The 55,643-nt window shown below is 58.4% G+C and carries 59 protein-coding genes and 2 tRNA genes (1 of these 61 cut by a window edge); 52 read left to right on the forward strand and 9 right to left on the reverse strand.

Going from position 1 to position 55,643, the window contains the following annotated elements; all coding sequences use genetic code 11:
- Positions 1-35: 35 nt before the first annotated feature.
- From xerD to DTF_RS0102790, 29 genes are all read left to right on the forward strand, one after another.
- On the forward strand, positions 36-920 hold the full coding sequence (gene xerD / locus DTF_RS0102650; protein ID WP_027714058.1) for a site-specific tyrosine recombinase XerD: 885 nt from the start codon (positions 36-38) through the stop codon (positions 918-920).
- Positions 921-975: 55 nt separating this feature from the next.
- The gene (locus tag DTF_RS0102655; protein ID WP_027714059.1) at positions 976-2,187 is read left to right on the forward strand and encodes a cofactor-independent phosphoglycerate mutase; all 1,212 of its coding nucleotides are present in this window, start codon (positions 976-978) and stop codon (positions 2,185-2,187) included.
- Position 2,188: 1 nt separating this feature from the next.
- Positions 2,189-2,431, forward strand: coding sequence for a ferredoxin family protein (locus tag DTF_RS0102660; protein WP_155890683.1), 243 nt, complete (start codon positions 2,189-2,191; stop codon positions 2,429-2,431).
- Between the two features lie 14 nt (positions 2,432-2,445).
- Positions 2,446-3,519, forward strand: coding sequence for a 3-methyl-2-oxobutanoate dehydrogenase subunit VorB (locus DTF_RS0102665; protein WP_027714061.1), 1,074 nt, complete (start codon positions 2,446-2,448; stop codon positions 3,517-3,519).
- On the forward strand, positions 3,516-4,271 hold the full coding sequence (locus tag DTF_RS0102670) for a thiamine pyrophosphate-dependent enzyme (protein ID WP_027714062.1): 756 nt from the start codon (positions 3,516-3,518) through the stop codon (positions 4,269-4,271). The genes DTF_RS0102665 and DTF_RS0102670 overlap by 4 nt, the downstream gene beginning before the upstream one ends.
- Before the next feature lie 14 nt (positions 4,272-4,285).
- Positions 4,286-4,840: a 2-oxoacid:acceptor oxidoreductase family protein gene (locus DTF_RS0102675; RefSeq protein WP_027714063.1), complete on the forward strand. Its 555-nt coding sequence runs from the start codon at positions 4,286-4,288 to the stop codon at positions 4,838-4,840.
- Between the two features lie 45 nt (positions 4,841-4,885).
- On the forward strand, positions 4,886-5,305 hold the full coding sequence (locus DTF_RS0102680) for a DNA polymerase III subunit chi (RefSeq protein ID WP_027714064.1): 420 nt from the start codon (positions 4,886-4,888) through the stop codon (positions 5,303-5,305).
- The gene (locus DTF_RS21570; RefSeq protein WP_051360784.1) at positions 5,283-6,050 is read left to right on the forward strand and encodes a 16S rRNA (uracil(1498)-N(3))-methyltransferase; all 768 of its coding nucleotides are present in this window, start codon (positions 5,283-5,285) and stop codon (positions 6,048-6,050) included. Before DTF_RS0102680 ends, DTF_RS21570 begins: the two co-directional genes overlap by 23 nt.
- Positions 6,051-6,247: 197 nt before the next feature.
- Positions 6,248-6,991, forward strand: a complete 744-nt coding sequence (locus DTF_RS0102690; RefSeq protein WP_027714065.1) for an RNA methyltransferase — start codon at positions 6,248-6,250, stop codon at positions 6,989-6,991.
- A 27-nt stretch (positions 6,992-7,018) separates the two neighbouring features.
- A complete protein-coding gene (locus tag DTF_RS0102695) occupies positions 7,019-7,414 on the forward strand; it encodes a hypothetical protein (RefSeq protein ID WP_027714066.1) in 396 nt (131 codons plus the stop codon).
- Entirely contained in the window at positions 7,411-8,703 is a 1,293-nt protein-coding gene (gene rlmD / locus DTF_RS0102700; protein WP_035055544.1) for a 23S rRNA (uracil(1939)-C(5))-methyltransferase RlmD, read from the forward strand. The genes DTF_RS0102695 and rlmD overlap by 4 nt, the downstream gene beginning before the upstream one ends.
- Positions 8,704-8,791: 88 nt before the next feature.
- Positions 8,792-9,433 carry a hypothetical protein gene (locus DTF_RS0102705; RefSeq protein WP_155890685.1) on the forward strand — a complete coding sequence of 214 codons (642 nt, stop codon included), beginning with the start codon at positions 8,792-8,794 and terminating at the stop codon, positions 9,431-9,433.
- 113 nt (positions 9,434-9,546) lie between these two features.
- The gene (gene rimP / locus DTF_RS0102710) at positions 9,547-10,035 is read left to right on the forward strand and encodes a ribosome maturation factor RimP (RefSeq protein WP_027714069.1); all 489 of its coding nucleotides are present in this window, start codon (positions 9,547-9,549) and stop codon (positions 10,033-10,035) included.
- Positions 10,036-10,137: 102 nt separating this feature from the next.
- A complete protein-coding gene (gene nusA / locus DTF_RS21575) occupies positions 10,138-11,409 on the forward strand; it encodes a transcription termination factor NusA (RefSeq protein ID WP_081702764.1) in 1,272 nt (423 codons plus the stop codon).
- Between the two features lie 3 nt (positions 11,410-11,412).
- Positions 11,413-12,012, forward strand: a complete 600-nt coding sequence (locus DTF_RS21580) for a DUF448 domain-containing protein (RefSeq protein WP_051360786.1) — start codon at positions 11,413-11,415, stop codon at positions 12,010-12,012.
- Positions 12,012-14,867: a translation initiation factor IF-2 gene (gene infB / locus DTF_RS0102725; RefSeq protein WP_027714070.1), complete on the forward strand. Its 2,856-nt coding sequence runs from the start codon at positions 12,012-12,014 to the stop codon at positions 14,865-14,867. The genes DTF_RS21580 and infB overlap by 1 nt, the downstream gene beginning before the upstream one ends.
- 13 nt (positions 14,868-14,880) lie before the next feature.
- Positions 14,881-15,168, forward strand: a complete 288-nt coding sequence (locus DTF_RS0102730; protein WP_027714071.1) for a DUF503 domain-containing protein — start codon at positions 14,881-14,883, stop codon at positions 15,166-15,168.
- An 11-nt stretch (positions 15,169-15,179) separates the two neighbouring features.
- Positions 15,180-15,551, forward strand: coding sequence for a ribosome-binding factor A (locus DTF_RS0102735; protein ID WP_027714072.1), 372 nt, complete (start codon positions 15,180-15,182; stop codon positions 15,549-15,551).
- Entirely contained in the window at positions 15,523-16,506 is a 984-nt protein-coding gene (locus DTF_RS21585) for a bifunctional oligoribonuclease/PAP phosphatase NrnA (protein WP_035055547.1), read from the forward strand. Before DTF_RS0102735 ends, DTF_RS21585 begins: the two co-directional genes overlap by 29 nt.
- Positions 16,503-17,423, forward strand: a complete 921-nt coding sequence (gene truB, locus DTF_RS0102745) for a tRNA pseudouridine(55) synthase TruB (RefSeq protein ID WP_027714073.1) — start codon at positions 16,503-16,505, stop codon at positions 17,421-17,423. The genes DTF_RS21585 and truB overlap by 4 nt, the downstream gene beginning before the upstream one ends.
- A 101-nt stretch (positions 17,424-17,524) precedes the next feature.
- Positions 17,525-17,791 carry a 30S ribosomal protein S15 gene (rpsO, locus tag DTF_RS0102750; RefSeq protein ID WP_027714074.1) on the forward strand — a complete coding sequence of 89 codons (267 nt, stop codon included), beginning with the start codon at positions 17,525-17,527 and terminating at the stop codon, positions 17,789-17,791.
- Positions 17,792-18,012: 221 nt separating this feature from the next.
- Positions 18,013-20,106, forward strand: coding sequence for a polyribonucleotide nucleotidyltransferase (gene pnp, locus DTF_RS0102755; protein ID WP_027714075.1), 2,094 nt, complete (start codon positions 18,013-18,015; stop codon positions 20,104-20,106).
- A gap of 20 nt (positions 20,107-20,126) precedes the next feature.
- The gene (locus DTF_RS0102760) at positions 20,127-21,386 is read left to right on the forward strand and encodes a pitrilysin family protein (protein WP_027714076.1); all 1,260 of its coding nucleotides are present in this window, start codon (positions 20,127-20,129) and stop codon (positions 21,384-21,386) included.
- 58 nt (positions 21,387-21,444) lie between these two features.
- Positions 21,445-21,888, forward strand: coding sequence for a dUTP diphosphatase (dut, locus tag DTF_RS0102765; RefSeq protein WP_027714077.1), 444 nt, complete (start codon positions 21,445-21,447; stop codon positions 21,886-21,888).
- A gap of 12 nt (positions 21,889-21,900) precedes the next feature.
- Entirely contained in the window at positions 21,901-22,179 is a 279-nt protein-coding gene (locus DTF_RS0102770; protein WP_027714078.1) for a YbeD family protein, read from the forward strand.
- A 161-nt stretch (positions 22,180-22,340) separates the two neighbouring features.
- The gene (locus DTF_RS0102775) at positions 22,341-22,955 is read left to right on the forward strand and encodes an L-threonylcarbamoyladenylate synthase (RefSeq protein WP_027714079.1); all 615 of its coding nucleotides are present in this window, start codon (positions 22,341-22,343) and stop codon (positions 22,953-22,955) included.
- Positions 22,937-23,374, forward strand: a complete 438-nt coding sequence (locus tag DTF_RS25080) for a PDZ domain-containing protein (protein ID WP_051360789.1) — start codon at positions 22,937-22,939, stop codon at positions 23,372-23,374. The genes DTF_RS0102775 and DTF_RS25080 overlap by 19 nt, the downstream gene beginning before the upstream one ends.
- Before the next feature lie 23 nt (positions 23,375-23,397).
- Complete coding sequence (locus DTF_RS0102785) at positions 23,398-23,790, forward strand: hypothetical protein (protein ID WP_027714080.1); 393 nt, start codon at positions 23,398-23,400, stop codon at positions 23,788-23,790.
- 331 nt (positions 23,791-24,121) lie between these two features.
- Complete coding sequence (locus DTF_RS0102790; RefSeq protein ID WP_027714081.1) at positions 24,122-24,547, forward strand: MucR family transcriptional regulator; 426 nt, start codon at positions 24,122-24,124, stop codon at positions 24,545-24,547.
- Positions 24,548-24,707: 160 nt separating this feature from the next.
- Here DTF_RS0102790 and DTF_RS0102795 read toward each other — a convergent pair.
- The 5 genes from DTF_RS0102795 to gap all read right to left on the reverse strand — a co-directional run bounded on the left by DTF_RS0102795 (position 24,708) and on the right by gap (position 28,425).
- Positions 24,708-24,794, reverse strand: a tRNA-Leu gene (locus tag DTF_RS0102795).
- 61 nt (positions 24,795-24,855) lie between these two features.
- Positions 24,856-25,218, reverse strand: a complete 363-nt coding sequence (gene secG, locus DTF_RS0102800; RefSeq protein WP_027714082.1) for a preprotein translocase subunit SecG — start codon at positions 25,216-25,218, stop codon at positions 24,856-24,858.
- 85 nt (positions 25,219-25,303) lie between these two features.
- Complete coding sequence (tpiA, locus tag DTF_RS0102805) at positions 25,304-26,062, reverse strand: triose-phosphate isomerase (protein ID WP_027714083.1); 759 nt, start codon at positions 26,060-26,062, stop codon at positions 25,304-25,306.
- 76 nt (positions 26,063-26,138) lie between these two features.
- Entirely contained in the window at positions 26,139-27,332 is a 1,194-nt protein-coding gene (gene pgk, locus DTF_RS0102810; RefSeq protein ID WP_304412838.1) for a phosphoglycerate kinase, read from the reverse strand.
- Positions 27,333-27,423: 91 nt separating this feature from the next.
- Positions 27,424-28,425, reverse strand: a complete 1,002-nt coding sequence (gene gap / locus DTF_RS0102815) for a type I glyceraldehyde-3-phosphate dehydrogenase (RefSeq protein WP_027714085.1) — start codon at positions 28,423-28,425, stop codon at positions 27,424-27,426.
- Positions 28,426-28,833: 408 nt separating this feature from the next.
- Between gap and DTF_RS0102820 the strand changes: the two genes are divergently transcribed.
- The 7 genes from DTF_RS0102820 (at position 28,834) to pyrE (ending at position 39,215) form a co-directional block, all read left to right on the forward strand.
- Complete coding sequence (locus DTF_RS0102820; protein ID WP_027714086.1) at positions 28,834-30,894, forward strand: ATP-binding protein; 2,061 nt, start codon at positions 28,834-28,836, stop codon at positions 30,892-30,894.
- A gap of 73 nt (positions 30,895-30,967) precedes the next feature.
- Positions 30,968-31,738 (forward strand): MBL fold metallo-hydrolase, encoded by a 771-nt coding sequence (locus DTF_RS0102825; RefSeq protein ID WP_027714087.1) that lies wholly within the window; start codon positions 30,968-30,970, stop codon positions 31,736-31,738.
- 95 nt (positions 31,739-31,833) lie between these two features.
- On the forward strand, positions 31,834-33,129 hold the full coding sequence (gene purB / locus DTF_RS0102830; RefSeq protein ID WP_027714088.1) for an adenylosuccinate lyase: 1,296 nt from the start codon (positions 31,834-31,836) through the stop codon (positions 33,127-33,129).
- 68 nt (positions 33,130-33,197) lie between these two features.
- On the forward strand, positions 33,198-36,176 hold the full coding sequence (locus DTF_RS0102835) for a phosphoribosylformylglycinamidine synthase subunit PurS (RefSeq protein WP_027714089.1): 2,979 nt from the start codon (positions 33,198-33,200) through the stop codon (positions 36,174-36,176).
- 1 nt (position 36,177) lies between these two features.
- Positions 36,178-37,005 (forward strand): phosphoribosylformylglycinamidine synthase subunit PurQ, encoded by an 828-nt coding sequence (locus DTF_RS0102840; RefSeq protein WP_027714090.1) that lies wholly within the window; start codon positions 36,178-36,180, stop codon positions 37,003-37,005.
- A 231-nt stretch (positions 37,006-37,236) separates the two neighbouring features.
- Complete coding sequence (purF, locus tag DTF_RS0102845) at positions 37,237-38,640, forward strand: amidophosphoribosyltransferase (protein ID WP_027714091.1); 1,404 nt, start codon at positions 37,237-37,239, stop codon at positions 38,638-38,640.
- Between the two features lie 17 nt (positions 38,641-38,657).
- The gene (gene pyrE / locus DTF_RS0102850) at positions 38,658-39,215 is read left to right on the forward strand and encodes an orotate phosphoribosyltransferase (RefSeq protein ID WP_027714092.1); all 558 of its coding nucleotides are present in this window, start codon (positions 38,658-38,660) and stop codon (positions 39,213-39,215) included.
- Between the two features lie 110 nt (positions 39,216-39,325).
- Here pyrE and DTF_RS0102855 read toward each other — a convergent pair whose 3' ends face one another.
- The 3 genes from DTF_RS0102855 to nadB are packed head-to-tail and all read right to left on the reverse strand — an operon-like array spanning position 39,326 to position 41,435.
- On the reverse strand, positions 39,326-39,535 hold the full coding sequence (locus DTF_RS0102855) for a hypothetical protein (RefSeq protein ID WP_027714093.1): 210 nt from the start codon (positions 39,533-39,535) through the stop codon (positions 39,326-39,328).
- 4 nt (positions 39,536-39,539) lie between these two features.
- Entirely contained in the window at positions 39,540-39,812 is a 273-nt protein-coding gene (locus DTF_RS0102860) for a chorismate mutase (RefSeq protein ID WP_027714094.1), read from the reverse strand.
- Positions 39,813-39,830: 18 nt separating this feature from the next.
- Positions 39,831-41,435 (reverse strand): L-aspartate oxidase, encoded by a 1,605-nt coding sequence (gene nadB, locus DTF_RS0102865; RefSeq protein WP_027714095.1) that lies wholly within the window; start codon positions 41,433-41,435, stop codon positions 39,831-39,833.
- A 215-nt stretch (positions 41,436-41,650) separates the two neighbouring features.
- Between nadB and DTF_RS0102870 the strand changes: the two genes are divergently transcribed.
- The 3 genes from DTF_RS0102870 to DTF_RS0102880 all read left to right on the forward strand — a co-directional run bounded on the left by DTF_RS0102870 (position 41,651) and on the right by DTF_RS0102880 (position 42,992).
- Entirely contained in the window at positions 41,651-42,232 is a 582-nt protein-coding gene (locus tag DTF_RS0102870; RefSeq protein WP_035055551.1) for a lytic transglycosylase domain-containing protein, read from the forward strand.
- Positions 42,229-42,816 (forward strand): CDP-diacylglycerol--glycerol-3-phosphate 3-phosphatidyltransferase, encoded by a 588-nt coding sequence (pgsA, locus tag DTF_RS0102875; protein WP_027714097.1) that lies wholly within the window; start codon positions 42,229-42,231, stop codon positions 42,814-42,816. The genes DTF_RS0102870 and pgsA overlap by 4 nt, the downstream gene beginning before the upstream one ends.
- A 101-nt stretch (positions 42,817-42,917) precedes the next feature.
- Positions 42,918-42,992, forward strand: a tRNA-Gly gene (locus DTF_RS0102880).
- A gap of 96 nt (positions 42,993-43,088) precedes the next feature.
- Here the strand turns inward: DTF_RS0102880 and DTF_RS0102885 are convergent.
- The gene (locus DTF_RS0102885; protein ID WP_027714098.1) at positions 43,089-43,982 is read right to left on the reverse strand and encodes an AEC family transporter; all 894 of its coding nucleotides are present in this window, start codon (positions 43,980-43,982) and stop codon (positions 43,089-43,091) included.
- A 164-nt stretch (positions 43,983-44,146) separates the two neighbouring features.
- Between DTF_RS0102885 and DTF_RS0102890 the strand changes: the two genes are divergently transcribed.
- The 13 genes from DTF_RS0102890 to DTF_RS25095 all read left to right on the forward strand — a co-directional run.
- Complete coding sequence (locus tag DTF_RS0102890) at positions 44,147-44,467, forward strand: hypothetical protein (RefSeq protein WP_027714099.1); 321 nt, start codon at positions 44,147-44,149, stop codon at positions 44,465-44,467.
- Entirely contained in the window at positions 44,467-45,456 is a 990-nt protein-coding gene (locus DTF_RS0102895; RefSeq protein WP_027714100.1) for a V-type ATPase subunit, read from the forward strand. The genes DTF_RS0102890 and DTF_RS0102895 overlap by 1 nt, the downstream gene beginning before the upstream one ends.
- Before the next feature lie 2 nt (positions 45,457-45,458).
- Positions 45,459-47,372: a V-type ATP synthase subunit I gene (locus DTF_RS25085; protein WP_051360791.1), complete on the forward strand. Its 1,914-nt coding sequence runs from the start codon at positions 45,459-45,461 to the stop codon at positions 47,370-47,372.
- Positions 47,362-47,709, forward strand: coding sequence for an ATP synthase subunit C (locus DTF_RS25935; protein WP_027714101.1), 348 nt, complete (start codon positions 47,362-47,364; stop codon positions 47,707-47,709). The genes DTF_RS25085 and DTF_RS25935 overlap by 11 nt, the downstream gene beginning before the upstream one ends.
- Entirely contained in the window at positions 47,710-48,015 is a 306-nt protein-coding gene (locus tag DTF_RS21600) for a V-type ATP synthase subunit F (protein WP_035055555.1), read from the forward strand.
- Between the two features lie 4 nt (positions 48,016-48,019).
- Positions 48,020-48,628: a V-type ATP synthase subunit E gene (locus DTF_RS0102915; protein WP_027714102.1), complete on the forward strand. Its 609-nt coding sequence runs from the start codon at positions 48,020-48,022 to the stop codon at positions 48,626-48,628.
- Positions 48,612-50,453: a V-type ATP synthase subunit A gene (locus DTF_RS21605; protein WP_081702765.1), complete on the forward strand. Its 1,842-nt coding sequence runs from the start codon at positions 48,612-48,614 to the stop codon at positions 50,451-50,453. Before DTF_RS0102915 ends, DTF_RS21605 begins: the two co-directional genes overlap by 17 nt.
- A gap of 23 nt (positions 50,454-50,476) precedes the next feature.
- Positions 50,477-51,835 (forward strand): V-type ATP synthase subunit B, encoded by a 1,359-nt coding sequence (locus tag DTF_RS0102925; RefSeq protein WP_051360926.1) that lies wholly within the window; start codon positions 50,477-50,479, stop codon positions 51,833-51,835.
- Positions 51,836-52,453 carry a V-type ATP synthase subunit D gene (locus DTF_RS0102930; RefSeq protein ID WP_027714104.1) on the forward strand — a complete coding sequence of 206 codons (618 nt, stop codon included), beginning with the start codon at positions 51,836-51,838 and terminating at the stop codon, positions 52,451-52,453. It abuts the gene before it with no gap.
- Positions 52,454-52,455: 2 nt separating this feature from the next.
- Positions 52,456-52,902 (forward strand): universal stress protein, encoded by a 447-nt coding sequence (locus DTF_RS0102935; protein ID WP_035055557.1) that lies wholly within the window; start codon positions 52,456-52,458, stop codon positions 52,900-52,902.
- 61 nt (positions 52,903-52,963) lie between these two features.
- Positions 52,964-53,860, forward strand: coding sequence for a GerMN domain-containing protein (locus tag DTF_RS0102940; protein ID WP_155890687.1), 897 nt, complete (start codon positions 52,964-52,966; stop codon positions 53,858-53,860).
- A 139-nt stretch (positions 53,861-53,999) separates the two neighbouring features.
- The gene (locus DTF_RS0102945; RefSeq protein WP_027714107.1) at positions 54,000-55,304 is read left to right on the forward strand and encodes an aminotransferase class I/II-fold pyridoxal phosphate-dependent enzyme; all 1,305 of its coding nucleotides are present in this window, start codon (positions 54,000-54,002) and stop codon (positions 55,302-55,304) included.
- A 112-nt stretch (positions 55,305-55,416) separates the two neighbouring features.
- Positions 55,417-55,643: the start of a CCA tRNA nucleotidyltransferase gene (locus DTF_RS25095; RefSeq protein WP_051360793.1), read on the forward strand. 1,096 nt of this gene lie beyond the right edge of the window; only the first 227 of its 1,323 coding nucleotides appear in the window; it begins with the start codon at positions 55,417-55,419; its stop codon lies off the right edge, out of view.

The following is a 55,643-nucleotide window of genomic DNA, read 5'->3' on the forward strand; positions in this document are numbered from 1 at the left end:
CCCACCATGGTATTAACTAGAGAAAGCAGTACTTTATGGAGCAATATCTCGACCTTTTTCTCAATTATCTTGTGGTCGAGCGAGGCTTGTCGCGCAATACCCTGGACGCCTACGGCAGGGACCTGTCACGCTATCTTGATTTTCTGGAACGGGAACGGATCGACCGGTTCGATGCGGTAACCCCCTCCCTGGTATTGCGCTATCTGGCACATCTGAAGGATGCCGGATTGTCGCCGCGCAGCCGGGCTCGAACTCTGGTTTCGCTGAGGATGTTTCATAAATTTCTTCTGGCGGAGAAATACGCAGAGACCAATCCCACCTCCCGGGTGGAGGCTCCCAAGATGTTAAACGCTTTGCCTCACACCCTTTCGCCAAGTGAAGTGGAGCGCCTCCTCGCCTCTCCGGCCGGTGAACGCCCTCTGGAGTTGCGGGACCGAGCCATGTTCGAAATTCTGTATGCGACGGGGCTGCGTGTTTCGGAGCTCGTCGGTCTCAAACTGGGAAGTCTCCAGCTTGATGTCGGATATCTCACTGCTTTCGGAAAGCGGAGCAAGGAGCGGATCGTCCCCATCGGGGAGATGGCGATCGAGGAATTGCGCCGCTATATGACTTTCGGCAGGCCCTCTCTGGAAAAAGAAGGGAGCCCCATTCTCTTCCTCAACCGTTCGGGTAGGGGGTTGACACGGCAGGGGTTCTGGAAGATTATAAAGCGCCGAGCGCTGGAAGCGGGCATCAGTAAGAACATCACGCCCCATACCCTCCGGCATTCGTTTGCAACTCACCTGCTGGAAAACGGCGCCGACCTGCGGTCGGTGCAGACCATGCTGGGGCATGCGGACATCTCGACGACACAGATATATACCCACGTCACCCGGGAGAGGTTGCGCAGGATTCACGAGCAGTACCATCCAAGGGGCTGAACATTCTCCCGCGGAGCGTTTTACCAATCATCAATTACGTTTTTTCCGAGGTTTCATGAAATACATTGTATTGCTCGGCGATGGAATGGCCGACGAGCCGATCGCGGAGCTGGAAGACAGAACACCTCTGGAGGCGGCCAGAACGCCGAATATGGATTCTCTGGCGCTCAAGGGGCAGATGGGGATGGTGGAGACCGTTCCCGCAGGCTTTCACGCCGGAAGCGATGTGGCCAACCTGTCGGTCTTCGGCTACGACCCCTCCTCCTGTTACAGCGGCCGTTCTCCCCTGGAGGCGGCCAGCATGGGGGTTGACCTTGGTCCGGAGGACGTGGCTTTTCGTCTTAACCTTGTCTACCTCGTTCCCCATTACGGCAAGCTTTACATGGGCGATTTTTCAGCCGGCCATATTTCCACGGCCGAGGCCCGGGAGCTCATCGCCTCTCTGGAGGAGGAATTCGGAGGTGGAGAGTTTCGCTTCTACCCCGGCGTTTCCTATCGCCACCTGATGGTGTGGAAGGGTGGGAAGGACAAGCTGAACTTCACACCTCCCCACGACCTGACCATGCAGAGCATAGAGGAACATCTGCCGAAGGGGGAGGGGGCCAAGGAACTGATCCATCTCATGAATTCGGCCCAGCTGCTTCTTTATAACCATCCGGTCAATGCACGAAGGGAAAAAGAGGATCAGCCGACGGCCAATTCAATCTGGCTCTGGGGACACGGGCGGGCTCCGCGCATGGAAACCATGCGGGAGAAATTCGGAATTTCCGGAGCCGTCATCTCTGCCGTCGACCTGATCAAAGGAATCGGCATCTATGCCGGTCTCGACGTCATCAAGGTTCCCGGGGCCACCGGCTATATCGATACCAATTATCGGGGAAAGGCCGAAGCGGCCCTGGAGGCGCTCAAAACCCGGGATTTCGTCTACCTTCATGTCGAGGCGCCTGATGAGGCGGCGCATGCCGGCAATCTGGAACAGAAGATTCAGGCCATCGAGTCCTTTGACGAACTGGTTGTGGGAACCGTCCTGCGCGGTCTGCCCGAGCTCGGCGAGTACCGGGTGTTGGTTCTGCCCGATCATCCCACCCCGGTGCGTAAAATGACGCACACCCCTGATCCCGTCCCGTTCATTCTTTTTGATTCAGGCAGGAAATTCCCTCCCGCCGGTCATCCAAGCGGCTACAATGAACGTGAGGCTCGCGCTTCCGGTATTTACATCGAAAAAGGGCATGAAATGATGGCGCGCCTCATCAAGGCGTGCGGATAAGATGAAGGGTTCTGACGACGTGCGAAAAGTGATTATCGATGAATTCCGCTGTAAAGGATGTGCTTTGTGTACGGTTGCATGTCCCCGAAAGCTGATTCTGATGAGCGAAAAAATCAACAAACAGGGGTTTCTGCCGGCGTTGATCTCTCAGGAAAACCTTGAGCGCTGCACCTCATGCGCCCTGTGCGGGCAGATGTGCCCCGACGTCGCCATTTCCGTTTATCGCGCCAAGAAGTGGGGTTGAAGGTGGAGAATGTTTTGAATCAACGGCTTTTTGTCAAAGGAAACGAGGCGGTCGCCATGGGGGCCATCGAGGCCGGGTGCCGGTATTACTTCGGGTATCCGATCACTCCCCAGAGCGATATTCCCGAGTATATGTCCCGTGAACTCCCCCGACGGGAGGGTCAGTTCATCCAGGCTGAGAGTGAAATCGCCTCCATCAACATGCTGCTCGGCGCCAGCGCCTGCGGCGCCAGGGCCATGACCTCATCTTCCAGCCCGGGCATCTCCCTCAAACAGGAAGGTCTCTCCTACATGGCGGGGAGCGAACTCCCCGGGCTGATTGTCAATATCTGTCGTTCCGGTCCTGGACTGGGGGGAATAGACGCCTCTCAGGCCGATTATTTTCAGGCGGTCAAGGGCGGCGGTCACGGCGGCTACCATCTTATCGTTCTGGCCCCGCATTCGGTGCAGGAGATGTATGACCTGACAATGCTCGCCTTCGACCTGTCCGACCGCTACCGGATTCCGGCCATGCTCCTTGGAGATTCGGTGGTGGGACAGATGAAGGAGGCCCTTCTTCCCCATTCTTATGTCCGGCCCGACGATCTCCCGACCAAGGACTGGGCCGTCAGCGGCAAGGGTGAACGGAAGGAACAGAATATCGTCAAATCCCTCTACCTGGGGGACGGGGAACTCGAAGCGCACAACTGGCGGCTGCATGGGAAATATCAGGCACTCAGAGAGAGGGAGGTGCGCTTCGAGAGTGTCTGCCTCGAAGATGCCGATCTGATCGTCACCGCTTTCGGTTCCGCGGCCCGCATCGCCAAGACCGCCATCAGGATGGCAAGGGAAAAGGGGCTCAAAGTAGGACTGATTCGGCCGATCACCCTTTTTCCGTTCCCGGAAAAGGTCTTCAGACAGGCCACCGCCTCTACCAGGCGGGTCCTGTGCATCGAGCTCAATAACGGCCAGATGGTGGAGGATGTCCGGCTCTCGGTTTCCCGGGATGCCGAGGTTTTCTTCTACGGCCGGCCGCCGGGCGCCGGATCGCTCCCCACCCCGGAGGAGCTCTGCGAACAGATCAGCAGGTACTGCGGGGAGGGATCATGACTGAAAGTCTGCAGGTTTTTTCTCGTCCCCGTGCGCTCAAGGATGTGCCGACTCATTTCTGTCCCGGCTGCCAGCACGGAACCACCCATCGCCTGGTAGCCGAAGTCATCGATAGCCTGGATCTGCAGGGTCGCACCATCGGCGTCGCCTCGGTGGGTTGCAGCGTCTTTCTTTACGGCTATTTCGATGTCGACGTCGTGGAAGCTCCCCACGGGCGGGCGCCTGCTGTGGCCACCGGAGTCAAACGGGTGCACCGGGACAGGATCGTCTTCACGTATCAGGGCGACGGCGATCTGGCCGCCATCGGCACCAGTGAGATCATTCACGCGGCCAACCGGGGGGAGCAGCTCACGGTCATCTTCGTCAACAATACCACCTACGGCATGACCGGCGGACAGATGGCGCCGACCTCCCTGCCTCAGCAGAAGACCACCACTTCCCCCTACGGGCGGGATGTCGCCTCGGACGGACATCCGATCCGGATGGCTGAACTCCTCGCCGGTCTGGAAGGTACCTCTTATGTGGCCCGGGTTGCGGTCAATACGCCCGGAAATATCATCCAGGCGGGAAAGGCGATCAGGAAGGCTTTCGAAGTACAGGTGAGAGGGGAGGGCTTTTCCTTTGTCGAGGTTCTTTCCACATGCCCCACCAACTGGGGTATGTCGCCGCTCAGCGCCAACGAAAGAGTGGCCGCCGAGATGATCCCCTATTTTGCGCTGGGAACTTTTAAGGACCGGCAGACAGCCGGTTAGCCGAGGGTTTTTTCATGCACTATGACGTATTCATGGCCGGCTTCGGTGGCCAGGGGGTTCTGCTGATCGGCAACCTGCTGGCGTATGCCGCCATCCGGGAAGGGATGAACGCCTCCTATTTTCCGGCCTACGGAGTGGAGAAGAGGGGTGGGGCGGCCACCTGCACGGTGGTGATTTCCGACGAGGAAGTCGGCTCGCCGATCATCGGTCGCCCCGCTGCGGCCCTTATCTTCAATCCCCTTTCGATGGAGAAGTACTTCGGCAAGGTCAGACCGGGCGGTCTCTGTCTTGTCAACACCTCGTTGGTTGAGGACTTCGGGCAGGAGCGCGACGACATCGATATTCTGAGGATGCCGCTCAACGAGATGGCCCTTGAAGCCGGAGATGTCCGTCTGGTCAATATGGTGGCCCTCGGGGCCTATGCGGCAAAGATCCCGGTGGTCTCCCTTGACAGCCTCAAAGCCGCTCTTCACAACGCGCTGCCGGAGCGCAACCACCGGTTCATTCCCCTCAACATGCAGGCCATCGATCTCGGTGCGAGCGCGGCGCAGGCAAAAGCGAAAGCATAGGTCTCATAAGTCCCATAGGACCTATGCACCCCCCCGGATATCGTTATGACCCGAATCGAATTCATCAGATTGAAGAAGCCTGAGAAAGCCAAGCATCTGTGCGATCTGGCGGAGGAATTCTTTCAGGCGGGCAAACGGGTTCTTGTCACCGTCCTCGATGAGAACCAGGGGGTGACCCTCGATCGCTTCATGTGGACCTGGCGCAAGGGTTCCTTCCTTCCCCACGCCCTCGACAACGGCGCCGTTGATTGCCTCGATGAGCCGGTGGTCATCGGCAGCTGCGACCGCAATCCCAACGGAGCGCGGATTCTGATCATGGGAAAGCCCTGCGATCCCGACTTTGTTCGCCAGTTCGAGCTGGCCATCGATTTTGCCGAACTTTACGACGGCGAGCTGGCGGATGCCTCTCGCAGGCGTTTCGTCCGATACCGGGAGATGGGTCTTGATCCCCGGATGCGCGAATAAAGGGGGGGGCGGCAGCGTAGTCCGGCTGGATGCGGTCCCGGAGCTGGAGTCCCAGGTCTCCCTTTCGCCGATGGCCGCGGCGGCTCTGGAATGCTGGCAGGCACGTCAGGGGGAGATCTTCACGGTGGTCGACCCGGAGTTGAGTTTCTATCGGGCACGCTTGGGCGCGTTTGATGCCGTGGGAGGGGTGCTTCTCCCTTTCCACCGGTTCAACCGGCCCGTCGAGAGCCCCGTCGCCATCGAGGTCTACCAGGCCCTGCCGCAAAAAGAGCGTTTCGAACTGGTGCTGCAGAAACTGACCGAAATCGGGGTTACCCGTATCGTCCCATACACCTCCAGTCATTCCACGACCCCGGAGGAGAGGGATGCCGGGCAGAAAAAGTCCCACCGCTGGCCCGAGGTCATTCTCCGCGCCGCCAGACAGTGCCGCCGCGCCATGCTTCCGGAATTGTCGCCGGTTCTCGATTGGGACGGCGCCATCTACGAAGCGAGTCATGCCGACCTGAAACTGATGCTGTTCGAAGGCGAAGCTCAACTGACCCTCCGCGAAGCCCTGAAGGGAGTCAATGCCAACCGGATCGCCCTGCTGGTCGGCCCCGAAGGCGGCTTCACCGACGACGAGGTGGCGGATGCCCGAAAACTCGACTTTCTGCCGGTTTCCCTTGGACCGCGCATCCTGCGAACCGAATCGGCGGCCATCATCGGCGCGGCCCTGCTGCAGTATGAACTGGGTGATCTGGGATAACCTTTTCCGGATTTTTTCTTCAAAGAGTCAAAAATCCGCACGCAGATAAAATCTGATCAAATCTGATAACTTCGGATAAAACATAAACCAAAAAGGGTTAAACTTGGTTAAACCGCTTTTCAATCCGCTTTTATCAGATTTTATCAGCGTGCAATGGTTTATGCCTTGATGGTTTCCCTTTTTACCTTGCAGGTTCCATGAATCTTTCCAATATTTGCGTCATTCTCGTCGAGCCCCAGGGGCCGTTGAATATCGGTTCTGTCTGCCGGGCCATGATGAATTTCGGTTTCAGCGACCTTCGCCTGGTCAATCCCCAGGTCGATCATCTGGTGGAAGATGCACGGCGCATGGCGGTCAAGGCTTCCCCCGTACTGGAAGCCGCCGCCGTCTTCAACGGGCTCGCCGATGCCTTGTCGGATTGCCAACTGGCCCTCGGCACCACTCGCCGGTTCGGGAAATACCGGGAGGATTTTCTTCATCCGGACGAGGCCGGCCGGTTTCTCCTGCCTTGGACGGAAAAAGGGCGGGTAGCCCTGGTTTTCGGCAGAGAGGACAAGGGACTCCTTACGGCCGAGCTCGACCTGTGCCAGCGATTCATCACCATTCCCACCACCGATGCACTGCCCTCCATGAACCTCTCTCAGGCCGTTTCCCTCTGCCTCTACGAAACGGCCAAGTCCCTTGGCGAGGCGAAAGGGATGACCCATGGGCGCAAGCGTCAGGCCACGGGGAAAGCCCTGGAAGGGATGTATCGCCATATGAAACAGACTCTGCTTGATATCGATTATCTCGACTCCCAGAACCCCGAGCATATTCTTCGTTCCTTTCGACGCATTTTCGGCCGGGCTGGGCTGAACGACCGCGATGTTCGCATCCTCCAGGGACTGTGGAGCCGCATTGATTGGGTAGAGGCTGAGCGGCGGAAGAAAAGTGACGCGTGAGGCATCACTGAATTTATCGAGAGAACAATGACAAAAATAATTCAGACGGAAAACCTTCCCAACGGCATGAAGATCGAATTCATAAACTGCTCCAACCGCTACTATGGCGATTACCACCGGGTGCGAATCGAGGTTCGCTGCATCTTTCCATTGACCCCTGCAGTCATCGAGCAACTTGCCGACTCTGATGCGGAGCGGGTGAACATTCGTAAAGTTCTGGGGGAAAGGTACGTCTACACCCAGGTTCTGGAAAAGATGGGAGTTCCCGGAGACGCTTTGGAGGAAACCAGCCGCAGCCTCATCGACTCCTTCACCGGAAGCACCTTTTCCTACATGGCGCAGCCCTCTTTCCCGCTTCGGCTCATCGTCAGGGAGCTGGCACGACGCAGCAAGGTTCATCGTCCCTTCCGGAACTCCCGATGATATTGGATCTGAACATCGATTCCCTGGCGTTTGGCGGCAGCGGGGTCGGGCGCCATGACGGCAAGGTGGTCTTCGTCCCTTTTACCGCTCCGGGCGATCTGATTCGCTGCCGGATCGTGCGGGAAAAAAAACGGTTCGCCGAGGGGGAAATCCTTGAGCTGATCGAGCCCTCTTCTGCAAGGCGAGAACCTCCGTGCCCTGTATTCGGCGTGTGCGGAGGCTGTCAATGGCAGCATCTGCCCTATGAGACGCAGAGCCGGTGGAAGGGGGAGATCTTTGCCGACACCCTGCGGCGCCAGGGGGGAGGGGAAGAGGAGCTTCTGCGTCCCCTGGTGCGATCTTCCGAGGAATGGAACTACCGCAGCCGGGTTCAGTTCAAATGCCTGCAGACGGATAATGGTTTCGTAATGGGTTTTTATCGGCGTGGGAGCCATTTCGTCGTTGACATTGAGAATTGTCCGATTACCGCATCGCCGCTCAATGAGGCTCTTCACCTTTTCCGCCGATGGCTGCCGCAATCGCCCTGTCCGGAACGGATTCCACAGGTCGATATGGCCGTCGATGACGAGAATAAAGTCCGGATCGTCGTTCATGCCCTCGGTTCCGATCACGACGCACTCCGCGCCTTTCTCTCTCCACTGGCCGAAAGCGCCGGCTTTGCAATTTTCATTCAGACCGGGCGGAAGAGCACCATCATCCCCGTCGTCGGCGGTGAAGACCTGCATATCCATCCGCTTCCCGGAGGGTCTCTGCGCCTGGCATACGGTCCAGGCGGTTTCGCCCAGGTCAATCTGGAGCAGAACCGACGTCTTGTGGAGGGGGTGATTGCCGCGGCCGATCTGACCGGAGAGGAGAGGGTCCTCGATCTCTTCTGCGGCATGGGAAATTTTTCCCTGCCGCTTGCCCAGAAGGCGAAAGAGGTAATCGGCGTGGAGGATTTCGAACCCGCCATAGAAAAGGCCAGGGACAATGCCCGGGAAAACGGCCTGAGCAATATGAGCTTTCATGCCCGCACCGCCGAAGGCGCCGCAGGGAAACTCGCCGGGGGCATGGGGCTGGATCTCGTCCTTCTCGACCCTCCCAGGACCGGAGCCTACGAGGTGGTCAGGGATCTGCTTTCCGTCCGTCCGGCTAAAATCATCTATGTTTCCTGCGATCCGCCCACTCTCGCCAGGGATCTCAAGCCTCTGCTTCACGGAGGTTACCGCCTGATCTTCTCGACCCCTTTTGACCTGTTCCCCCAAACCCATCACACCGAAAGCCTGTCGCTTCTGATCAGGCAGGATTGACGCGTTGAGTCCATTGGCGCATGGGCGATTGCTGTTATACTATTAAAAATATTTCCCACTCAGTCTTTGACCGGATCGGAGGTGCTCCATGTACAGGATTGCACTATTGGTGGTAGTTCTGCTTTTTGCCGGAGCATCCTCTCTGGCAGCTGAAACACTTTCCATTGTTCCGGGCATTGCCCTGGAGGTGAACCTGCCCGGACAAAAGTGGCAGATGTCCCGTCAGGCGCCCGAGTTTCTCGTTCGAGAGACGGCCGAGCATCTCGAACATGAACTGGCGGATAAGGGCAAGCAGGTCGATGCCGAGAGTCTGAAGGCGGAGGCCGGCAAACGCCTTGCGGCCAACGAGTTATTCATATTCAATCCGGATAGCGGTGCGGTACTGACGATCGATTTCAGCCCCTTGAAAGAGAAGGAAAAAGCTCCCCGCGATCGCACCGTGGCCTCTTCGGCCCGATATGCAGGAGAGAGCCTGTCGAGTGAAGAGGGGATTGAAGGAGTGGAGAGTAAAACCGACAAGGTGAAAGTGGCCGGAGCGGGTTCCGCCTACCGGGTGAATGCCAGTTACCGGCAACATGGCGATCCGATGAAATTCACAGGAATCATCGGCTTTGCAGAGCCCTATTGGTTCTTCTTCTACTATACGGACCCTCTGCGCGATCCCGGCGACGCCGAGGAGATGGGTCGGATATTGGACGCTCTGGTCCTGAAACCTGGAGGGGGTAATTAGATTTTTTTACTTGCAATCGGAACTTTCTCGTGGTATCAGTTAGCTGTTATTTCATAGTTCACAGTAAAAAGTGGGCCCTTCGCTCACTTTTTTTATTTGCAGAGGTGTCAAGCGTGTCGCAGGATACGACTCTGGAAAGAATTCGCGGCCTGGTTTCTCCGATTTTGCAGAGCATGTCTTTCGAACTTGTGGAGCTCGAATACAAGCCGGAAGGCAGAAACTGGGTCGTGCGCCTGTTTATCGACAAGCCGGGCGGCATCACCCTCGACGATTGTGTCGATGTCAGCCGGGAGGTCGGCGCTCTCCTTGAGGTAGAGGATGTGATCGAAACTTCGTATCGGCTTGAGGTTTCCTCGCCGGGGCTGGACCGGCCGTTGAAGAAAGCGCAGGATTATGAGCGCTTTTGCGGAGAGCGGGTCAAAATCAAAACCCATGAAAAGCTTGATCCCGACAACCGGGGCTACGAGCGAAAAACATTTGTTGGCAAATTGCTGGGGTACGAGGACGGCAGGGTGAGAATTCTCCAGGTCGACAAGAAGGGGGGAGAGATCGTTCTTTCTCTGGAGGATATAGCCAATGCTAATCTGGAGCCCGAGTTTTAAACTCCTGCCTGGCGCAACCATGCGCGGGCAAAAGCAGAATAAAAAGGCCGAGACCGCGTGGTGACTAACTCTCGGACAGACAGTTACAGGGGGTACTAGGGAATGGTAGTGAATCTTAATCATATTCTTGATCAGGTAGTGAAGGACAAAGGCATTGATCGTGGCGTTCTGGTCGAGGCGCTTGAGTCCGCGGTATTGTCGGCTGCCAATAAGAAATACCGCAACACACGGGATCTGGAAGCCCATTACAATGATGAGATGGGCGAAGTCGAGCTTTTTGAGTTCGTCACCGTCGTTGAGGAGGTTCACGACTCATACAAGGAGATCGATCTGGAGGAAGCTCGCGAAATCGATCCCGATGTCGAGGTCGGCGACTCTCTCGGGATGAAGATGGATGCCAGCAACTTCAGCCGCATCGCCGCCCAGACCGCCAAACAGGTGATCATACAGAAAGTTCGCGAGGCCGAGCGCGAGGGGGTCTACAATGAATTCAAGGACCGTCTCGGTGAACTGGTCAACGGCATTGTCCGCCGCTATGAGCGAGGCGACCTGATCGTCGACCTGGGAAGGGCCGAGGCTCTGCTCCCGCATCGTGAGCAGGTGCCCCGCGAAAATTATCGCCAGGGAGACCGGGTCAGGGCCTATATATCCGACGTTCGTCTGTCGCCGAAAGGTCCGCAGATCATTCTCTCGCGTACTCATCCCGGAGTGGTCGCCGCCTTGTTCTATTCCGAAGTGCCCGAGATAGCCGAAGGCATTGTGGAAATCAAGTGTGTCGCCAGGGAACCGGGGAGCCGGGCAAAGATTGCGGTGGTTTCCCATGATCCCGATGTCGATCCGGTTGGCGCCTGCGTGGGAATGCGCGGATCCCGCGTCCAGAATGTGGTGTCCGAACTGCGTGGTGAAAAAATCGATATCATCAACTGGACTCCGGATATCGGAAGGTTTGCCTGTTCCGCTCTTTCCCCTGCCGAAGTCACCCGGGTTTATGTCGACAACGAGGAACAGGCCCTGGAGATTATCGTTCCGGACGACCAGCTTTCGCTGGCCATCGGTAAAAAAGGGCAAAACGTCAGGCTTGCAGCCAAGCTGACCGGCTGGAAGATCGACATCAAGAGCGAGACACGGGCGGCGGAATCCGAACTCGAGGAACTGCGCCAAGCCGAGGGGGATGAGGCGACTTCCGAAATCGATGAATCTCCATCCTATAGTCGGGATGAGCTCTATGCCCTGGCCAAGGAATACAATCTTGCCGGACGCAGCACCATGACCAAGGAAGAGCTTGTCCAGCGTCTGGGCGAGTTGGGAGTCCTTGAGAAAACTGAACCGGTGGCGGAAACCGCCGAACCGGCCGAGGAAGAAGAACAGGGTTAACCATTGTCTTCATCCGGAAATAAGGCGCAGCGCACCTGTCTGGGCTGCCGGGTCGTTTGCGATCAGGACCAGGTTGTCCGCTACGTTCTTTCACCTCAGGGGGAGGTTCTTGTCGATTATCGGCGCAAACTACCGGGTCGGGGGGCGTATACGTGCCTTGAACGGTCCTGCATCGAGACAGCGGTCCGGCGGAATCAGTTCGATCGGGCATTCAAGGGACGGGCAGGAAGCCGTCCCGACGAAGGGGAGCTCACTGCCGCTCTTGCCGACCAGATCCTGGAGCGGATTGTCGCTCTTCTGGGAATGGCGCGCAAATCGGCCAAAGCCGTCTCCGGAAGCAATCTGGTTCTGAGTGCGCTCGGAGGTCACGGCCGGATCGCTTTTGTTCTCCTGGCCGAAGACGTTTCCGCCGGAATTGCCGATAAGGTCATCGGCAAGGCGGACAGGATGGAAATTCCATGCTTCCGCCTGCTGACCAAGGATTTCATGGGGCAGGTGATGGGCAAGGGAGAACGCAGTGTGATCGCACTTGCTTCAGGCCCGCTTGCTAAAGCTATAATGGTAGAGCTGGTGAGATATAAGCAAATCGTAGGGGAGAGTTGATGGGAAAGATACGGGTATACGAATTGGCACAAAAACTGGGCGTGGAAAATAAGGATCTTCTGGATCGTCTTGAGGACGCGGGTATTGATGCCAAAAGCCATATGAGCTTTCTGGAAGAGGACGATATTCGTAAGCTTGAGGACGACTCGACCCCATCGGTGGAGAAGGTTGAAGAAAAGCTGGTCAAACCCGGCTTGATCCGCCGCCGGCGCAAGGAGGTGCCCCAGCCCGCTGTCCCCGAAGAGGCGCCTCTGGCCGCGGCTGAATTAGCCCCGACTGCCGTCGAAAAGCCGGTAGAGACGCCAGTAGAAGAAGCCGAAAAAGAGGCTGCGACGGTCTCTGTCAAGGAACCGGCGTCCACCCGCGAAATGGAGACCGCCCCTTCAGATGCTGAGGCGGCAGCTGAAAAGGCTGAACAGAAGCCTGTAGCTGCTGCCGAAGGAGCCGCGAGGCCGGTCGATAAGATCAAAGCCGAGGCTCTCCCGATCCCCAAAGCCCCGGCGGCTAAAAAGGAAGAAACTCCCAAGGCGGCTCCTCCGAAAGCAGCCGAGAAGGTGACTCCGTCACGGGCCAAGATCCTTGGCCGCGTCGAGCTCCCCCAGGCTGCCGCTCCGACACCCCGGGGAGCAGCGCCTGGCGGTGAACGTCCGCGCGGCGAGCGTCCGCGTACGGATCGACCCGGAGCACCTCCCGCCAGGGAACGTACCGGAGCACCTCCCGCCAGGGAACGTACCGGAGCACCTCCCGCCAGGGAACGTACCGGAGCGCCTCCCGGCAGGGAACGTACCGGAGCGCCTCCCAGGGAAGGACGACCCGCGCCCGGGTCCCGGCCGAGCCGTACAGCCGCCGCGCCCACTGTTCCGACCACTGCTCCCGACGAGTTGTTTCCCGGCAAGGAGGCGAGAGGCGGAAAGAAGAAGAAAAAAGGTAAAGGTGCGGACTATAGCGAGGCGGCGGGCCGTGTAGAAGCTGAGAAACGCCGTAGCCGTCGCGAGGTTTTTGAGCCGGATCGCGGCGATCGCTATCGCAAGGGTCGCAAGTCCGCAAGACTCACGAAAAAGACCGAGGTCACCGTTTCCAAAGCTATCAAGAGGATCATCCGCATCAGTGACGTGATCACGGTCGGTGAACTGGCCAAGAGGATGGGTGTTAAGGCTAACGACCTGATCAAGGAACTCATGCGCCAGGGCCAGATGGTGACCATCAACCATCCCCTCGACTTCGAGTCGGCGGCGATCCTCGCTTCGGAATTCAGCTACGAGGTCGAGAACGTCGCCTTCGATGAAGTGACCATTCTCGATCATGCCGGCCTGAAGGAAGGGGAGGAAGAGAAGCCTGAAGATCTTAAAACCAGACCTCCCGTGGTAACCATCATGGGACATGTCGATCACGGAAAGACCAGCCTGCTCGATGCCATTCGCACCACCGACGTCACCGCCGGGGAAGCCGGCGGCATCACACAGCACATCGGCGCCTATGACGTGGAACTGGACGGACGGAAAATCAGCTTCCTGGATACCCCGGGTCACGAAGCCTTCACCGCCATGCGTTCCCGAGGCGCTCAGGTTACCGACATCGTCGTCCTGGTCGTGGCGGCGGACGACGGCGTCATGCCCCAGACCAAGGAGGCGATCAATCACTCCAAGGCTGCCGGCGTTCCGATCATCGTCGCCATCAACAAAATGGACAAGCCCGACGCCAATCCCGACCGGGTCAAGCAGGAGTTGACTGAATTTCAGCTGGTCCCCGAAGAGTGGGGGGGCGACACCATTTTTGTGGAGGTTTCCGCCAAGCAGAAGACCAACATCGATCAGATTCTCGAGATGATCCTGCTGCAGGCCGAAGTCATGGATCTCAAGGCCAACCCCAACAAACGCGCCAAAGGGGCCATTATCGAAGCGAGACTGGACAAGGGGCGGGGGCCCGTGGCCACGGTCCTTGTGCAGGAGGGCACCCTCAAGGTCGGAGATCCGATCGTGACCGGCGTTCACTACGGCCGGGTTCGGACCATGATCAACGATCGCGGCGAGCGCCTCGAGGAGGCGGGTCCGTCCTGCCCCGTCGAGGTAACCGGACTTTCCGGCGTTCCAGATGCCGGGGATACCTTTCATGCCGTGGAGGATGAAAAGACCGCTAAAGACGTGGCCCAGCACCGGCAGCAGAAGCTGCGGGAGGCTGAGTTGGCAAAAACCAGCAAGATTTCCCTGGAACAACTCTATGCCCGCATCCAGGAAGGGGACGTCAAGGAGCTCAAAGTTATCCTCAAGGGCGACGTCCAGGGTTCGGTGGAAGCGGTCAAGGATTCGCTCTCCAAGCTTTCCACGGATGCCTGCCGTCTTATCGTGATTCACACGGGTGTCGGCGGCATCATCGAAAGTGACGTCTCCCTGGCTTCGGCTTCGGATGCCATAGTTCTCGGCTTCAACGTGCGGCCCGAACCAAAGGCCGCCGCCCTTGCCGAGACCGAAGGGGTGGATATCCGCCTCTACAACATCATCTATGACGCGGTTGCCGATATTCGGAATGCCATGGAAGGACTCCTTGCACCTACTCTGAGGGAAAAGGCTCTGGGACGGGTGGAGGTCCGCGAAACATTCAGCGTCTCCAAGGTGGGGACCATCGCCGGATGCTATGTGCTCGATGGGAAAGTGCTGCGCGGCGCCCAGGTACGGCTGGTTCGCGACAATGTGGTCGTCTGGCAGGGCAAGATGAGTTCGCTCAAGCGCTTCAAGGATGATGCCCGGGAAGTTGCCGCCGGTTACGAATGCGGCATCGGCCTCGAAAATTACAATGACCTCAAGATCGGGGATATCATCGAAGTCTTCGAAATGGAAGAGGTGAAGACGATTCTCTGATTCGGAGAAGGCAATGGTGGTGGGCGTTCTCAGGGTAGAACTGATCCTTCATGCTCCGCAGAGCCTCAAAGAAAAGCGCTCAATCGTGCAGAAGATCGTCGGCCGCTGCCGCTCCCGCTTCCCTATCTCCGCCGCGGAAACGGGACTGCACGACCTCTGGCAGCGCTCCGAGATCGGATTTTGCATGGTCGCCGGGGACGAGGCGGCCATACACACGGTGTTTTTACGCATTCAGGATGAGATCGCCCGTACCGGCCTTGCCGAGGTAGGCGATCTGCATCAGGAATATCTCCACTTCTAAGGAGCTTTTTTTTGCAATCTTCACGTTCCCATCGAGTCGCCGAATCGATCCACAAGGAGGTGTCTTCACTCCTGCTCAAGGGATTAAAAGATCCCAGGATCGGCTTTGTGACCATCACCGGCGTAGAGGTTACCCCGGACCTTCACCTTGCCCGCATTTATTTTTCGGTGATGGGGGATGAGGAGGCGCGCAAAAACACCCAGAAAGGACTGAGCAGCTCCACTCCTTATGTCCGCCGCGAAATCGGCCGGCGTCTGCGACTGCGGCATGTTCCGGACATCCTCTTTGAGTACGATACTTCCCTGGAGTACGGCAACCGCATCGAATCACTGATCCGCGAAATCCATTCCGACGATGATCAAGGCGATACTGAAGACAATTGAAGAAGGAAGGCGCTTTCTGGTCGCCGCCCATGAGAATCCCGATGGCGATGCCCTGGCTTCCACCTTGGCTCTGACCAACGCTTTGCGTGAACTCGGCAAGGATGTCACCGCATTCAATCGGGATGGAGTCCTCGAACCGTTCGCTTTTCTCCCCGGCGCCGAAACCGTGGTCACAGATCTTGAGGGATGTGCGCCTTTTGACGCCGGGTTCGTTCTTGATTCGGGTGAATTGCGGCGCGCGGGAAGCCATCTCCGTGAACACTGCCGGATCCTGATCAATATCGATCACCATCCCTATTCAGAGGAGTTTGGTGAAATTCGTTTCGTGGATGAGAGCGCCAGCGCAACCGGTGCCCTCATCTACCGGATTCTCACGGAAGGCGGTATCGAGATTTCGCCTTCCGTCGCTCTCTGCATTTATACCTCCATTCTCTCGGATACAGGGTCTTTCCGCTACTCCAACGCCGATCCGGAAGCTTTTCACATTGCCGCTGAAATGGTGGATAAGGGAGTCTCTCCCTGGGATGTGGCTTCGGGACTTTACGAGAGCCAGGGTGCCGAACGGCTGCGCCTGCTGGCCCTGGCCCTTGCCACCCTGACCGTTTCCACCTGCGGGCGCTATGCATCCGTTACCGTGACCGCGGAGATGTACGATCAAACCGGGGCCGGGGCTGAACACACGGACGGATTCGTCAATTATCCCCGATCGATCCGCGGGGTGGAAGTGGCCATTTTCTTCCGTCAGGTAGCCCATTCTTCCTTTAAGGTCGGGATGCGTTCAAAGGGGAAGGTGGATGTGGGATCTCTGGCGCGCGAACTTGGCGGCGGGGGGCATCACAATGCCGCCGGAGCCCTTCTCGACGGCTCTCTGGATGAGATTCGCAAGGCGGTCTTCGCTCGAATCGATGTTCTCCTTAATGAAATGCCCGGGTCCACTACCGATAGTGAGCGATGAACGGCCTGTTGATCATTGACAAACCGCAGGGGATGACCTCCTTCGATGTGGTGCGGCGGGTGCGCAAACTGTGCGGGACCCGGCGTGTCGGTCATGCCGGAACCCTCGATCCCCTCGCCACCGGCGTTCTCCCGGTCGCTGTGGGCGAAGGGACGCGCATCGTCCAGTTTCTCATGGAGGGAGACAAAACCTATCGGGCCACCCTCAAGCTTGGTGAAATCACCGATACGCAGGATGCCGAAGGTGAAATCCTTGAACGGCGGCCGGTGGCTGGAGTGACGGAGGAAAAACTGACGGAGGCCTGTCGCTCCTGGGAGGGGACAGTAAACCAGGTTCCTCCCATGTATTCCGCCCTCAAGAAGGACGGTGTTCCGCTGTACCGCCTTGCCCGGAAGGGGATAGAGATCGAACGGCAGGCGCGTCAGGTTGAGATCCGGCGGCTGGAGATTATCGATGTCCATCTCCCCTATATGTCCTTCGAGGTGGACTGCTCCAAAGGGACTTACATCCGCAGCCTATGCCACGACCTCGGCCTCGCCCTGGGACCGGGAGCCCACCTGACGGCCCTGCGACGGACCCGCAACGGCACTTTCAGGGAATCGGACAGCATTACCCTGGAAAAACTCGCCGAAGATGCGAATGCCGGTATTTCGCCTGGGCTGCTTTCCCTGGAGGAGTCTCTGGGGGGATTTCCCTCTTTCGACGTGTCGGAGGCGGCAGCGTCCCGTCTTCGACACGGCGTGCCGCCGGAGTTGACTTCCGTCGACGGACCAGTGCACTTGGAGGAAGGGAAGAAGGTTCTGCTTCTCCGAGATGGAAACCTGCTGGCGGTCGCCTCCTTCGCTCCCTCGCGAAACCAGGAAAAGCGCGGCGATTTTGAGCTTTTAAGGGTTTTTAACCGTCCTGGACATGAGTGAATATTGCTTTACACCCTTATGGATTTGTGCTAAAAATTCTTTTTTCCAACGGCAAAACCAGGCCACGGCCTGATTCATCATCATTCAAAGGAGGTGGCACAGTGCTCGCCACGGAACGCAAGCAGGAAATCATTGATAAGTTCAAGACCCACGAGGGAGACACCGGGTCTCCGGAGGTGCAGATCGCTCTCCTTTCCGAGCGCATCACCTATCTGACCGAGCATTTCCGTACCCACAAGAAAGATCATCATTCCCGTCGGGGTCTTCTCAAGATCGTCGGTCAGAGAAGACGTCTGCTGGACTACCTGAAGAAAAAGGATGTCGAGCGCTATCGCACGGTCATCCAGGCTCTGGGAATCCGCAGGTAAATCCGGGCAGCATACTTCCTCGACCCAGCGGGAGTCTGCTGCCCTTCGTTTTTTGGTGACTCTGGAGGTTGTCCGGAGAGAGGATCTGATATCCTGTATAAGCAGGAGTTTTCGGATGCTGTCTCAGGCCATCCTCCTTTGGTCATTTTTGTCAAACACACGCAGTTTTACAAAAGCTCCAGGGATGTCTTCGGTCTCGCCCGGGGTAAAAGGAGAAAAACATGGCTTACCACAAAGTGGAAATTGAATTCAACGGTCAACCGCTGACCCTTGAAACAGGAAAGATGGCACGGCAGGCCCATGGCGCAATCGTCATTACCTACGGCGACACCAAGGTTTTGTGTACGGTCGTTTCGGCCACCAAGATGCGGGAGGGGATGGACTTTTTTCCCCTTACCGTCAATTACCAGGAAAAGTTTTACGCTGCCGGCAAGATTCCCGGATCCTTCTTTCGCCGGGAACGAGGAGCTACGGAGCGCGAAACCCTGATCTGCCGCCTCATCGACCGTCCCATGCGCCCCCTGTTTCCGAAGGGGTATCTTTTCGAAACCCAGATCATGCCGACCGTCATCTCGGCCGACCTGGTCAACGATCCCGACACCCTGGCAATGGTCGCGGCCTCGGCGGCGGTCACCGTCTCCGATATCCCTTTCCACGGACCCATTGCCGCCGTCCGCGTCGGCCGTGTAGGGGGACAACTGATCGCCAACCCGACCCTTCAGCAGATGACCGAAAGCGATATTGAGATTGTCGTTTCCGGCTCCAGGGATGCCGTCATGATGGTGGAGGGGGAAGCTGACCTGGTCTCCGAGGACGAGATGCTTGAGGCAATTTTCTTCGGCCATCAGTCTCTTCAGCCTCTGATCGACTTGCAGCTCAAGCTGCAGGAGATGGTCGGCAAAGCCAAGCGCGAGTTCCGGGCTCCCGAGGTGGATGCCGCACTGGAAGCCAGGGTAACCGAACTTGCCGAGGCGAAACTCATTGAAGCCGCCAAGCTCCGCGAAAAGCAGGAGCGCTATGCCACCATCGACCAGATCAAGGATGAAGTCAAAGAGGCTCTGGAGACGGACTTTGAAGGACGGGCAGGGGAAATCTCCTCCATCCTCGGCTCCATTTCCAAGCGCGTGGTGCGCCAGATGGTCGTCAGGGACAAGGTGCGCATCGACGGTCGGGACATGAAGACCATCCGTCCCATCACCTCCGAGATCGGAACCCTCCCTCGAGCCCACGGCAGCGCCCTGTTCACCCGCGGCGAGACCCAGGCACTGGTGGCCGTGGCCCTCGGAACCTCGTCGGACGAACAGCGCATGGACAACATCCAGGGGATGGAATTCAAGAAATTCCTTCTTCACTACAATTTTCCTCCCTTCTGCGTCGGGGAAACGAGCATGCGCCTCTTTCCGGGCCGCCGGGAGATCGGGCACGGCATGCTGGCCGAGCGCTCCATCGCCAAGGTGCTCCCCAAGTGGGATGATTTTCCCTATACCATCCGCATCGTCTCCGATATTCTCGAGTCGAACGGATCCTCTTCCATGGCCAGCGTTTGCGGCTCTTCCCTTTCCCTGATGGAAGCCGGTGTTCCGATCTCGGCCCCGGTGGCGGGCATCGCCATGGGTCTGATCAAGGAAGGCGACGATGTGGCGGTTCTCTCCGACATTCTCGGCGACGAGGACCATCTGGGCGATATGGACTTCAAAGTCACCGGCACTGCCGAGGGCGTCGCCGCCCTGCAGATGGACATCAAGATCACCGGCGTGGACAGAGCAATCATGAAGCAGGCTCTCGAGCAGGCCAAGGAAGGACGTATTCACATCCTGGGGAAGATGGCCGAGGCGATCTCCGCTCCTCGTGCCGAACTCTCTCCCTATGCCCCCCGGATTACCACCATCTACGTCAAATCCGATCAGGTGCGTACCGTTATCGGTTCGGGCGGCAAGAACATCCGTGGCATCATCGAAGCGACCGGCTGTTCCATCGACATCGAGGACGATGGCCGGATCAACATCGCTTCCGCCGATGGCGACGCATGCAAGAAAGCCATCAAGATGATCCGCGATCTCACCCAGGAAGCTGAAGTCGGCAAACTCTACGAAGGAACGGTCCGGAAGGTCATGGAGTTCGGCGCCTTTGTCGAGATTTTCCCCGGAATGGACGGTCTCGTACATATTTCGGAACTGGACAAGGAACGGGTCCGCAATGTCACCGATATCCTCAATGAAGGTGACCGGGTGCTCGTAAAGTGCATTGGGATAGACAAACAGGGCAAGATCAAGCTTTCGCGCAAAGAGGCTTTAGGTCAGACCCTCCCCGAGTGAAGGGTGAACAGGGCGGAGGAATGATTTATAAAACGGTCCTTGAAAATGGTATTCGCGTTATAACGGAGGAAATTCCCACGGCCCATTCCGCCACCCTCGGTTTCTGGGTGGAAAACGGGTCGCGCCATGAGGATCTATCCCAAAGCGGCATTTCCCACTTTATTGAGCACATGCTCTTCAAGGGGACCGAGCGCCGAAGTGCGCAGGAAATCGCCAAGGAGATCGATTCGGTCGGCGGGGTGCTCAATGCATTCACCAGTCGCGAGTTCAGCTGCTATTATGCCAAAGTGCTGGCCAGACGACTCCCGCTGGCGGTCGATCTCCTCTCCGATATCGTCCTTCATTCCATTCTGGACCCTGACGAAATAGAGAAGGAAAGGCGTGTCATCCTCCAGGAAATTCATATGGTGGATGACACGCCGGACGATCAGGTACACGAACTGTTCTGCCAGACTTTCTGGGAAAACCATCCGCTCGGGCATTCCATTCTCGGCACCGGGAACACGGTAGGGAAGATTTCCCGTGATCATCTTCTGTCCTATCTGGAAGATCGATACTGCGGAAAGAATATCCTTATCTGCGCTGCCGGGGACTTGAAGCACGAACAGCTGGTGGAGCATATCAATCAGGCCTTTCGCCGCATAAAAACCGGCGAGAGGCCTCCTCTCTGCTCACTCCCCGATTATCGCCGCCGCCTCAATATCCTCGAAAAAGATCTCGAGCAGGTCCATATCTGCCTGGGAACCCGTGCGTTGCCCCAGAATCATCCCAATCGCTTTGTTTCCTACCTGCTGAATACTATCCTCGGCGGAGGAATGAGTTCCCGCCTCTTCCAGAACGTTCGGGAGGATCAGGGCCTCGCCTATTCCATCTACAGCTACCTGAACTGTCACTCCGATGCCGGTGCGCTTGTTGTTTCCTCGGGGACTTCCCCGAATGAGGCGCCGAAGGTGGTCAATATCCTTCTGAAAGAACTTGCCCGCTTCCGAGCCGAAGCCGTATCCGAGGAGGAATTGCATTCGGCCAAGGAACAACTCAAGGGAAACTTGCTTCTGTCCCTGGAAAGCACCGACAATCGCATGACCCGGCTGGCCAAAAACGAGATCTATCTCGGCAGGAACCTGTCCATTAAAGAGGTTATCAGGGGGATTGACCAGGTGAGCGCCGATGACATTCAGAAGTTGGCCGGCTTCATCTTTAAGGACGACTATCTCAATCTTCAGATGGTGGGCAAAGTCCGGGAAAGCGATTACCCGCTATCCGGTTTGACCCTCGCCTGAATCCCCCCTCAGGGGAGTCGTCAGGGATTCGAAATCCTTGCAGTAAAGGATCGTATTCATGGAACCGCTGAATATTCAGGTGCAATGTCTGCGTGAGGGCGCTATTGTTCCTCGTTACATGACGGAGTGTGCCGCAGGCATGGATCTGTTTGCCTGTCTCGATGTTTCATTGCGACTGGCTCCCGGTGAGCGGAGCCTGGTCCCCACCGGCATCGCTCTGGCTATTCCGGCTGGATTTGAAGGGCAGGTGCGGCCGCGATCCGGCCTCGCACTGAAAAAGGGTCTGACCCTGGTCAATTCCCCCGGCACCGTCGACGCCGATTATCGTGGCGAGATCGGGGTCATCATGATCAATCACGGCGCTGAAGAGGTGATCATCACGCCGGGGGACCGCATCGCGCAGATAGTCGTTGCTCCGGTTCGCCGTGCTGTTTTAACCATATCCGAAAGCCTGGAAGATACGCCCCGAAGCTGCGGCGGATTCGGCCATACGGGATCATGAAGGGTTCATCAGATGGATGAGCCGTCCGCATTGTCTCAACTGCTGGAGTTTCCCTGTGATTATCAATTCAAGGCCTTCGGCCCCCGGGATGAAGATGACAGCTTCGTACTTGCCGTACGGGAAGCTGTTTCGTCTGTTGTCCCTGTTTCCGGTGATGGGGTGCGCACTCGATCCAGCAGCCGCGGAACCTATCTTTGTGTCACGATTTCAGTGCGTCTGCACAATGCCGATCAGGTCCAGGCGATCTACGCCTCACTGCGCCGGATCGAAAGCTTGAAATATCTTCTTTGATGGAGATGATGTCTCATCGAATCGCAGTATGGTAAAATTGCTCCATGACGATGGGGAGATTCTGCCGGTTGGGAAGTGGGGAACTCTTCGTCCAATAAGTACCTGTTGAAGGTGCCTGTCTTGGTTAGCTTTTTATGCAGTGACTTATCAGGAGGAGATGTATGGTCCTGAACATCAATCCGGAAAATCCTCAGCCCCGGCTCATCCATCGAGTAGTGGAATCTCTCAAGCAGGGAGGGGTCATTGCCTACCCCACGGATACCACCTACGGGATCGGATGCGACATTTTCAACAAAAAAGGGGTCAAGAAAATTTATCAGATCAAGCACCGCGACCCCCGCAAGCCTTTCTCCTTTATCTGCGCCGATCTCTCGGATGTGGCCAATTACGCCCAAGTCAGTAACTTCGCCTTCAAAACGATGAAGAGGAACCTGCCCGGACCTTATACCTTTGTCCTCGAGGCAACCCGCATGGTTCCGGATCTCCTGACCACCCGCCAGAAGACGGTAGGTATCCGGATTCCAGATAATCCTATCGCACTGGCCATCGTCCGTGAACTTGGGCACCCCCTGGTCACCACCAGCGCCAACGTTTCCGGCGAAGAAACCTTTAACGACCCTTCCCTGATCGACGAATCCATGGGGCGGATGCTCGACATGGTGGTGGACGGCGGAATCCTGCTCGGGGATCCCTCCACGGTCGTCAGTCTTATCGACGACAAGGCCGAGGTGCTGCGGCAGGGGAGCGGGGATACTTCATGGATTCACCAGCTGTAAATAAGCGCCGGTGGCGGTCCGCCGCGAGTTTCGCCGGGCTTTTCCTCGCATTTTTTCTCGTGGGTGCCGGAACTTCGCCGGCCGCGGAAAATTCTTTCGGCGGTGTAGGGCTGCAGGTGGTTCCCACCATCGAAGGCGAACTCGTCGTGCTGAATGTGATCGAAGGAGCACCGGCGGCCAAGGGGGGCCTCCTTCCGGGTGATCTGATCATCAAGGTGGATGATTTTTCCCTGAAGGGGAGCGATTTCACTGAAGTCGTCTCCCGTTACCTGTGGGGAGAGACTGGCACGGCGGTAACTCTCAAGTTTCTTCGGCCGGGGAAAGAAGGAGTGCATTCGGCTACTCTCCGACGTACTCCTCTGAACACGGAGACGGATCAGCCGGCCGGAGTCAGGATGCTCACCCCTTCAAAGCAATAAATAGCAGAAAACGATGGATACTCATGACGCAAAAAGTGATTACAGTCGTTTTTTATAGCCGCCGTTATCCTCGCAGCGATTGGCGACTCGACCTTGAGGAAAAAACGCTCGCCGCTTTTTTTGACCGCATCGCTGAGGAGTTTGCTCCCCTAAACATCCGGGTTGAATATCTCAAGGATAAGACCCTGAGCTTCGATATCAACGGATATGGAGATCTTCTCAACTCGATTCGCATCCGGTCCCCACGCGACGGGATCGGTAATCTCTGTCTGGGTCACATCATCGGAGCGAGCCCCAACCGTGAACCGTTGGAGGATGTCCGCCGTGGTCTGAGCCGGGTAGCCTTCGCACCCGAAACAATCGAACCGGAAGGAAGCGACAAAATCGTCTGTCACAATTGCGGTTGTGGTTGTTGATTCTTGCCCGGGTCTAATTCTGATACATCTCCACCCGGAATACATAACGGCCGGTTCTGATGAGGTTTATCCTCACAGGAGCCGGCCTTTAATTTTTCCGTGGCGATCGTGTTATCGGCGGAATGCACAGGTTCAAGCAAGGCTCATGCTCTTTGGCAGCGATCTGTTATATACTTCCTTCCGATATCACTTCTGGAAAGCAGAGAGACTAGCGATAATCGGATCGAGATGAATTAAACATTTCAGGTAAGTATCGAAAAATTGTGCGACTGCATTGATTATAACCTGGGGCGTGTTATAGGTAAACATAACACACTCACAGGAGGAAATCATGGCTAACCTGCTCGACATGGCAACCAATATTGTCAGTGCTCATGCGTCCAATTCTGCGATGACCAGGGCGGAACTCCTGGCGGAATTGCAGGACGTTTATCTTACTCTTTCCAGGATGGAAGGAGAATCGCCTGCCGGAGAAATGAAAGAGGAGGAGGGCACGCCGGCGGTCTCTAAAAAGAAAGCATTCGGGAAAAATCAGATCTTCTGCATGCTGTGCGGCAAAGGCATGAAAACCCTCGGTCGCCATCTGAGAACGACCCATGATATGAAGCCCAGTGAATACCGTAAGAAATTCGGGATTCCCCGAAGCCAGTCCCTTGCCTCCAAGGCCTATTCGGAAACCAGAAGGCAGATGGCTGTGGACCGCGGACTGGGTGAAAATCTGGCCAGGGCACGGGCTGCTAAAAGAGCCAAGCAGTAAAAAAGATTTCCGCCCAGGCACGATTCTTTCTCGGGCAACTGCCATCGCCCGAGCATTCTGGTATCTGGCTGAAGCCGAAACGCCGATCCGGACTGGTCCGCTTCGGCGGCGGATAAACAAAAACCCGGCTCTGTATAACAGAGCCGGGTTTGTTTGTTGCTGGTGCCGAAGGCGAGACTCGAACTCGCACGGGCTGTCGCCCACCACCCCCTCAAGATGGCGTGTCTACCAGTTCCACCACTTCGGCGAACGGAGAGTATTTATACTTATTTGGATCGCCGGTGTCAACCCTCAAAACCGGTCGGCGATCATTTTTTTTCAGGTGCGGGAGCGGCGCTCTCCGAGGGCTGCTCAACCGGAGCCGCAGGCGGCTGCACAAGGGCTTCCGGGGCTGGAGCAGTCTGTGGGGCGACGGTGGCAGGCATGACGCTGGTGGAGCCAGGCTGCCCGTAAAAATAGGCAAGGGTGAGGCTGGTCAGCATGAAGATGATGGCGGCGCCGGTGGTGAGCTTGCTCATGAAGCTCTGACCGCCTGTGGCTCCGAATACCGTCTGGCTTGAACCGCTGCCCAGGGAAACGCCCATTTCAGCTCCTTTGCCGCCCTGGAGAAGGACAATGGCGATAAGAGCGATACAGACGAGCACATGCAGGGTGAGAAGAAGAGTGGTCATGTTTCCAGTAACTCCTTACATTTAATACATTCGGTTCGATCCGCGACAAGTTAGCACAGATACGACCCGCTGCAAAGAGGAAATATCAGTTTCGCTTAAAACGGACAATCCGGGCGAAATCGGGAGCCTTCAGGCTGGCTCCGCCGACCAGGGCGCCGTCGATATCGTCCTGGGCCATGAGACCGTCCACGTTCTCCGGCTTTACGCTGCCGCCGTACAGGATCCGGGTGGCATCTGCCGTTTCCTGATCGAACACACCCTGCAGCAGGCCGCGTATGAAGGCATGGGCCTCCGCCGCCTGCTCGTCGGTGGCGGTTTTCCCCGTTCCGATCGCCCACACCGGTTCATAGGCTATGACGATATTCCGCATGGCGGCAGCCTCCATGCCTTTGAGACCTTCCTTGACCTGCCGGGTCAGTATGTCGTACATCCGTCCGTTTTCCCTCTCTTCCAGGGTTTCTCCGATACAGAAAATGGGTTGCAGCTCCTCCTCCAGAAGGGAGTGAATCTTTCGATTGATGAATTCGTCGCTTTCCCCGAATAGCTGACGCCGCTCCGAATGACCCACGATGACATAACGGCAGCCGATATCCTTGAGCAGCATCGGGGAGACTTCACCCGTAAAAGCGCCAGTTTTTTCAGGATAACAGTTCTGGGCAGCCAGGGAAATATTGCTCCCCGACAGCGTTTCGGCCACCTTGCCCAGGGCCGTGAAGACCGGAGCCACGATGATATCCGCATCATCGATTCCGGTGAGTTCGTCCTTGAGTGCCTCCACCAGATCCAGAGCCTCTTCGACAGTCTTGTGCAGTTTCCAGTTTCCGGCGATCATGGGTTTGCGCATATCCCTACTCCTTTTTTTATTTCAAGTGAGCCCATTCTTGATGGCTCGGCCATCCTCTGAGTTGTTCGCTAAGGCATCAGTCTTTATTGGACAGGGCAGCAATCCCCGGCAACTCTTTGCCTTCGAGAAACTCGAGGGATGCTCCGCCGCCCGTGGAAATGTGACTCATGCGATCGGAAAGTCCCGATTTATTCACCGCCGCAACCGAATCGCCGCCGCCAATAATGGTAAGAGCCTCCGATTCGGCAAGGGCATGGGCGATCGCCATGGTTCCTCTGGCGAAAGCGTCGAATTCAAAAACCCCCATCGGGCCGTTCCAGATCACCGTGGCGGCATTCTTGAGCATTCCGGTATACCGGTCGATGCTTTTCGGCCCGATATCGAGAGCCATCCAGCCCTCGGGGATTTCAACTCCGTCTGTTGTCCTGGCATTTGCATCGGCCTTGAACGCATCGGCAATGACGTGGTCTTCGGGCAGGAGCAGTTCGACTCCTCTTTCGACGGCCTTTTTCAGAAGTTCGCCCGCCATTCCGATGCGGTCTTCCTCGACCAGGGAGCCGCCGACGGAAATGCCTCTGGCCTTAAGGAATGTATAGGCCATACCTCCGCCGATAAGCAGCGTGTCCACCTTGGTGAGCAGATTTTCGATTACGGTGATCTTGTCGCTGACTTTGGCTCCGCCGAGTATCGCAACAAAGGGGCGGGCCGGTGCGGCAATGGCCTGCCCCAGATAGCGCAGCTCCTTTTCCATCAGAAAACCGGCTGCGGCCGGAGAGAGAATGTGGGCAACCCCTTCGGTGGAGGCATGGGCGCGATGGGCGGCTCCGAAAGCATCATTCACATAGAGGTCGGCAAGTTCTGCCAGTTTTCGGCTGAACGCGGGATCATTTTTGGTTTCGCCCGCGTGGAAGCGGACGTTTTCCAGCAGCAAGACATCTCCGTCCTGCATCTTGTTTGTCAGGCTCAACACTTCCGGGCCGATACAATCCGGAGCCATGGCGACATTCCTGCCGAGGAGGCCGGCAAGATGAGGAGCGACGGGAGCGAGGCTGTAGCGCTCATCCGGCGTTCCTTTCGGTCGCCCGAGGTGCGAGGCGAGGATGAGGCGGCCCCCCTGCTCTACGATGTGCCGAATGGTGGGAAGGGCGGCGACGATGCGGGTGTCGTCTGAAATATTGCCCTCATCGTCCAGGGGGACGTTGAAGTCGACCCTGCAGAGCACTTTCTTTCCCTTGAGGTCAAGATTCTGAATGGTCATTTTGTTAATCATGGTACCTCCTGCACGCAAATGGATAGGATGCCGCAAAGGAAAAGGGCAGGACATCGGTGTGTCCTGCCCTGCAATCCCTGAGGGATCAGAATCATTTTTTAGCGACGAACCTCGCCAAATCGAGGAGACGGTTTGAATAACCCCATTCGTTGTCATACCAGGAGAGGACTTTGACCATATTCCCTCCGATGACGGCCGTGGATTGGGCATCGACGATGGAGGAAGCGGAATTGCCGTTGAAATCCTTTGAGACGAGGGGAAGATCGCAGTATTCAAGGATGCCTTTGAGAGGACCTTCCGCCGATTTTTTTAGAACCGCGTTGACTTCAGCGACGGAGGTGTCCTTCTCGGTCTGGACCACAAGGTCGATCAAGGAAACGTTCGGAGTGGGCACCCTGACCGCCATGCCGTCCAGTTTGCCTTTAAGCTCCGGAAGAACAAGGGCCACGGCTTTGGCTGCGCCGGTGGTGGTGGGAATCATCGAAAGGGCGGCGGCACGAGCCCGACGCAGATCCTTGTGGGGCAGATCGAGAATCTGCTGGTCATTGGTATAGGCATGAACGGTCGTCATCAAACCCTTGACGATGCCGAATTCCTTGAGCAGCACCTTGGCCACCGGAGCCAGGCAGTTGGTCGTGCAGGAGGCGTTTGAAATGATATGGTGAGAGGCGGAAGCGAAGTCGCTTTCGTTGACGCCCATGCAGATGGTGATGTCCGAGTTCTTGCCGGGAGCGCTGATGAGCACCTTGCCGGCGCCGGCTTTCAGGTGCTTTTCAGCATCCTCTCGGTTGGTGAAGAGGCCAGTGGACTCGATAACGATATCGACCTGGAGTTCTTTCCACGGAAGATTGGCGGGATCCTTTTCTTTCAGGATTTTAATCGGCTTGCCGTCAACTACGACCGCATCCCCTTCGGCTTCGACTTTGGCATCAAAGATGCCGTGGATCGAATCATATTTCAGAAGATGGGCTAGAGTCGCCGCATCGGTCAAATCGTTTATGGCAACGATTTCGATTTCAGGGGAATTGAATGCAGCCCGGAACAAATTGCGTCCGATGCGGCCGAAACCATTGATTGCTACTTTTGCAGCCATATGCGTCTCCTTAGAGAGAAAGTGAAAGGGTGAAAGCAACAGTCCCATTAAAAACAGCTATTTATATTGGATTATTCACCGCGAAATAATATCGGATAGGTTAGGGGGCGTCAACCTATTTTAAAGAGTTTTTTTAGAGGAATTTTATGACTTTGTATTGCCCTTTCGTAACCAATGTGATATCTATTCCGGATTGAAGTCTGGGGCAGGAGGGGGCACCATTACCGCCCCTTTTTCAACGATCGGGGTTGCCTTTGAGCCGTCCCTTCTGGTTCATGCCCTGTTAAATGTACATGACCGCCGGAAAAACGCAAATACGAGAGGATTTTTCTTGCGCTCTGCGGAGTATCTGAGGCCATCCGGACACAGAGAATCCCTTTTTCCCTCATATCCACCCCCAATGCCCTTATGAAAAAAACTCTTGAAAAGCGAATTCTGCTATTCGCCTTTCTAACATTGACCCTAACCATTACGGTCAATACGGCTTTTAATATCGAGGGCTTCCGCCGCGATTACCGGGACGGAATCATCCTTCGATGTCAGAGCCTGGCGGCGGGGCTCAAGTCGTCGATCGACAAGGTGCTGGCCCTGGGTATTCCCCTGGAAGAAATGGAGGGACTGAGCCTCCGATGCCAGGAAATCGTGGCCACCGACCCGGAAATCGACTATGTTCTTATTGAAAACGAAGTCGGCACCCCTCTTTATTCCAGCGACCCCTCGTTCCACTTTCCCAACGAAGTCGAATTCCTGAGATCTCTGACTCCCTCGGTCGCCATTCTCAAATCCCGACGGGGCTTGCTTTACGATGTGTCAGTGCAAATTTATGCCGCCGACGGAAAGATGGTCGGACGCATTCGCACCGGTTTTCTCGAGAGCATCCTAGATGAAAGAACCGGAAAGGCGTTCCGCCGCTCTATTGCGGTCCTGGGCACTGCATTTATCCTGGTTTTCGGGCTGATCTTCCTTTTCATCAAACGCGACCTGGTTGGTCCGATAGGCCGCCTCTGTTCCGTCGCCAAACAAATTGCCTCGGGGAACTTCAAGGTCGCCGTTCCTCCTATGCCCACCAGAGATTTTGATGAGCTCGGCACGGCAATTCAGGAGATGGCTGCTTCTCTGCAGAGTCGTGACGACAAGATCAACGAAGGTTACCAGGAACTTGAAATAACCAATCGTGAACTTCAGGATTCCTATGAGCATCAGGAGCAGATCAGCGCCGAGCTGGGACGCAGCCGGGAGATGTATCGCTCTCTTCTTGAAGGTGCCAATGATGCCATCGTGGTCAGCGATGAAGAGGATCAGATCGTCCTGGTCAACAAGGCCGCTGAAGCATTTTTCGGTTTTTCCAGGGGACAGGTTGAGGGAGCCAATCTCTTCACGACTCTCGAGAAATTGTTGAGTGACGATATCGAGGGGCAGTACGCCATGCACCAGAAGGTCCTTCGCGGCCAGAATGTTGAGGCTGAAATTCGTTTCGTGCGCCCCACCGACCGCAGACCGGTGGTCGGATGGGCGCTGGCTTCATCAATCGTCGGGAAAAATGGCAAACGGATGGTTCAAGCCGTTTTTCGTGACGTCACCAGGGAGAGGCAGGTCAAGGAAAACCTTGAAAACAGCGCCAGGGAACTGGAAAGGCTGAACCAGATGAAGGATTCCTTTCTGGGAGTGGCTTCTCACGAACTGAAAACTCCCCTGACCGTAATTATAGGATATGCCGAATTGATCCTTTCCGAGATGTCCGGCAATGTGGACAAATCGGTTCTCCCCATGGTTCAGCACATTGCTGATGCGGCCGAAAGGCTTTCCAACATCGTCAAGGACATGACCGACGTATCCATGCTGGACAGCAAGCGCCTTCCTCTCAGAAACAGGGAAGTCGATATCAATACTCTCATCCAGGATGCCGTCCGGGAACTCGGTTTATTCTTCTCCTTGCGCAAGCAGGTGCTTGAAATGAATCTCGGAAACGGGTTGCCGCTCATCAACTGCGACCCGGACCGCATGATTCAGGCGATCAGCAATCTCGTTGGCAACGCCATCAAGTTTACTCCTGACGGGGGAACGATTATCATCGAAACACGGTTGACTCAAAGCCTCCGTTCTTTCAGGCCGGCGAATGAGGAGGAGGGGATAAAAGCGCTTGAAACCCGCTTGCTTCCCTACATTGAAATCATTGTCCGCGATACGGGTATCGGAATTGCCGAAACAGATCAGCTCCATGTCTTCGACAAGTTCTATGAAGTGGGAAAAATCGAGGAGCATTTCACCGGCAAGTCGGCCTTCAAGGGAAAAGGCACAGGGCTTGGCCTGACGCTTGTCAAGGGGATTGTCGACATGCATGGAGGAGAAATCTGGGTGGAAAGCCCCGGTTGCGATCCCGGAAAATGTCCCGGAAGCGCCTTCCATATTCTCCTTCCCATTGTTCAATTGGAGAGGGAAGGGGACTCTTCCGATCCTGGAGACGTCTGACCTTTTCCCTTGCAGGGTTTTCAGATTTCCGGTATATAAACAGCGCTCTCGGGAGGGGGGAGGAGTAGAGGTTTTGCGGGTTTGTCTGCTGGCCAGCGGAAGCAAGGGCAACGCCCTGTATATTGAGAGTGGAGAGAGCCGTCTGCTGATCGATGCCGGTCTCTCCGCCCGGGAACTGACCACCCGCCTTGACCGAATCGGCGTCGCCGGGGAGCACCTGAACGGCCTGCTGGTCACTCACGAGCACAGCGACCATTGCCGCGGCCTCGGGCCCATGGCCCGACGATTCGGATTGCCGGTCCATATCCATCACGACACCCATGCTGCACTGTCCCGAGTCGGCAACATCCCCGAACTGCAGATGTTCGAAACCGGCGAAGTCCTTGCTTTCAGGGATCTGAAGGTGGAAACCTTCCCCATTACCCACGATGCCGCGGCCCCTGTCGGCTTCACCATTGAAACCGGAGAAGGAAAGATCGGGGTCGCCACCGATCTCGGCATCGCCACCCGACTGGTGACTCAGCACCTCAGGGGATGCCGGGTGCTGATCCTTGAGTCCAATCACGACGAAGGCATGCTTCAGAACGGCCCCTATCCCTGGCACCTCAAACAAAGAATCCGGAGCAACCACGGACATCTATCCAACCATGCCTCCTCCGAGCTTCTCGAGGGTCTGCTCTGGGAGGGTCTGGAAGCGGTTTTTCTGGCGCATCTGAGCGAAACGAACAATCATCCCTCTCTGGCCGAGAGTTGCGCCCTGGAGATGCTGGCAGGTCAGAATGTCTGCCGGCCCGAGGTCATCCTCGGCTGTCAGCACCGGCCGAGTCTTTGCTTTTCCTTTTGAGTTGTGCGAATCTGTTTTTCCGGGGCCTCCGATGACAGGGACCTGAACGTTTTGAAGCTGATCATCGAATAAAGACATAAGAAGGAGAACTTATAATGATCCCACGTTACACCCGTAAGGAAATGGCCCGTATCTGGGAGCCCGAAAACCGGTTCCGGATCTGGCTGGAGATAGAGACTCTGGCCTGCGAAAAACAGGCACAGCTCGGAGTCATCCCGGCGGAGTCGGTCAAGGTGATCCGGGAAAAAGGTAACTTCGACATCTCCCGCATCGATGAGATCGAGGCCGAGGTCAAACACGACGTCATTGCCTTTCTTACCTCAGTGGCTGAATTCGTGGGTCCGGAGGCGCGCTTCATTCATCAGGGGATGACCTCTTCGGACGTTCTCGACACCTGCTTCTCGGTACAGCTTGTACAGGCCGCCGACGAACTGCTCACCGATCTCGACATGGTCCTCGATGCGATTCGCGAACGGGCTTTCGAACACAAGGACACCGTCTGCATGGGGCGCTCCCACGCCATTCATGCCGAACCGGTCACCTTCGGCCTGAAGCTGGCTACCTGGTATGCTGAGATGCAGCGCAACAGACAGCGCCTGCAGGCGGCCCGGGAGAATATTGCCACCGGCGCCATTTCAGGGGCTGTCGGCACCTTTGCCAACATCGATCCGGCCGTGGAGGAGTACGTCTGTCAGAAACTGGGCCTGAAGCCCGAACCGGTTTCAACTCAGGTTATTCCTCGCGACCGCCATGCCGAATATTTCTGCACCCTGGCGATTATCGCTTCGTCCATGGAGCGCATCGTGGTGGAAATCCGGCACCTCCAGCGCACCGAGGTTCTGGAGGCCGAGGAGTTCTTCTCCAAGGGGCAGAAGGGCTCGTCGGCCATGCCTCACAAGCGCAATCCGATCCTGTCGGAAAACCTTACCGGCCAGGCTCGGATGGTGCGTGCCTACTGTCTGCCGGCGTTGGAGAACGTGGCTCTATGGCATGAACGGGACATCTCCCACTCTTCGGTTGAGCGCAATATCGGACCCGACGCCACCGTCACCCTCGATTTTTCCCTGCGGCGGCTGGCCGGCCTGATCAGGAACCTTGTGGTCTACCCTGAAAACATGCTGAAAAATCTCAACCAGATGCGCGGTCTGGTCTTCTCGCAGAAGATCCTACTCGATCTCACGCAGGCCGGCGTCTCCCGAGAGGACTCTTACCGCATGGTGCAGCGCAACGCGATGAAGGTCTGGGAAGAGGGGAAGGATTTCCAGGAGGAGCTCCTCGCCGACAAGGACGTTGTGGACGCTCTCGGAGAGAACAAAATCCGAGAGTCGTTCGATCTGAGCTATCACCTCAAGCATGTCGATACGATTTTCAAGCGGGTATTCGGCTGTTGAGAGTGAGCAGCCTGGGAAAACCAACTTTTTCAACCACCCTGCTCTAAACAGCATCGGGGAGAAGATAAATGGCCTGGAGAGTCGTCGTAGGACTGAAAAAAGACGTTAAGGATGCGCGGGGAATGCGCGTCCAGCGCGAAATCAGGGAACACCTCGGCATCGAGCTGGAGGATGTCCGCACGCTGGATGTCTTCACCGTCGATGCCCAGCTGTCGGACGAAGAACTGGAGGCGGCGGCCTCAGGGCCCTTTTCCGATCCGGTGATTCAGGAATACGCCGTCAACCATCTCCTGGCGACCGATTTCGATGTGCTCATCGAAGTCGGATTTCGCCCCGGCGTGACGGACAACGTGGGGCGCACGGCTCGTGAGGCTATCCAGTATATCACCGGCCGGCCTTTCCGGCAGGGGGAGGGGGTTTACACCTCCACCCAATATCTGCTCAGAGGTGCGGTCGATCGGGAATCCGCCGAAAGGATCGCGGCGGGTTTTCTCGCCAACGGCCTGATCCAGCGATGGACGATCCTCACCGCCTCCGAACTCGATCCGAAGACGGGCGTCCCGATTACGGTTCCCAAGGTCGTCAGCGATGCCCGGCCCGAGGTCCGACCCGTCGATCTGGATGTTTCCGACGACGAGCTGCTCAGGATCAGCCGTGAGGGGATGCTGGCACTCAGCCTGGAGGAGATGAAAAAACTCCAGGCCTACGTCGCCGACCCGGAGGTCCGCAAGGTCCGCAAAGCCGCCGGACTCGGTCCCGATCTCACAGATGTGGAACTCGAGGCGCTGGCCCAGACCTGGAGCGAGCACTGCAAGCACAAGATATTTTCCGCCCGCATCGAATATGAAGACGAAAATGGGAACAGGGAAACCATCGATTCTCTGTTCAAAACCTACATCGTCGGCGCGACTCGTGAGATCCGCCGCAGGATGGGCGAAAAAGACTTCTGTCTGTCGGTCTTCAAGGACAATGCCGGAGTGATCGAGTTCAACGCCGACTGGAGTCTGGTCTTCAAGGTTGAGACCCACAACTCTCCCAGCGCCCTCGACCCTTACGGCGGCGCGCTGACCGGGATCGTCGGAGTCAACCGCGACGGCGTCGGCACGGGCATGGGGGCGAGGCTGATCTTCAACACGGACGTCTTCTGTTTCGCGTCCCCCTTTCTTGAGAAACCCCTGCCTCCGAGACTTCTCCACCCCCGGCGAATCTTCGAGGGGGTGGTGGAAGGGGTCGAGCACGGCGGCAACAAGAGCGGCATCCCCACCGTCAACGGCTCTCTCATCTTCGATGAGCGCTTTGCCGGCAAGCCACTGGTCTACTGCGGAACCGCCGCCATCATGCCCCGGGTGCTGAATGGCAAACCGGCTCACGAAAAGAAGGTGAGGATCGGCGATCACATCGTCATGACCGGGGGGCGCATCGGCAAGGACGGCATCCACGGCGCCACCTTCTCCTCGGAGGAGCTTCACGAGGGCTCTCCGGTCACCGCCGTGCAGATCGGCGATCCGATAACCCAGAAGCGGATGTTCGATTTCCTGAACATCGCCCGCGACCGAGGTCTCTACAGCTCCATTACCGATAACGGCGCCGGGGGCCTCTCATCCTCCGTCGGGGAAATGGCCGAGGACACGGGCGGGTTCGAGATGCACCTCGACCGGGCGCCGCTCAAGTACCCCGGCCTTCAGCCCTGGGAGATTCTCATTTCTGAGGCCCAGGAGCGCATGACCCTCTCCGTCCCTCCGGAGAATCTGGAGGAGTTCCTCCGGCTGGCCCGGGAGATGGACGTCGAGGCGACCGACCTCGGAGTATTCACCGATTCCGGATACGCCCACTGCCTTTACGAAGGCCTGACCGTCGCCTATCTTTCCATGGAGTTTCTCCATGAAGGTGTGCCGCAGATGGTGATCCCCGCGCGCTGGGAGCCGAAAGACCTGATCGAGCCCGCCATCGAAACGCCCGCCTCCCTGGACGCCGTGCTCGAAGCGCTTCTCGGACGTCTCAATATCTGCTCCAAGGAGAGCGTGGTGCGGCGCTACGATCACGAGGTTCAGGCCGGCACCGTCATCAAGCCGCTGATCGGGGTGGCCAACGACGGTCCCTCCGATGCCGCCGTATTCCGACCCCTGTTCGACTCCTTCGAAGGGGTGGTGGTCTCCCACGGCATCTGCCCTTCCTACAGCGATATCGACACCTACCACATGATGGCCTGCGCCATCGACGAAGGGCTGCGCAACTACGTGGCCGTCGGGGGCGACATCGGACATGTTGCCGGTCTCGACAATTTCTGCTGGTGCGATCCGGTCAAGAGCGATAAGACGCCGGACGGCGAATACAAGGCCGCCCAGCTGGTGCGGGCCAACAAGGCCCTCTACGACACCTGCGTCGCTTTCGGAGTGCCGCTGATCTCCGGCAAGGACTCCATGAAGAACGACTACCAGATCGGCGATACCAAGATCTCCATTCCGCCGACCGTCCTCTTCTCGGTCATCGGCAGGATCGACGACGTCCGCCGTGCCGTCTCCATGGACGTCAAGCGTCCCGGTGACCTCGTCTACCTCCTCGGCATCACCCGCGACGAGTGCGGAGGCTCCGAATACTATTCCTGGCTCGGCGAACTGGGAAAAAACGTCCCCAAGGTCGACGCTCCCTATGCGCTTCGCCTCTACAGGGCCCTTAATGCCGCCCAGAATGAAGGGCTTGTGGCCTCCTGCCACGATCTCTCCGACGGCGGGCTCGGCGTCGCCCTGGCGGAGAAGGCCTTCGCCGGCGGCTTCGGCATCCGTGCCGATCTCGCCAGGGTGACCGCCGACGGGAAGCTGAGAGCCGACACCATTCTCTTCTCCGAGTCCCAGAGCCGGCTCCTTGTCACGGTGCGTCCTGAAAACCGGGTCCGTTTCGAGGCCCAGTTTGCCGGACTCGATGCCGCACTCATCGGAGAAGTGACACCGTCGCCCCAGCTATGGATCAGCGACGGCGGCCGGACCCTGATCCAGTCGGATATCAACACATTGAAGGAGGCGTGGCAGGCGCCTCTCAGGGAGCTGTAATATGGCTAAAGAAGTCAGAGCGATGGTCATCGCCGGCAACGGCACCAACTGCGAGCGGGAGGTGGCCAATGCCTGCCGTCTCGCCGGAGCCGAAGTCGTCGATATCGTTCACATCGCCGAACTCCTCGCCGGGCGGGCGCGTCTCGATGATTACCATTTCCTGAATCTGGCCGGTGGTTTTCTTGACGGCGATGATCTCGGCAGCGCCAAGGCCGGAGCCAACCGTTTCCTCCATGCTCCCGTCGCAGGAAGCGATGAGCACCTGGCAGATCAGCTGCAGCGTTTTGTCGACGAGGGGAAGCTGATCATGGGGGTCTGCAACGGCTTCCAGCTGATGGTAAAGATGGGGCTGCTCCCTGGTCTCGGGAGGGAATACCGCAACCAGACCACCACCCTGACCTTCAACGACAGCGGCCGCTTCGAGGACCGCTGGGCCTATCTCAAGGTCGATCCTCAATCCCCCTGCATTTATACCCGGGGCCTGAGCGGGATCTATCTGCCGGTGCGCCACGGCGAAGGGAAATTCGTTGCCTCTTCTGAGGAAGTACTGAACGAAATCGAGAGCAAATCCCTGTCAGTGCTGAAGTATTCCGATTCGGACTATGCGGTCCCGACGATGGAATATCCCCTCAATCCCAACGGTTCGATGAACGCTATCGCCGGAATCTGCGATGAGACGGGGCGCCTGTTCGGCCTCATGCCCCATCCTGAGGCTTACGTCCACCGCACGCACCATCCCCGCTGGACCCGTGAAGAGCTCCCAGAGGAAGGGATGGGACTGTTGCTTTTCCAGAATGCCGTCCGTTTCGTCCGTGAGGAGTTGTTTTAGGGACGCGGGACGAGGAATGCGAAATGCGAAATGCGAAACCGTGGGGACGCGGGGAACTTTGACCACGTCCCTCGTTCCGCGTCCCGCGTCCCGCGTCCCGCGTCCCGCGTCCCGCGTGACGGGTATCTTTTTCCCAGCGGTTTGTGCTATATTGCCATGGTCTGGAACGGTTGGTCCGTTCGCAACTTTTTGAATTATAAGCAGATACTTACATAGAGGATCGGTGGATTGATGTTTGACAAATTCAACGACGAATGCGGCGTGTTCGGTATCTTCGGACATCCGGAGGCCGCCAATCTGACCTACCTTGGACTTTACGCCCAGCAGCACCGGGGACAGGAGAGCTGTGGCATTGTTGCCTCCGACGGACACCGCCTGAGGACTCATAAGGGAATGGGGCTGGTTGCCGACGTATTCAAGAATGATGCGGTTTTCGAGACACTCCCGGGCAAAAGCGCCATAGGCCATGTTCGGTATTCCACCGCCGGCGGCAATGATCTGAAGAATTGCCAGCCGATCATGGTCGATTACCACCGCGGCAGCATTGCCGTGGCCCATAACGGCAATCTGGTCAACGCCCAGGAAACCCGCAACCGCCTGGAACAGAAGGGTTCCATTTTCTCCACGACCTCCGATACCGAGGTGATCATCCATCTTCTCGCTCGCGCCGAGGCCGACTCTCTGGCCGACCGGCTCACCGAAGCCCTTCAGATCATCAAGGGCGCCTACAGCCTGGTCTTTCTCACCGAAACCCGCATGGTTGCGGTTCGCGACCCTAACGGCTTCCGTCCGCTGGCGCTCGGAAAGCTTGACGGGGCCTATGTCGTCGCCTCCGAGACCTGCGCCTTCGACCTGATCGAGGCGCAGTTCATCCGGGAGATCGAACCGGGGGAAATGGTCGTCATCGACAAGGACGGCCTTAAGACCTTTCATCCCTTCGGCAAGGTGGAGCCGTCGCCCTGCATCTTCGAGTTCATTTATTTCGCCCGGCCCGACAGCACCATTTTCGGCCATCAGGTTTACGGCATTCGCAAGGAGTTCGGCCGCCAGCTCGCCCGCGAACATCCCGTCAAGGCCGACGTGGTTATCCCTATCCCCGACTCCGGAGTCCCGGCGGCTATCGGCTATGCCGAGGAATCCGGCATCCCCTTTCAGTTGGGGCTGATCCGCAACCATTACGTTGGGCGCACCTTCATCGAACCCCAGCAATCGATCCGGCATTTCGGGGTAAAGCTCAAGCTCAATCCGGTGCGCGAGATCATCGAAGGGAAGAGAGTGGTGGTCATCGACGATTCCATCGTCCGGGGCACGACGGCCCGCAAAATCATCAAGATGATCCGCAATGCCGGCGCCAGGGAGGTTCACGTCCGCATTTCCAGCCCGCCGACCAGCTTCCCCTGCTACTACGGCATAGATACTCCCACCCGCAAGGAGCTTATTTCATCCTCCCATTCGCTTGAGGAGATCAACCGCTACGTCACGTCGGACACCCTCGGTTATCTATCCCTGGAGGGGTTGCTTGCGGCCGCGCGCGCTGAAGGAGGCGCCGGCAATTTTTGCGATGCCTGCTTCAGCGGCAAGTACCCGGTCAAGTTTCCTAGACTCAAGGCCGACAGCCAGCTGGGACTTTTTTAGTTTTAAGGAGGTTTTTCATGACGTCACAGGAGAGGGAAGAGCTGATGGACATCGTCCGGGAGCTCTCTTACGAACAGCGCGAGGTGACCTTGGCGTCCGGGCGCAAGAGCAATTTCTACTTCGATGGCAAGCAGACGACCCTTCACGCCAGGGGCGGCCTGCTGGTCGGCAAGGCCTTCTATGAGGAGGTCGGGAAACTTCCCGGCCCCATCCATGGGGTGGGGGGGCTGACCCTGGGCGCCGATCCCATTGCCACCGCCACCTCGATTGCTGCCTGCCTCAAGGGCGACAGCGTGGCCGCCTTCATCATCCGTAAGGAGCCCAAGGGGCATGGCACCGGTCAATGGCTCGAAGGACGCAAGAATCTGCCCAAGGGCTCCCGGGTGGTCATCGTAGAAGACGTCACGACTACCGGTGGATCCTCCATGAAAGCCGTCGAACGCGCCCGCGAAGAGGGGATGGAAGTCGTCGGCATCGTCACCCTGGTCGATCGGGAGGAGGGCGCCCGGGAGAACATCGAAGGGCAGGGGATCGCGTTGCGGGCGGTGTTCACCAAGAGTCAGGTTGTGGGGTAACCCGGGACGCGGAACGAGGGACGAGAAAAGCCAAGGGCGCCATTTCGGCGCCCTTTTTTATAGACCTGTCATCGCGTCCCTCGTCCCGCGTCCCTCGTCCCGCAGTACTCTTATTCTTCTTCCGGGATCTTGAATATCTCCAGGACGCCGGATAGGTTTCGCAGTTCGCTTTGGTCGATCGTCCCGGTCTGTCCTATCACCCCGAGGATAACCCTGTCGGCGCCGGTGGACTGGTGAAAGTCGAAATCCCGTTCGGTCAGATACTGCTTGACACCCTTCAGGTCCTCTTCCGACGCCTTTTTTTTCATCACAATCAGCATGTTGTCAGATTCCTTTCGTCCGGATTCTTTCCAGTCGCCGGGATTCGTCGATGACGCGCTCGAAGAGGCGAACGATCGCCCCGTCTTCAAGAGGCCCCGGATTACCGGCTCTCACCTTATCGAAAATAAGTTTTTCCCGTTCAGGGTCGTAGACGGGCATCCCCTTTTCCTTCTTGATCTCCCCTATGGCCAGGGCAAGCGACGCCCGCTCATTGAAGATCCTGAGAAGTTCATTGTCCAGGCGGTCGATTTCCTGCCGTATTTCGTCAATATTCAACGTTCGCTCCTGTAACGGTCAAAAGGCTTTCTGGATGATCGTGTCGCGCTTCCAGTGCGCATCATCGGTTTCAGGGTAGTCGATCGTATAATGCAGTCCGCGGCTCTCATGACGTTCCAGAGCACAGCGGATAATGAGTTCGGCCACGGTGGCGATATTGCGCAATTCGATCAGATCGGAAGTGATGTAGAAGTTCCAGTAGTAGTCGGTGATCTCTTCCTGAATCATCTGAATGCGCCGCAGAGCTCGCACCAGGCGCTTGTTCGAGCGGACGATGCCGACATAATTCCACATGCAGAGGCGGATTTCGTGCCAATTGTGAGCCACCACGACTTCTTCGTCGCTGTCGGTGGCGCTCCCCGGATCCCAGGGCTGAATGGCGGGGAAGGGGGTGAGGGAGGGAGGCTCCTCCAGGCGCTCCAGCGACCGGCGGGCGCTGCGGGCGGCGAATACGACTCCTTCGAGAAGGCTGTTGCTGGCCAGCCTGTTGGCGCCGTGCAGGCCGGTGCAGGAGGTTTCTCCTATGGCAAAAAGATTCCTCACATCCGACTCCCCCCATTTATCGACCTGGATGCCTCCGCAGAGGTAATGAGCCGCAGGAACCACCGGTATCGGCTCGGTGGTCATGTCGATGCCGTAGGAGAGGCATGTTTTATAGATGTTCGGAAAGCGGTCCCGGATATAGTCCGCCTCACGATGGGTGATGTCGAGAAAGACGCAGTCGTCGCCGTGGACCTTCATCTCATTGTCGATGGCCCGGGCCACGATGTCCCGCGGACCAAGATCCTTGAGTTCGTGGTACTGGTCCATGAAGGCCGTGCCGTCCCGACGCCGCAGAATGGCCCCTTCTCCGCGGACCGCCTCGGAGATGAGAAACGATTTGGCATGCGGGTGGAAAAGAGTGGTCGGATGGAACTGCATGAATTCCATGTTAGCGATGGTGGCTCCGGCCCGATAAGCCATGGCAACTCCGTCTCCGGTGGCAACATCGGGATTGCAGGTATAGAGATAGACCTTTCCGGCTCCGCCGGTCGCCAGCACGGTCACCCGGGCGCCGAAGGTGATGACCTCCTCACCCGCAATGTCCAGGACGTAGGCTCCCAGGCAGCGATTGGGCCGAATCCGCCGATGAGTAACTTTCGATTCCGTGATCAGGTCGATGGCGATGTGATGTTCATATATGGTGATGTTGGGGTGTTTGCGGACGGCTTCCACAAGCGCACGTTCGATCTCCTTGCCGGTGAGATCCTTGGAATGCAGGATTCGCCTCTGGCTGTGTCCCCCTTCCCGCGTCAGATCATAGGTTTCGTCGTCGTTCTTGGTGAAATTGACGCCCCAGTCGATCAGGTCCTGAATGGCTTTGGGGCCGTTTTCCACTACCATTCGGACCGTCTCCTCGTGAGAGAGGAAAGCGCCGGCGACCATGGTGTCCCGAAGATGGGAATCAAATGAGTCGTCGGCGGAAAACACCGAGGCGATCCCTCCCTGGGCCAGATTGGTGGCGGTTTCCGATATCTCCCGCTTGGTGATCACGGCAACGGTGCCGTGTTCGGCAACCTTGAGGGCATAGGATAGACCGGCGATGCCGCTGCCGATGACAAGAAAATTCGATGTGATCTTCATTGAATGTCCTGAATGTGAGTTCCGCATTCGCCAAGAGAGCGGCAGCGTCCGGGTGAAACGGCGATTAGATTCGAACCGATCGCCTCGAGTATTTGCGGGCAAAACATTATCGGACGCCATTTATTCCTTGTCAAGATTATTGCCCAAGCTAAACAGGTTGAAATACATCAGATTTTCCGCTAAGATGCGAGGATGTATTTGAAACTGGAGGGATAATGGTCAAGGTCGCTGCAGGTTTTGCGGGCCCCCTGCTGGGGCTTTTGGTTGTTCTTGTATTCCCCTCCGCCGGGTTGGGGGACATCTACAAGTACGTGGATGCCAACGGGGTGATCCATTTCACCGACAGACCCACCCATAATCAGTTCAGTCTCTACCTGAAAGAGAAGAAAAAGGAAAAGTCCGAGGTCCGCGAAATCATCAGCCGTTATGCCAGCCAGTTCCGGTTGGAAGAGGCGCTGGTCAACGCGGTCATCAAGGTTGAAAGCGACTACAATCCCACAGTCGTCTCCAGAAAAGGAGCGCAGGGGATGATGCAGCTCATGCCGCAGACGGCAAGGGAGCTGGATGTTCGGGATCCACTGAACCCGGAAGACAATATCCGGGGTGGAACCCGTTATCTGCGGCAGATGCTCGACAGGTTCAAGGATCTTGACCTTGCCCTGGCTGCTTATAATGCCGGACCCTCGGCCGTGAGCCGTTATGGCGGCATCCCTCCTTATGAAGAGACCCAGAACTACGTCATCCGGGTAAAAAAATACCTTCAACAATACCGTCAGGACCAGGAAAGCTATCTATGAGCCTTCGCACAGGGCTGCTGAATCTACCCAACCTCCTCACCCTCGGGCGGATCGCTGCCATCCCCGTGCTGGTTGTCCTTCTCCTTTTTGACAGCAAAGAAGCCGGGTTCTGGGCCGCCGCGGTTTTCGGCCTGGCGGCGATCACCGACTGGCTGGACGGCTGGTTCGCCCGCAAATGGGAGATCGTGACGGTTCTGGGCAAATTCCTCGATCCCCTTGCCGATAAACTCATCGTGATGGCAGCCTTCATCATGCTCATCCCCATGGGACGTGTTCCCGCCCTGGCGGTGTTTCTGATTCTTGCCAGGGAGATGGTGGTCACCAGTCTGCGTTCCATCGCATCGTCCGAGGGGATCATCATCGCTGCCAGCGACCTGGGCAAATACAAGACAATCTTTCAGATGACAGCAATTCCAGGGCTTCTGCTGCACTACGATTACTACTGGTTCTTTGGAGTCAGGTGGGAGATTTTTCACGTCAACATGCATAATTTCGGTATTTTCTTCTTTTACGTCGCCTTCGCCATGGCCATGTGGTCAGGGGGGGACTATCTGGTTAAATTCTTTAAAGTTATTGCCCGGTAAGCGGTTTGGCGCCAGGGATAATTTTTTCCGAATTTTTTGTTGACTTGGGAAAAGCCATTTGGTATTAATAAGCCCGCTCGCGACAGCGGGCGGCAAAATGAGCGGGAATAACTCAGTGGTAGAGTGCAACCTTGCCAAGGTTGAAGTCGCGGGTTCGAATCCCGTTTCCCGCTCCAAAAAATAATCAAGCCCCCAGATCCGAAAAGATCCTGGGGGCTTTTTGCGTTCGAAATTGTCAGGTGTCAACCCCTCTGTATCCGGAGGGGTTTTTTTTATTGCTGCAGATACAGAATGACGGTCAGGGACAGGGCGCTCAGCATGGTGGTGGCGAAGATGGCTCCGGCCAGCAGGTCGGGACGGGTATTGAAGCGCAGGCAGTAGAGGAGGGGGAGCACGGCCGAGGGGGTGCTTGTCTGCAGGATCACGACGTCCCTGGTAAGGCCCTTTATACCGAGCAGGGTTGTGATCCCCCAGGCGACAAGCGGGGCCAGAAGGAGGCGCAGCAGGACGGATACGGAAATAAAGCCGGTATTCCCCTGCAGCCGGGTCCGGGCCAGCTGCATGCCCAGAAGCACCAGCATCAGGGGAATGGCTGCCTGCCCCAGAAGGGTGATGGCTCGAAGAAGAAATTCCGGGATCTCCCAGTCGAGATATTTGAGGCAAAAGGCCAGAAGGACGGCGTGGAAAATCGGTATCTTGCACGTATTCAGAAGGACGCGGCCGAGCGGCGCCTTGGATCCCTGGGCGATCATGATGGCGACGGTGCCCAGCGAGAGATTGAACATCACGAAGATCAGGATGGAGGCTTCCAGACCGCGGTCGCCAAAGGCAAAGTAGGCCAGGGGCAGACCGAAATTGCCGACATTCATCATAGCTGTGCCCAGGCACAGGGCTCCGCGGGCGTCACCCTCCATTTTCAGAAGGCGTCCGGTCAGATAGGCCATGGCCAGCAGCGCGGCGGTATACAGAATCATGAAGAGGAATAGGTCCGAGGCCATGGCAAAGGAGATTTCACGCGCGACCAGTGCGGAGAAGACCAGGCAGGGGCTGAACAGGTAAAGGGAGACATCGGAGAGGGGGCCCAGTGGGAGGTCCGTTCGTTTTTCAAGGATATAGCCGGCCAGGATGATCAGAAACACCGGCAGGATGATCTGGACGAAGAGCATGAAATCTCCAGGTGGATGATAGGGGGGGCGTGACGGGAGAGTATCATGGCTGCCGGAGCTCCGCAATGGTTCGGATGGTGAGTGTCGGCTGCCTTGAATGAACGGCAAAAGCTGATAGCGTTGTATTACCGGGTAGTTTCATGGCTGAGCGAAAGAAGGCGTCCATGGGCTTTGCAGATGATATCCGAGGAGTGCTTGAAATCGAACGGGAGGGAAAGAAGCGCCTTGCCGCTGCACGGGAGGAGGCTCAACGAGCCCTTGATCTTGCTCGCGACGAGTCCCGGCGAATACTGGAGGAAGGGGAGCTCAGCCTGGTTCGGCAGAGGGAGAAGCGTACGGAGGCGGTGCAGGCTGAGATCGCCGGTGAGGTTGAAACTCTGGAAAGGCGATTTCGGTCAGAATCCGACAGGTTGTCTCACCTTGCAAGACAGAACCATGATGCCGCCGTCCGGAAAATACTTGCCTGGCTCTGGGGAGAGAATTGATGGCCCTGCGGTTGCTCAGGTATTCCTATGGCGCAGTGCGATCCCGGGCCCTGGCTGCCGGTTTGCTGAAGCCGGAGCAGATCGGGGATCTGCTTGACTGCGCTTCGAAAACCGAGGCTGAGCGTTGGCTGGAAAAAAAGGTCGACATCCCCGCCGGAGCGGTCGAAGCCGGCCTTCATGGCCGGTTTATGGCCTTTGGAAAAAAAGTTTCCCGCTCCCTGCCGACTCCGGCCCGTGAACTTCTCTTCTCTTATCTCTCCCGCGGCCAGGTCGAAAATTTGAAGGTGCTCTGTCGGAACCTTCTGGTCGACCGACGGCAGGAGACGGACCGATTTCTGCTCCCCGATGCGCAGGGAAAAATCGTGACCACCCACTGCGCCGCCGCCGGCACTCCGGAAGAACTTCTCAAGCGTCTTCCCCGCAGCCCCTACCGGGATGCCGTCCGTGCAGCACTGGCGGCGTCCCCGGAAGAACGCCTCTTCCGGGTGGAATCTGGACTGGACCGCACCTTCTGGGAAATGGTTTGGGAACGGTCCCGGCGCCTGGCCTTTTTCGACCGCCGGGCCGCACTGGAGATTCTGGGCATGCGGGCCGACATTGAATGGTGCAGGGTGCTCGGCCGGGGGATAAGAGCGGGTCTGCCGGCGGCAACCATCCTCGACTCGCTGCCGCCGCTCGGGGCCCTCCTGCCGGCGAGGCGGGTGCGGATCGCCTTGAAATCGGAGAATCCGGCCGCTGCGGTGGCGCAGCTCATGACCGGGATCGACGGTGACCCTCTCGGAACGGATGGGGAGACGTTTCTGTTCCGGCGTCTCTATCGTCATCTGCGGCGGACCCTTATCTCTCACCCCTTCGACGTCTCCGTTCCTCTCAGCAGCCTTCTTCTGATGGAACTGGAGACGCATGATCTGAAATCGATTTTCGGCGGCAAGCGTGTCGGCTCCGCACGAGAAGATATCCTCCCCTTTCTGAGTTCCTATGGAGTCTGAGGATGTTTCGGCCCCGCCCCATGGCCCAAGTGGAAATTCTTTTGCTGCAGCGGGATCTGACGACGGTTCTTCGCGCCCTGGCTCGGGAAAGGATCATTCACCTCCACCGGATGGAGGTCGCCGGAGCCGAGCCGGATCGCGGCGAAAAATTCGGCAGTGACCTGCTCAGCCGGTATGCCGCCTTCACCGGTCTGCTGGAGAAAATCGGGGAGGAGATGGGTGTTGCCTGCACGCCGGGGAAGCTTCTTCCCCCTGGCGACTTCCCCGAGTGGGAGGAATGGGCTTCGCAGTTGCGGCAACGCCTGTCCAGTCTGCGGCGGCGGCATGAACAGATGACTCGATTGCGCCTCTATTTCGGGATTCTGAGTATCTTCATGCGCCGCATGGCTGGTATTGAGGGGGATTTCTCCGAGCTTCGCGACCTGAGTTTCTCCTTGCTGCGGCTGGGGATTGTCCCGACGGCCCGCCTCGCGGAACTGCCCCTGAACGTCCCCGGTCTTACAGTCTACCCGCTGAAACAGACCGGCGGCAATCTCCTGGTGGCCATTCTTTCCTCCCGACGCCGCCAGGGCGATCTGGAGCGCCATCTTGCCGAATCAGGGACGGTCGTCGTCCCCCTGCCGGCGAGGCTATCGGGTCCCTTCGCGGAGGCGCCGGCCCGCATGAAACCGCTGCAGAAGCTGATCCGCAGACGCTTGAGACGGTTGGAGAACAAAATATCGAAACTGCGCCGGGAGAATGAGACATTGCTTCGAGATCGGTGGCACACCATCGAAGTCGAAAACCGGCTCCTCAAGGCCGGCGATGAGCTCGGCTATACCGGGCGGACGGCCGCGATCGGCGGTTGGGTGCCGCGGCGGCGTCTAGCCGAGCTCAGGAAAATTCTCGATGGAGGCTGTTCCGGAAGGTTCATCCTTCACCATACCCGCGCCCTGGGCGAGGAGACGCCGGTCCAGTTTTTCAACCCGGCGTTCTTGCATCCTTTCCAGAGGCTCCTCTCCATCCTCGGAACCCCCACTTACGGGGAGGTGGAGCCGACCCCGCTGCTGGCCCTCGGCTTTCTGGTGCTCTTCGGCATGATGTTCGGGGATGTCGGTCACGGTCTTGTTCTGCTGACCGTCGGCGTGGTCATGCATCACTTCTCCCGTTTTCGCGACGCCGGGCTGATTGTTGCGGAAGTTGGAGTTTTCGCGGGGTTGTTCGGTCTGCTCTTCGGAAGCTTCTTCGGTCGGGAAGACCTTTTTGCACCCCTCTGGTTTTCGCCGTTTCACGATATCCCCCGGCTGATGCTGGCCTCACTGGTCCTGGGCGTCTCCCTGATTCTGACCGGCTTGCTTCTGCGCATCTTTAACGGTCTGCGGACGGAGCGAATCATGGCGGTTCTTACCGATCGCTACGGGGTCGCCGGTCTGGTCTTTTACGCGGGCAGCCTGGCCACTGCCGTTTTCGTTTACCGGGGTATGCTGCCGGCTGCAGCCCTTCTCTGGCTGGCGGTTCCGCTGGCGGCCATATTCTTCCATCCTTTTGCCGAGCGGGAATCGACGTGGACTCCGACCGGAATGCTGCTGGCCGAAGGGGGGATCGAAGTGCTGGAGACCGCTCTCGGCTTTTTGGCCAACACCTTCTCCTTCCTGCGAGTGGCCGCCTTCGGGCTGGCCCACGTCGGCTTGTTCATGGCCGTATTCGCGGTGGCGGACCAGGTACGGGAGGCCGCCTTCGGACCTCTATGGGTGGCCCTCGTGCATGTAACGGGGAATGTGGTCATTCTGGTTCTGGAAGGATTGGTGGTTTCCATTCAGGCGGTCAGGCTCGAATTCTACGAGATCTTCAGTAAATTCTTCCGGGGAACCGGAGTCACCTACCGTCCGCTGGCCCTTGAACCGGGGCTCGAAAGGAGAGACCGAGATGCGCGCTAAACGTTTGGTTGCCTCGCTCACCCTCTTCAACCTGGCAATCCTCTTTCTGGTTCTCGGGATCGTGGCCTGGGCCGGGAACTCGCTGGCGGAGCCGGCGGCAGCGGCCGAACAGATGCCTGACGGGATGAGGGCCTGGGGCGCCATGGCCGCCGCCGTCGCCGTCGGTCTCGGTTCCCTCGGAGCCGCCATCGCCGTGGCCGTCGTCGGCAGCGCAGCCATGGGTGCGATGAGCGAGAAGCCGGAACTCGGCGGCCGGGCCCTGATCTTTCTCGGCCTGGCGGAGGGGATCGCCATCTATGGACTGATCATCGCCATCATGATCCTGGGTAAGTTCTGAATGAGCATCCGGGTGCTCGGTTCCGTCGAAATGGTCACTGCCTTCGCCCTGGCGGGAGTCGGCGGCCGGACCGTGGCGCACAGGTCCGAATTGCTTGCGGCCCTGGATGAGACCGAACGAATGGATGGAATCCGGGTTCTGGCCGTGGAAGAGGAGATCGCCGCCTGGGCGCGGGATGAAATCGACCGGCTGAAGCTCGACGCCCAGGCGCCGCTGGTGGTCGAGGTGCCCGGTCCCCGGGGACCGGCGGAGGAGCGGCAAACGGCCCTGGACCTCGTCCGAAGAGTGCTGGGAATCAGGATATGAGAGGATGATGAGGAATATGCCCCTCAAGCTCAAGGATGAGCTCCTGCGCGAAATCGATGCGGAAATCGAGCAGACCCTTGCCCGGGCCCGGCAGGATGCCGAGGCGATCGTCACCGAGGCCCGCCGCCGCCGGGATAACAGGGAGAGGGAAGGTCTGCGCCGCCTGGAGGACGAATTGAACGTGTCTCGCCGGCGGGCCCTGGCCCGGGCCGAGCTGGATGGGCGCAATGCCCTGCTGAGGCTGAAACGGGAGGAGACGGACCGGGCCTTCGCCGCCGCCCGGGAGGAACTTGCCCGCATGGAGTCTGCCGATCCCGATCGTTACACAGCCCTTCTGGAGCGGATATTCCGCTCCTGCCGCCGCATGCTTCCGCCGGGACCGGTCAAGGCCAGGATCGGCCGGGGGAAAGAGGCTCTGCGGGAGCGACTGGCCGGCGAAGAGGGGGTCGAAGCGGTCTCCGATCCCGATCTGCGGGGAGTCATTCTGGAGAGCGCCGACGGGCGTCTGCATTGCGACGGGTCCCTCGAAGGGCTGCTGAGCAGCCTGCGGCAGGAAAGGGCGGCGGAAATCGAAGGGATCCTCTTTGGAGACGGCGATGAGCGCGAAGAATAGGGAAAACGCCACGGGCATCGTCGTCTGGGTAAACGGACCGGTGGTACGGGCCCGCTGCGAGGCGGGATTCCGGATGCTGGAGGTGGTCAAGGTCGGCGGCGCCGGACTGGTCGGCGAGGTCATCGGGATCCACGGTGATCTGGCCACCATCCAGGTTTACGAGGATACGTCGGGGCTGCGCCCGGGAGAAGTCGTCGAGGGGAGCGGCTCCCCTCTGAGCATCGAACTCGGACCGGGTCTGGTCTCCCAGGTGATGGACGGCATCCAGCGGCCGCTGAAGCGTCTGCGGGCCGCCGCGGGCGATTTCATCCACCGCGGCGTAAGCGTTCCGCGGCTGGACCGGGAGCGCCGTTGGGAGTTCGAGCCGCGCCTGGAGAAGGGAACCATGGTCGAAGGGGGGGAGATTCTGGGCATCGTGCCCGAGACTCCCCTGGTCGAACACCGCATCCTGGTTCCGATCGGGGTTCGCGGCGAGCTGGTTTCGGTGGCCGGGCCCGGGCCATACACGGTGGATGAGATCGTCGCCAGGGTGGACGCCTGCGGCGCAGAGATCCCCCTGACCATGCGGCAGCACTGGGAGGTCCGACGCCCCAGGCCGGTGCGGGAGCGGCTGATGCCTTCGGTCCCCCTCCTCACCGGGCAGCGGATCATCGACGTCTTCTTCCCTCTGGCCAAAGGGGGGACCGCGGCCATTCCCGGCGGTTTCGGCACCGGCAAGACGGTGACCCAGAACAACCTGGCCAAATGGTGCGACGCCGACATCATCGTCTATATCGGCTGCGGGGAGCGCGGCAACGAGATGACGGGTGTGCTTACCGATTTCCCGCAGCTGAAGGACCCCCGCTCCGGCCGGCCGCTGATGGAGCGGACGATTCTCATCGCCAACACCTCCAACATGCCGGTGGCCGCCCGCGAGGCCAGTATCTATACCGGGGTTGCCATCGCCGAGTATTTTCGCGACATGGGCTACCACGTCGCCGTCATGGCCGACTCCACCTCGCGCTGGGCGGAGGCGCTGCGCGAAATCTCCGGCCGCCTGGAGGAGATGCCGGCCGAGGAGGGCTTCCCCGCCTACCTGGCCACCCGGCTGGCCGAGTTTTACGAGCGCGCCGGCCGCGTGGTCACCCTCAGCGGAGAGGAGGGATCGATCTCCATCATCGGGGCGGTTTCGCCTCCCGGCGGCGACTTCTCCGAGCCGGTCACCCAGCATACGAAGCGATTCGTGCGCTGCTTCTGGTCCCTCGACAAGGAGCTCGCCTCCGCCCGCTTTTTCCCTTCCATCAACCCCATGGACTCCTACAGCGAGTATGATCGGTCGGTGGAGGCGTGGTGGCAGGAGGCGAGCGAGGAGGACTTCGGCGCCCTCAAGGAAAGAGCCCGGTCGATCCTGCGCGAGGACAGCGGTCTGCAGCAGATCGTTCGGCTGATCGGCGAGGATGCGCTTCCGGACGACCAGAAAATGACCGTCCTGGCCGCACGCCTGCTCCGGGAGGGGTTCCTCCAGCAGGATGCCTTCGAGCCGGTCGACATGTACGCCCTGCCCGACAAGCAGGTGAAGATGCTGCGGGCCATCCTGCGCTTCTGCGACATGGGGCGGGTGCTGGTGCGCAAGGGGATCCCCGCCGGCCGCCTCCGCGACCTCGAATCCTATCTGGTGCTGCAGCGCATGAAATCGACGGTGGGAAACGAAGAGACCGACCGGATCGATGCCATCGTCCATGAAACCGAAGAGGAGATGTATCGCACCTTCCCCATCGACGAACGGGATTTCTTCGCCATTTCCGACCGGCCGCCAGCCGGCGGCAGGCCCGGAGGGAGAAAGTGACTGAGCTGGCCTATCGCGAATACATGGGCGCCCAGCGCGCCCGGGGGCCGCTCCTCTTCATCGAGGGGGTGGAGGGGGTCGGCTATGATGAACGGGCGGAAATCCTGCTGCCGGACGGCGGAACCCGGCAGGGGAGGGTTCTGGAAGTCGGCGAGGAGATGGCCGTAGTGGAAATATTCGAGGGGAGCGGCGGCCTGCTTCTTGGTGATATCCGGATCCGTTTTCTCGGTCGCCCGTTTCACCTGACGGTCAGCGAGGAGATGCTGGGCCGGGTTTTCGACGGCCTCGGCCATCCGCTGGACGGCGGTCCGGCGACGGTGTCGAAGGTGAAGCGCGACGTCAACGGCAGCGCCATCAACCCTCTTGCCAGGCTCTACCCAGAGGATTTCATCGAGACCGGCGTCTCCGTCATCGACGGCATGAACACCCTGGTGCGGGGGCAGAAACTCCCCATCTTCTCCGCTTCCGGTCTGCCGCACAACGAGCTGGCCGGGCAGATGATCCAGCATGCGCGCATCAGCGAACAAGAGAACTTCGCCCTGGTCTTTGCCGCTATCGGGGTGAAGCACGATGTGGCCCGGATGTTCCAGGAGCTCTTCGAGGCCGGGGGGGTGACCCGGCAAGTGGTCATGTTCCTCAATCTGGCCAACGACCCCTCCATCGTCCGGCTGATGACGCCGAGGGTCGCCCTGACCGTGGCCGAGTACCTCGCCTTCGACCTCGGCCGCCATGTGCTGGTCATCATGACCGACCTCACCAACTACGGCGAGGCGCTGCGCGAGGTCGCCACCGCCAAGGGGGAAGTCCCCAGCCGCAAGGGGTTTCCCGGGTACCTTTACTCCGATCTCGCCTCCCTCTTCGAGCGGGCCGGCCGGATCGAGGGGCGGCCGGGATCGATCACCCAGCTGCCGATCCTGACCATGCCCAACGACGACATCACCCATCCGATACCCGACCTCACCGGCTACATCACCGAGGGGCAGATCGTCCTCGACCGGGACCTCTTTCGCAAGGGGATCTATCCGCCGATCAACCCACTGCCGTCCCTCTCCCGACTGATGAACGACGGCATCGGCGGCGGCAAGACGCGCGAGGACCACGCCCATCTGTCCTCCCAGCTCTACGCCGCCTATGCCCAGGCGCGGCAGATCGAAAGGCTGTCCACCATCATCGGCGAGGGGGAGCTCTCGCAGCTCGACCGCCTCTATCTCGAATTCGGCGAGGCCTTCGAGCGTCGCTTCATCGCGCAGGGGCCGCAGGAGGGACGCTCCCTGGAGCGGACTCTCGACCTGGGGTGGGAGTGCCTTTCCATCCTCCCCCCGGACGAGCTGAGCCGGGTCACCGCCGAGGAGATCGACCGCTATCTGGGCAAGGGGCGTTAAATGGAGAGGCTGCGAGTACCTGCCACCAAGAGCAATCTGATCCGCCTGCGAGATGAGCTGAGCTTCGCCCGCGAAGGGAAGAATCTGCTGACCCAGAAGAGGGAGGTCCTGGTATCGGAGCTGCTGCGGCTGCATGAAGACGCCCGCAAGGTTCGCGAGGAACTCGACGATCTTCTTGCCAGGGCCTACGGGGCCTTCGCCGAGGCGACCATGCTCGAGGGCTTCGACGCCCTGGCCCGGCTCTCCCTGGGGGCGGCGCCTGTACCGCAGGTCAAGATTCACGAGCGCAGCGTCATGGGGGTGGTCGTCCCTATCATTGAGGCGCCCCCCGAACGGCAGTGGCGGCCCATCTCCGGCCTGGCCGGCGCCTCGGTCGCCGCCGACCGGGCTTCCGAGCTCTTCCAGGAGGTCGCCGACAAGCTGTTCGAGGTGGCGGAAATCGAGACTGCTATCTACCGGCTGGCCATGGAGACACGAAAGACCCTCCGGCGGGAGCGGGCCCTGGAGAATCTCCTGATTCCCCAGTATGCCGCCACGGTCAAGTTCATTCAGGAGACCCTGGAAGAGAGAGAGCGCGAAGGCTTCTACCAGATGAAACTGCTGAAAGGGAAGAGGTGACGGTGAGTCCCGAAGGCTTTTTCAATCGGCTGCTGATCCCCGTGGACGGCTCAAAGAGCTCGCTCAAGTCGGCCCGCTTCGGTCTGCGCCTGGCCGGTCACGAAAATTGCGAGGTCATCGCCGTTCACGTGATCGACGAGGAGAACGCCGCCGACCTCGCTCTCTATTCCGACCGTCCGGTCGAGGAGATCCTGGAGAGGATGAGGCGCGGAGGCGAGAGTTATATCGAGGAAATCGAGGAGATCGCCCGACGGCACCGGGTGCGGTTCGTCGGAGAGGTGCGGGTCGGCATCCCCCACCGGGCCATTCTGGCGATTGCCGAAGAACGCGACGCCGACCTGATCGTCATGGGAACGGTGGGGCGCAAAGGACCCCGGAGGGTCCTGATCGGCAGCGTCACCGAAAGGGTCATCGAACAGTCGCCTGTGCCGGTGCTGGTGGTTAAATAAAAGGTGAAAGGTGAAAGGCCTTGAACTGGTTGAAAATTTCTTTTGGCCGGAAGGATTTGTCGTGAAAAACTTAAAGTTGATTCTCGCAGTGTGTTCGGTCCTTGTCGGGACCATGCTTCTAAGCGCTTGCCCCGGTGAGGAAAAGGAGAAGACGTCAAAAATCCCTGCCTGGAGTCAGGGCGATGTCCGGGCCACGGGAAGCTATATCGAGCATTTCGGTGAGCCGCCGACGGTCAAGGAGGGAACCTGCTACGCTCAGGTGGGTTACTATCCCCTTGCCGATGCTCCAGGAAAACTTCGACCGTTCCCGCTATTTCTCTTCAATCCGGATAAACGCCTGGAACTTATCACCGAACATCTGCTTCACTGGGGAGAGGGGTGGGATATGGGCGGGGTGCTCCTCAACCCGTTTCCGCCGGGAACACAGCTGGTCTCCTTGAGCCGGGAAGGGGACCTGGTGCGGGTCGAACTCTCCCCTGAAATCGCGGAGGTCGACAACCTCCAGCGGCAGGTCGTCATCAATGTCCTCGGTCTGACCCTGGCGCAGTTTGAAGGAATTTCCAGGGTGATGGTAATTGCCGGCGGAGAACTCCTGACTGACCAGGCCGAAAAGGCCTTCATCCCCGACGGCTCCGTGGTGGCGGGGCCGGGAGAACCGCTGGTGCTGGCCGTCACGGGAACCTGGGAGGAGGATCGGAAAGATCCCGAGGAAGTCTCCATCTTCTTCGACCGCCCCATTACGGTGGAGGAGATCGACCTGAAGGATGAACGCGGAAACCCTCTTCAGGGAGATTACTACCGCTCCGTTTTCGACATGGCGGTGGTTCTTCATCCGGCAGACCCTGCCGCCGTCACCGAAGGGATGCCTCTAAAAGTCGTCTGGAAGGTTTCCGACCGGCTGGGGCGCAAGGGGGCGGGGGAGAAGACCTTCGCGCTGAAGCGGCTTGAGCATCCTTGAAAACATTTACCGTATACCTGAAAGCTCTCCAACATTCCCGTTGACAAGGGCTCGGCAATGCTGATTTAATACCGCGCTGGTGCTAGCGCCCGCTTCGTGCGGGCGTCCGACTCTTTTTAATTCGTCCGAGGAGAATACGATGAATCCATTGGCCAAGGAACTGAACGATCTGATCGCCCAGCATAGTCCGCACATGCTGGAGATGCTTTCCGACCTCGGGAAGAATCTCTTCTTCCCCAAGGGAATCCTCACCCAGTCCGCCGAGGCGAAGGAGAAGGCGCACAAGTTCAACGCCACCATCGGCATCGCCACCGAAAACGGCGGCCCGATGTTCCTGCAGTGCATCCAGGACAAGCTCTCGGCCTTCGATCCCAAGGACATCTATCCCTACGCGCCGCCGGCAGGAAAGCCCGAGCTTCGCTCCCTCTGGCGGGAGAAGATGCTGCGGGAGAACCCCAGCATGCAGGGGAAGCATTTCAGCAATCCCGTCGTCACCAACGCCCTGACCCATGGCCTCTCCATCGTCGGCGACATGTTCGTCGATCCGGGCGATCACCTGGTCCTGCCGGACATGCTCTGGGGGAACTACAACCTGACCTTCGGCACCTGCAACGGCGGCATCGTCAAGAAGTTCCCCACCTTCACGGTGGCCGGCGGCTATGACGTCGACGCGTTCAAGACCGTTCTGCAGAACACCGCCGAGGAGAAGGGGAAGGCAATCGTCCTGCTCAATTTCCCCAACAACCCCAGCGGATACACCCCGACCGTTGCCGAAGGCGAGGCCATCGTCGCCGCCATCCGCGAAGTCGCCGAGGGCGGCTGCAACGTCGTCGCCATCACCGACGATGCCTACTTCGGACTCTTCTACGAAGATTCGATGACCGAGTCACTCTTCGGCAAGCTGGCCAACCTCCATCCCCGCATTCTCACCATCAAGCTCGACGGCGCCACAAAGGAGGAGTACGTCTGGGGTTTCCGCACCGGCTTCATCACTTTTGCCGACGGCAACGATTACGAGAACGCTCCGGTCATCACCGCCCTGGAGAAGAAGACCATGGGGATCATCCGGGCCAAAATATCCAACTGTCCGCATCCCTCCCAGACTTTCGTCATCGAGGCGCTGCGCTCCCCTGACTTCCTCAAGCAGAAGGAGCAGAAGTACGAAGTGATGAAGGGGCGCGCCCTGAAGACCAAGAAGGTCCTCGACAGCGGCAAATACGACAAGGCCTGGGAGTACTACCCCTTCAACTCCGGCTACTTCATGTGCCTGAAGCTCAAAACGGTCGATGCCGAGAAGCTGCGCGTGCATCTCCTCGACAAGTACGGCGTCGGGACGATCTCCATCGGCAAGACCGACCTGCGCATTGCCTTCTCCTGCATCGCCGAGAAGGATATTAAGGAACTCTTCGATCTGATCTACCAGGCGGTGGGTGATCTGGCCTGATTAACTCGGCACCGTAAAAGGCCCGCATTTGCGGGCCTTTTTTTTTAAACTCCCCTGCGCATCTCCCCCTCTGCGTTAAACTTGACCAAAACCACTGCCACGAGACTCCTGAATGGAAGACCTAAAAAAAATTCTCACCGATGCCCGCATCATCCCGGCCCTGACCGAACTCCTTCGGCCCGGCACCGAATGCTGGCTGGTCGGCGGGACGCTTCGGGACTGGCTTCTCGGGCGGCCGGTGAGGGACTTCGACATCGCCACGCCGAAGGATCCGTCGGATCTGGCCATGCGTTTTGCCGAACGGGTCGGGGGGAAGTGGTTTCTCATGGACCGGCAGAG

This window comes from Desulfuromonas sp. TF, from assembly GCF_000472285.1.
GTDB lineage: Bacteria > Desulfobacterota > Desulfuromonadia > Desulfuromonadales > ATBO01 > ATBO01.

What these genes read in the sequence shown, in the direction of transcription:
- infB (WP_027714070.1), top strand. Translation starts at nt 12,012, where the DNA reads ATGGGAAAGATACGGGTATACGAATTGGCACAAAAACTGGGCGTGGAA.
- pnp (WP_027714075.1), top strand. Translation starts at nt 18,013, where the DNA reads ATGGCTTACCACAAAGTGGAAATTGAATTCAACGGTCAACCGCTGACC.
- pyrE (WP_027714092.1), top strand. Translation starts at nt 38,658, where the DNA reads ATGACGTCACAGGAGAGGGAAGAGCTGATGGACATCGTCCGGGAGCTC.
- DTF_RS0102785 (WP_027714080.1), top strand. Translation starts at nt 23,398, where the DNA reads ATGACGCAAAAAGTGATTACAGTCGTTTTTTATAGCCGCCGTTATCCT.
- truB (WP_027714073.1), top strand. Translation starts at nt 16,503, where the DNA reads ATGAACGGCCTGTTGATCATTGACAAACCGCAGGGGATGACCTCCTTC.
- DTF_RS0102660 (WP_155890683.1), top strand. Translation starts at nt 2,189, where the DNA reads ATGAAGGGTTCTGACGACGTGCGAAAAGTGATTATCGATGAATTCCGC.
- xerD (WP_027714058.1), top strand. Translation starts at nt 36, where the DNA reads ATGGAGCAATATCTCGACCTTTTTCTCAATTATCTTGTGGTCGAGCGA.
- DTF_RS21585 (WP_035055547.1), top strand. Translation starts at nt 15,523, where the DNA reads ATGATCAAGGCGATACTGAAGACAATTGAAGAAGGAAGGCGCTTTCTG.
- DTF_RS0102730 (WP_027714071.1), top strand. Translation starts at nt 14,881, where the DNA reads ATGGTGGTGGGCGTTCTCAGGGTAGAACTGATCCTTCATGCTCCGCAG.
- DTF_RS0102915 (WP_027714102.1), top strand. Translation starts at nt 48,020, where the DNA reads ATGATGAGGAATATGCCCCTCAAGCTCAAGGATGAGCTCCTGCGCGAA.
- DTF_RS0102790 (WP_027714081.1), top strand. Translation starts at nt 24,122, where the DNA reads ATGGCTAACCTGCTCGACATGGCAACCAATATTGTCAGTGCTCATGCG.
- secG (WP_027714082.1), bottom strand. Translation starts at nt 25,218, where the DNA reads ATGACCACTCTTCTTCTCACCCTGCATGTGCTCGTCTGTATCGCTCTT.
- DTF_RS0102680 (WP_027714064.1), top strand. Translation starts at nt 4,886, where the DNA reads ATGACCCGAATCGAATTCATCAGATTGAAGAAGCCTGAGAAAGCCAAG.
- DTF_RS25935 (WP_027714101.1), top strand. Translation starts at nt 47,362, where the DNA reads ATGCGCGCTAAACGTTTGGTTGCCTCGCTCACCCTCTTCAACCTGGCA.
- DTF_RS0102895 (WP_027714100.1), top strand. Translation starts at nt 44,467, where the DNA reads ATGGCCCTGCGGTTGCTCAGGTATTCCTATGGCGCAGTGCGATCCCGG.
- pgk (WP_304412838.1), bottom strand. Translation starts at nt 27,332, where the DNA reads ATGATTAACAAAATGACCATTCAGAATCTTGACCTCAAGGGAAAGAAA.
- DTF_RS0102870 (WP_035055551.1), top strand. Translation starts at nt 41,651, where the DNA reads ATGGTCAAGGTCGCTGCAGGTTTTGCGGGCCCCCTGCTGGGGCTTTTG.
- purF (WP_027714091.1), top strand. Translation starts at nt 37,237, where the DNA reads ATGTTTGACAAATTCAACGACGAATGCGGCGTGTTCGGTATCTTCGGA.
- pgsA (WP_027714097.1), top strand. Translation starts at nt 42,229, where the DNA reads ATGAGCCTTCGCACAGGGCTGCTGAATCTACCCAACCTCCTCACCCTC.
- DTF_RS0102855 (WP_027714093.1), bottom strand. Translation starts at nt 39,535, where the DNA reads ATGCTGATTGTGATGAAAAAAAAGGCGTCGGAAGAGGACCTGAAGGGT.
- DTF_RS0102695 (WP_027714066.1), top strand. Translation starts at nt 7,019, where the DNA reads ATGACAAAAATAATTCAGACGGAAAACCTTCCCAACGGCATGAAGATC.
- DTF_RS0102820 (WP_027714086.1), top strand. Translation starts at nt 28,834, where the DNA reads ATGAAAAAAACTCTTGAAAAGCGAATTCTGCTATTCGCCTTTCTAACA.
- DTF_RS0102705 (WP_155890685.1), top strand. Translation starts at nt 8,792, where the DNA reads ATGTACAGGATTGCACTATTGGTGGTAGTTCTGCTTTTTGCCGGAGCA.
- purB (WP_027714088.1), top strand. Translation starts at nt 31,834, where the DNA reads ATGATCCCACGTTACACCCGTAAGGAAATGGCCCGTATCTGGGAGCCC.
- DTF_RS0102945 (WP_027714107.1), top strand. Translation starts at nt 54,000, where the DNA reads ATGAATCCATTGGCCAAGGAACTGAACGATCTGATCGCCCAGCATAGT.
- gap (WP_027714085.1), bottom strand. Translation starts at nt 28,425, where the DNA reads ATGGCTGCAAAAGTAGCAATCAATGGTTTCGGCCGCATCGGACGCAAT.
- DTF_RS0102675 (WP_027714063.1), top strand. Translation starts at nt 4,286, where the DNA reads ATGCACTATGACGTATTCATGGCCGGCTTCGGTGGCCAGGGGGTTCTG.
- DTF_RS0102655 (WP_027714059.1), top strand. Translation starts at nt 976, where the DNA reads ATGAAATACATTGTATTGCTCGGCGATGGAATGGCCGACGAGCCGATC.
- DTF_RS0102760 (WP_027714076.1), top strand. Translation starts at nt 20,127, where the DNA reads ATGATTTATAAAACGGTCCTTGAAAATGGTATTCGCGTTATAACGGAG.
- DTF_RS0102840 (WP_027714090.1), top strand. Translation starts at nt 36,178, where the DNA reads ATGGCTAAAGAAGTCAGAGCGATGGTCATCGCCGGCAACGGCACCAAC.
- DTF_RS0102690 (WP_027714065.1), top strand. Translation starts at nt 6,248, where the DNA reads ATGAATCTTTCCAATATTTGCGTCATTCTCGTCGAGCCCCAGGGGCCG.
- DTF_RS21605 (WP_081702765.1), top strand. Translation starts at nt 48,612, where the DNA reads ATGAGCGCGAAGAATAGGGAAAACGCCACGGGCATCGTCGTCTGGGTA.
- DTF_RS0102885 (WP_027714098.1), bottom strand. Translation starts at nt 43,982, where the DNA reads ATGCTCTTCGTCCAGATCATCCTGCCGGTGTTTCTGATCATCCTGGCC.
- tpiA (WP_027714083.1), bottom strand. Translation starts at nt 26,062, where the DNA reads ATGCGCAAACCCATGATCGCCGGAAACTGGAAACTGCACAAGACTGTC.
- DTF_RS0102770 (WP_027714078.1), top strand. Translation starts at nt 21,901, where the DNA reads ATGGATGAGCCGTCCGCATTGTCTCAACTGCTGGAGTTTCCCTGTGAT.
- DTF_RS25085 (WP_051360791.1), top strand. Translation starts at nt 45,459, where the DNA reads ATGTTTCGGCCCCGCCCCATGGCCCAAGTGGAAATTCTTTTGCTGCAG.
- nadB (WP_027714095.1), bottom strand. Translation starts at nt 41,435, where the DNA reads ATGAAGATCACATCGAATTTTCTTGTCATCGGCAGCGGCATCGCCGGT.
- DTF_RS0102890 (WP_027714099.1), top strand. Translation starts at nt 44,147, where the DNA reads ATGGGCTTTGCAGATGATATCCGAGGAGTGCTTGAAATCGAACGGGAG.
- DTF_RS0102835 (WP_027714089.1), top strand. Translation starts at nt 33,198, where the DNA reads ATGGCCTGGAGAGTCGTCGTAGGACTGAAAAAAGACGTTAAGGATGCG.
- DTF_RS0102930 (WP_027714104.1), top strand. Translation starts at nt 51,836, where the DNA reads ATGGAGAGGCTGCGAGTACCTGCCACCAAGAGCAATCTGATCCGCCTG.
- rlmD (WP_035055544.1), top strand. Translation starts at nt 7,411, where the DNA reads ATGATATTGGATCTGAACATCGATTCCCTGGCGTTTGGCGGCAGCGGG.
- DTF_RS0102670 (WP_027714062.1), top strand. Translation starts at nt 3,516, where the DNA reads ATGACTGAAAGTCTGCAGGTTTTTTCTCGTCCCCGTGCGCTCAAGGAT.
- DTF_RS0102775 (WP_027714079.1), top strand. Translation starts at nt 22,341, where the DNA reads ATGGTCCTGAACATCAATCCGGAAAATCCTCAGCCCCGGCTCATCCAT.
- dut (WP_027714077.1), top strand. Translation starts at nt 21,445, where the DNA reads ATGGAACCGCTGAATATTCAGGTGCAATGTCTGCGTGAGGGCGCTATT.
- DTF_RS0102925 (WP_051360926.1), top strand. Translation starts at nt 50,477, where the DNA reads ATGGGCGCCCAGCGCGCCCGGGGGCCGCTCCTCTTCATCGAGGGGGTG.
- nusA (WP_081702764.1), top strand. Translation starts at nt 10,138, where the DNA reads ATGGTAGTGAATCTTAATCATATTCTTGATCAGGTAGTGAAGGACAAA.
- DTF_RS21600 (WP_035055555.1), top strand. Translation starts at nt 47,710, where the DNA reads ATGAGCATCCGGGTGCTCGGTTCCGTCGAAATGGTCACTGCCTTCGCC.
- DTF_RS25080 (WP_051360789.1), top strand. Translation starts at nt 22,937, where the DNA reads ATGGATTCACCAGCTGTAAATAAGCGCCGGTGGCGGTCCGCCGCGAGT.